Here is a 57,671-nt window from a genome sequence, read left to right on the forward strand (position 1 = left end):
CATCGAGAACCCCAAACAGCGCCGGTTCCGCTACGGCGTGCAGGTCAACTCCCTCGGTCTGACCGAGGCGCAGCCCGAGAACAACGTCCAGCGCATCGTGCTCGAAATGCTGGCCGTCACGCTCTCCAAGGACGCCCGCGCGCGTGCCGTGCAGCTGCCGGCCTGGAACGAGGCGCTGGGGCTGCCGAGGCCCTGGGACCAGCAGTGGTCCCTGCGCATCCAGCAGGTCCTCGCGCACGAGAGCGACCTGCTGGAGTACGAGGACATCTTCGACGGCTCGCACGTCGTGGAGGCCAAGGTCGCCTCCCTGGTCGAGGAGTCCCTCGCGGAGATGGACCGCATCGAGCGGATGGGCGGCGCGATGGCCGCCGTCGAGTCGGGCTACCTGAAGTCCCAGCTCGTCTCCTCGCACGCCGAGCGCCGGGCGCGCATCGAGTCCGGCGAGGAGAAGATCGTCGGCGTGAACTCGTACGAGTCGACCGAACCGAGTCCGCTCACCGCCGACCTGGACGGGGCGATCATGACGGTCGACCCGGCGGTCGAGGCGCGCGTGGTGAGCGCCCTCAAGGACTGGCGCGACAACCGCTACCAGCCGCCGTTCAACCACCCCCGCCCCTGCAAGGCCCTGGAGCGGCTCAAGGAAGTCGCCGCGGGAACGGGCAACCTCATGGAGGCCACCCTGGAGTGCGCGCGCGCCGGCGTGACGACCGGCGAGTGGGCCGGCGCCCTGCGGGAGGTCTTCGGCGAGTTCCGGGCGCCCACGGGCGTCTCCAGCGCTCCGGTCGCCGTCACCGCCGAGGCGGGCACGCCGCTCGCCCTGGTCCGCGAGAAGGTCGCAAAGACGGCCGCGGACCTCGGCGTCGGCAAGCTGCGCTTCCTGGTGGGCAAGCCGGGGCTCGACGGCCACTCCAACGGCGCCGAGCAGATCGCGGTGCGCGCGCGGGACGCCGGCTTCGAGGTGGTCTACCAGGGGATCAGGCTCACGCCCGAGCAGATCGTCGACGCGGCGCTCGCCGAGGACGTGCACGCGGTGGGCCTGTCGATCCTCTCCGGTTCGCACGCCGAACTCGTGCCGGACGTGCTGGTGCGCCTGCGCGAGGCGGGGGCGCGCGACATCCCCGTCATCGCGGGCGGCATCATCCCCCACAGCGACGCCGAGGACCTGCTGGCGGCGGGTGTCGCCGCCGTCTTCACGCCCAAGGACTTCGGCATCACGGAGATCATCGGCCGTATCGTCGACGAGATCCGGAAAGCGAACAAGCTCGACCCTCTGGAGGTCCCCGCATGACCCACCCCGTGAACCGGCTGCGCCCCCGCCGCTCGTGTCTGGCGGTCCCCGGCTCGAACCCGCGCTTCCTGGAGAAGGCCCAGGGCCTGCCGGCCGACCAGGTCTTCCTCGACCTGGAGGACGCCTGCGCGCCGCTCGCCAAGCCGGAGGCCCGGCACACCATCGTCAAGTTCCTCAACGAGGGCGACTGGACGGGCAAGACGCGGGTCGTGCGCGTCAACGACTGGACGACCGAGTGGACCTACCGCGACGTCGTGACCGTCGTCGAGGGCGCGGGCCAGAACCTCGACTGCATCATGCTGCCGAAGGTGCAGACGGCCGATCAGGTCGTCGCCCTCGACCTGCTGCTCACCCAGATCGAGAAGACGGTCGGCCTGGAGGTCGGCAAGATCGGCATCGAGGCGCAGATCGAGAACGCGCGCGGCCTCAACAACGTCAACGCCATCGCCGAGGCCTCCCCGCGCGTGGAGACGATCATTTTCGGCCCGGCCGACTTCATGGCCTCCATCAACATGAAGTCCCTGGTCGTCGGCGAGCAGCCGCCCGGTTACCCCGCGGACGCCTACCACTTCATCCTGATGAAGATCCTGATGGCCGCCCGCGCCAACAACCTCCAGGCGATCGACGGCCCCTACCTCCAGATCAAGAACGTCGACGGCTACCGCGAGGTCGCGAACCGCGCCGCCGCCCTCGGTTTCGACGGCAAGTGGGTCCTGCACCCCGGCCAGGTGGAGGCCGCCAACGAGGTCTTCTCGCCCTCGCAGGAGGACTTCGACCACGCCGAGCTGATCCTGGACGCGTACGAGTACTACACGTCCGAGGCGGGCGGCAAGAAGGGCTCGGCGATGCTCGGCGACGAGATGATCGACGAGGCCAGCCGGAAGATGGCCCTGGTCATCTCCGGGAAGGGCCGTGCGGCCGGAATGACCCGCACGTCCACGTTCGAGGCCCCGGAGGCGTAAGACACCATGCAGTTCGGCCGCACCTACGAAGAGTTCGAAGTCGGCGCCGTGTACAAGCACTGGCCCGGAAAGACGGTCACCGAGTACGACGACCACCTCTTCTGCCTGCTCACCATGAACCATCACCCCCTCCACATGGACAGCAACTACGCGGAGAAGACGACCGACTTCGGCAAGAACGTCGTCGTGGGCAACTACATCTACTCGCTGCTCCTCGGCATGTCCGTGCCCGATGTCTCCGGCAAGGCCATCGCCAACCTGGAGGTCGAGTCGCTCAAGCACGTGGCGCCGACCTTCCACGGCGACACCATCTACGGCGAGACGACCGTCCTGGACAAGACGCCCTCGAAGTCCAAGAGCGACCGCGGGATCGTCCACGTGGAGACCAGGGGCTACAAGCAGGACGGCACCCTGGTCTGCGTGTTCCGCCGCAAGGTGATGGTGCCCACCGAGACGTACATCAAGGAGCGCGGCGGCGAGCAGCCCGGCCGCCCGGAGCCGAAGAGCCAGGAGAAGTAGCCATGAGCCGACTCGCCCAGACCGCCGGTCTCACCGACGTCCAGCAGGAGATCCTGGCCACCGTCCGGGACTTCGTCGACAAGGAGATCATCCCTGTCGCGACCCAGCTCGAACACCGTGACGAGTACCCCCAGCAGATCGTGGACGGCCTCAAGGAGTTGGGCCTGTTCGGCCTGATGATCCCCGAGGAGTACGGCGGTCTGGGCGAGTCGCTGCTCACGTACGCGCTGTGCGTCGAGGAGATCGCGCGTGGCTGGATGTCGGTCTCCGGCATCATCAACACCCACTTCATCGTCGCCTACATGCTCAAGCAGCACGGCACGCAGGAGCAGCGGGAGACCTTCCTGCCCCGGATGGCGGCCGGCGAGGTGCGCGGGGCGTTCTCCATGTCGGAGCCGGGGCTCGGCTCCGATGTGTCGGCCATCACGTCCAAGGGCGTGCGGGACGGCGACGACTACGTCCTGAACGGCCAGAAGATGTGGCTCACCAACGGCGGAACGTCCACTTTGGTGGCTGTTCTGTGCCGAAGTGACGAAGGACACCCCGAGGGCACGGCGCCCCACAAGTCGATGACGACGTTCCTCGTGGAGAAGGAGCCCGGCTTCGGCGAGGTCCGGCCCGGTCTGACCATCCCGGGCAAGATCGACAAGATGGGCTACAAGGGCGTCGACACGACCGAGCTCATCATGGACGACCTGCGAATTCCGGCCAATCGGGTGCTCGGCGGTACCACCGGCCGAGGGTTTTACCAAATGATGGACGGTGTCGAGGTCGGCCGGGTGAATGTCGCGGCACGTGGCTGCGGCGTCGCTCAGCGTGCGTTCGAACTGGGCGTCTCGTATGCCCAGCAACGCCACACTTTCGGCAAGCCGATCGCCCAGCACCAGGCGATTCAGTTCAAGTTGGCCGAGATGGCCACCAAGGTCGAGGCCGCCCATGCGATGATGGTGAACGCGGCACGCAAAAAGGACTCCGGGGAGCGAAACGACCTCGAAGCAGGGATGGCGAAGTACCTCGCCTCCGAGTACTGCAAGGAAGTCGTCGAGGACGCGTTCCGGATTCACGGCGGCTACGGCTTCTCGAAGGAGTACGAGATCGAGCGCCTCTACCGGGAGGCGCCGATGCTGCTGATCGGTGAAGGTACCGCCGAGATCCAGAAAATGATCATTGGTCGTCGACTGCTCGAAGAGTATCGGTTCCAGGGCTAGATGCCCGGTTTGGGGCGTTTTCTTCGCGAGGAAGATCACACCCTGTCAACACTCTTCGGCCGTCGACTCGGCTTCCTCGCTTGCCCAGTTGCGGCTCGCAACCGATACCATCCGGAGAAAGCCGCCGTCCCCCGTATCACCGCGCGGCATCATCCGCTACGAAGGTCATCCATGCCCCACAGCCAAACCTCTGCATCACGCGACGGCATTCTTCAGGGACGCCTTGCTCGCGGAGCATCGCCGTGGCTCCTGCCGACCGTCGCCACCGCGGCACTCAGCCTCGTCCGCGCGCGCCGCTCCAAGGGCGCCGCGGCCGTCGCCGTTCCCGCCACCGCTCTGGCGGCGGGAATGCTGTGGTTCTTCCGCGACCCCGAGCGCGAGATCGCTCAGGGCCGGGTCATCTCCCCCGCCGACGGCGTGGTGCAGAGCATCATGCCGTGGAAGGACGGGCGGACCCGCGTCGCCATCTTCATGAGCCCGCTGAACGTCCACGTCAACCGCGCCCCCCTCGCGGGCACGGTGACGTCCGTGGAACACATCCCCGGCGGGTTCGTCCCGGCGTTCAACAAGGAGAGCGAGAACAACGAGCGCGTTGTCTGGCACTTCGACACCGAGCTCGGCGACATCGAGATGATCCAGATCGCGGGCGCGGTCGCCCGGCGCATCGTGCCCTACGTGCCCCAGGGCACGAAGGTGGAGCAGGGCGAGCGGATCGGCCTGATCCGCTTCGGCTCGCGCGTCGACATCTACCTCCCCGAGGGTGTCGAGGCGGACGTCGAGGTCGGGCAGAAGACCATTGCAGGGGTGACTCGCATTGACCGTGGTTGATCCCGAGACACAGGCCGGCTGGGTGCCGGAGGCGGGGATGCGGGACGACGAGTCCCTCGACGGCGACGAGATGCCGCTGTCCATGCGCCTGTCGATAGCGGACACCCTCACGCTCGGCAACGCCACGTGCGGGTTCATGGCGGTGTACTTCACCACCACGGGCATCCTCATCCCGTATGTCCAGGGCAGCACCGAGAGCGGCATGGCGCGGCACTCCGCCGCGACCGCCGTGATCCTCATGCTCTGCGCGGCCGTCTTCGACCTCTTCGACGGGCTCGTGGCCCGCAAGCTGCGGTCCTCGCCGATGGGCGCCGAGCTGGACAACCTCTCGGACCTGATCAGCTTCGGTCTGGCCCCCGCGTACTTCGTGCTCGTCTACGGCATGGTCGCCGACGACGCGCACCAGCGGGTGGCGGCGGTGGGTGCGATCGTGGTGCTCCTGGCGGTGGTGCTGCGGCTCGCGCGGTTCAGTTGCGTGACCGTGAAGGACGGCACCTTCCAGGGCATGCCCTCGCCCTTCGGGGCGCTGACGGTCGTCTCGATCGTGCTCCTGGAGCTGCCCTTCGTGGCGACGCTCCTCGCGATCATCGGCACGGCGTGGCTCATGGTCAGCCGCGTGGAGTACCCCAAGCCGCGCGGCCCCCTCGCGGTGGCCATGCTCGCGTGGATCGTCGCGGCCATGGGGCTGCTCGCGGCCTGGGCGTTCGACGCGCCGGGCGGCCAGCTGCTCCTGCAGACCGGCTGCGCGCTCCAGGCGGTCCTCGGCGCGGTGATCCCCCTGTTCGCCACGGCCCGCAGGGTGAACAACTTCCGCGACAACCGGCGTGAGGCCCGAGCGGCGCAGTTGCCGTAGCGGCGCCTGTACGTGGCCCAGGGGGGCCTGAACCGTATGGTTCAGGCCCCCTTCGCGTACCGTCAGCCCCCGGTGCTGTACCCCTTCGCCGCCGGTGACGCGCTCGGCGCGCGGACCACCTTCATGCCGCCCGTCGCCTTCTTGTCCGGCCGGAGGATCACGCTCTCCCTGGACGAGGGGGCCTTCGGGTCGGTGAAGTCCTGGGTGACGCCGAAGCCGGAGTCGAACGAGTCCAGGGTCAGCAGCGCCTTGCCGACGCCCTCGCGCGTGAGGTCCTTGTCCTCGCACGCCTTCTTCAGTGCCTCCCCGAAGACGGAGGCCGCCGTCCAGCCCGCGACGACGCCGTTGTCGAGGGAGTCCTTCGGGTGGGCCTTGCGGTAGTCGGCGACGAGCTTCTTCGCCGCGGCCGTGTCCGCGCCGATGGGCAGGGTGGGCGAGGCGACGTAGTAGTTCTTCTCCAGGGCGGGCCCGGACTGCGTGGCCAGGAGCTGCGGGGCGAACGCCGAGTTGTTGCCGATGACCGGGACGTCGAAGCGGCCCGCCGCGGCGACGCCGACCAGGGACGCCGCCTGGCGCGGGCCCGCGCTGACCACGACGCCCTTGACGCCGGCCTTCTTCAGGGCGGAGACCTGGGCGGTCATGTCGTTGTCCGTCGGTTTGATCTTCTGCTCGACGACCGTGAGGCCCGCCTTCTCCGCCATGTGCTTCGAGCCCTTCAGGGCGCTCTCGCCGTAGTCGCCCTCGAAGTAGACGTGCCCGAGCTTGTCGCCCTTCTTGAGGCCCTTCTCCTTCATCAGGAAGTCGATCGCGTTGATCGTCTCCAGGTCGTACGTGGAGCCGATGACCCGTACGTACGGGTCGCCGAGCAGGTTCGCCGACCAGGCCTGGGGCAGCACCAGGCCTTTGTCGCCGGCGATGCGCTGCTTGACGGCGGCCACGAACGGCGAGCCGATGAACTGGGCGAAGCCGAGCACCTTCGGCTCCAGCTCGGTGTAGGCGGCGACGGCCTTCTGCGGGTCGTAGCCGTGGTCGCGGACGGTCAGCTTCAGCTTGTGGCCGCAGATGCCGCCGTCCTCGTTGGTCTGGTCGACGTAGAGCTGCTGGGCCTGGGTGACGCTCTTGCCGAGGGTGGCGTAGACGCCGGTCATGTCGGTGAGCACGCCCAGGTTGATGGTCCTGCCGGAGATGCCCTCGCCGGTCTTGACCCCGCCGGCCGCCTTTTCGCCGTCGTCGCCGTCCTGGGCCTTGGAACTGCACGCCGCGAGGGCGAGGAGGGCGGCGAGCGCGGTGGCGGCCGCCGTGGCCCTGGTCAGTGCGTTCATGCTGTCTCCCCTGGAGTGCCTGAAGTAGCTGGAGTGCCGGAAGTAGCTGGAGTGGCTGGAGTGTCTGGCGTGGGTTTGTCGCGTCGGGCGGCGAGCCGGACCAGGCCGCCGGGCAGGAAGAGGACCACCGCCACGACGGCGGCGCCGTACAGGTACCGGGACGCCTCGCCCGGTGAGACCCCGCCGGCGCCCGGGGCCGAGACGAGGGGCAGCGCGTCGCTGTAGCGGGTCAGCAGCTGCGGCAGCAGGGAGACCAGGGCAGCGCCCGCGACCGCGCCGGAGACCGAGCCGAGGCCACCGATGACGATCATGGCGAGGTACTCCAGGGAGAGCGTCATGCCGAAGTAGTCGGGCACGGTCCGCTGGAAGACCAGGGCGAGCAGCACCCCGGCGAGGCCCGCGTACATCGACGACAGGACGAAGACGCCGGCGCGGTAGCGGGCCACCGGGACGCCGATGACACCGGCGGCGACGCGGTGGTCGCGGATGGCGTTCATGGCGCGTCCGGGGCGCCCGCGCAGCACTCCCCCGGCGAACAGCCCGCAGCCCAGGAGCAGCACGAGACCGGCGTACCAGAGCTTCTCGGCGGAGCCGAACGGCACGGCGGCGACGACGGTCTCGCTCTCGTCGAAGGTGAGGCCGAAGAGGCGCAGGGGCGGTACGTCACGCCCCGTGGAGCCGCCGGTCAGGTCGTGGGAGTTGAACAGCACGTGCTGCCCGATGAAGATCAGCGCGAGGGTGGCGATGCCGAGGTAGGCGCCGCGCAGGCGGCCCGCGATGGGGCTGAAGAGCCCGCCCGCGAGCCCGGAGAGGGCCACCGCGAGCACGGCGGCGAGCCCCGTCGGCAGCCCCAGCCCCGTCAGGCCGTCGCCGCCGTCCCCGGCGAGGACGCAGTAGCCGTAGGCGCCGACGGCGAGGAAGAAGGCGTGCCCCATGGAGAGCTGGCCGGTCGCGCCGGTGAGGAGGTTGATGCCGATCGCGCCGATGGCCGCGGCCATCGCGAACAGGCCCGCCTGGAGCCAGAAGCGGTCCAGGTAGAAGGGCAGGGCGAGCAGCAGGAGGGTGCCGGCCGCCCAGAGGTACGTACGGCGGTCGACGGCCGGGGCGCGGCGGCGGGAGCGCGTCGCGGGGGTGTGGGTGTCAGACACGGGCGAGTTCCTTCGTGCCGAAGAGCCCGGCGGGCCGGATGAGCAGGATCACGGTCATCACCAGATAGGGCGCGAGGTCGCCGAGGCCGCGGCCGAGGAAGGTCAGCTCGCTCTGGTAGCCGGTGGCGAGGGACTCGGTGACGCCGACGACGAGGCCGCCGACGAGGGCGCCGGTGGTGGAGTCCAGGCCGCCGAGGATCGCGGCGGGGAAGGCCTTCAGGGCGGCCAGCGAGGTCGCGCGCTCCAGGCCCGGTGTGGGGAAGACCGTGAGGAAGAGCGCGGCCACGGCGGCCAGCGCGCCCGCCACGGCCCACGCGCCGAGCGAGACGCGGCCGAGGCGTACGCCCATCAGGGCGGCGGTCTCGGGGCTCTCGGCGGCGGCGCGCATGGCCACGCCCCAGGAGGTGTGGCGGAAGGCGAGCAGGAAGGCGGTGATGAGCAGGGCCGCCGCGACGAACGCGGCGATCCGGGTGTGGGCGAGGGAGATCGGGCCGAGGCTCAGCACGTCGTCGCCCCAGGGGTCGCCGAGCGGCAGGACGTCGGTGCCCAGGCGCCGGGTCAGCTCGGTGGTCAGCAGGATGTCGACGCCGATGGTGACGATGGCGAGCACGCTGGGGTCGGTGCCCCGGTAGCGGCGTATGACGAGGAACTCGACGGCCGCGCCGACCACGGCGGCGCCCGCGACGCCGACGAGCAGCGCCGGCCAGAAGCCGAGGTCGTCGTGGAGGGAGGCGGTGAGGTAGCCGCCCGCGAGGAGCAGGGAGGCGTGGGCGAAGTTCACCACCTCGGTGGCGCGGAAGATGACGACGAAGCCGAGGGCGATGAGGGCGTAGACGGAGCCCATCGACAGGCCGTTGAGGAGGAGTTCGGTGAAGGTGGTCATGAGCGGGCGCCCCCCTCGTCGGACCGGCCGTCCGGACCGTCGGTGCGGTCGCCCTCGCCGAGGTAGGCGCGGATGACCGCCGGGTCGTTCTGTACGTCGGTGGGGGCGCCGTCGGCGATGCGGCGCCCGAAGTCCAGTACGGTCACCGTGTCCGCGAGCCGCATCACCACCCCCATGTCGTGTTCCACCAGGACGATCGAGATGCCGAGGCTGTCGCGGACGCCCGCGATGACGGCGGCCGTGCGGCGCCGTTCGTCGGCGGTCATGCCCGCGACCGGCTCGTCCAGGAGCAGCAGGCGGGGCTCCATGCACAGGGCGCGGGCCAGTTCGGCGAGTTTGCGCTGACCGTAGGGCAGGGACCCGGCGGGCTGGTCGAGCCGGTGCTCCAGGCCGACGAACGCGGCGATCTCGCGGACGCGTTCGCGGTGGCGGCGCTCCTCGCGGGCAGCGGCGGGAAGCCGCAGCCCGGCGGCGACGAAACCGGTGCGGGTCAGGCGGTGGCGGCCGAGGAGCAGGCTGTCGGCGACCGTGGCGCGCGGCGGCAGGGCGAGGTTCTGGAAGATCCGGGCGACGCCGAGCCCGGCGATCCGGTGCGGGCGCATGCCGGTCAGTTCGTGCGCACCGAAGCGGACGCTGCCGCTGGTGGCGCGGTAGACGCCGGAAAGGACGTTGAAGCACGTCGACTTGCCCGCGCCGTTGGGTCCGATGAGGGCGTGCACGGTGCCGGGGCGGACGGTGAAGCCGACGGCGTCCAGCGCGGTGAGCCCGGCGAAGCGGACGGTCAGGTCGCGCACCTCCAGGGGCGGTACGGGCCGCGCGGTCACCGGCCGGCCGCCCAGCGGGGCAGCGCCGGCAGGGTGCCGAGGCCCCGGTTCGCGTCGGCCGCCGCGTCCTCGTCCACCACGCCGAGGTAGCGGCGGCGCACCTCGTCGGAGGCGGCCAGCTCGTCGGCCGGGCCGGCCAGGGCGACCTCGCCGACGTCGAGGACGTACGCGTGGGAGGCGAGCCGCAGCGCGATCGCGGCGTTCTGCTCCACGAGCAGCACGGAGGTGCCCTGGGCGTTGATCTCCCGGACGGTGTCGGCGATGCGGGCGGCCATCAGCGGGGCGAGGCCGAGGGACGGCTCGTCCAACAGGAGCAGGCGCGGCGCGGCCATCAGGGCCCTGCCGACCGCGAGCATCTGCTGCTCGCCGCCGGACAGCAGCCCCGCGCGCTGGGCGGCGCGCTCGGCGAGGACCGGGAACAGCTCGTGGACGCGGCGCAGGGCGGCCGCCTTGGCGGCGCGTGAGCCGGTGGCGCCGAGCGCCCCGGCGCGCAGGTTGTCGGCGACGGTCATCCGGGCGAACACCTGCCTGCCCTCCGGGACGTGGGAGATGCCGGCGGCCACGACGCGGTCGGGCGCCCACGTGTCGACGCGGGTGCCGTCGAAGTGGACGCTGCCCGAGGTGAGCGTCCCGCCCTGGAAGGCGAGGGTGCGCGAGAGAGCGCGCAGGAGCGTCGACTTGCCCGCGCCGTTGCCGCCGAGCACGGCGACGACGGTGCCGTCCGGCACGTCCAGCGAGACGCGGCGCAGGGCGCGCACGGGGCCGTAGCCGACGGACACCTCCCGTACGGCGAGTCCGGAACCTCGTATGTCGTGACCGCCCACGTACCAGCCCTCCGTTCCGCGCGGCCGGCGGCCGTCGCGTGGCGCTCACCCCAGCACCGCGGGAGCGGCCCGTCCACGGGCAGCGGGGGAAACGCTGCGGGGGACCAGCGGCGGCGCCCCGGCGTTGTGCACGCGCACAACACCGCGTGTCAGGGGCCTGCGGGCGGGGCCCGGCCCGTGGCATCCTCCGCTCCGAGGGCGTCCTGGAGCGTGGCGACGGGAGATCCATGACCGGGTTGGCGGGAGATCAGGACCGGGTGGGCGGGCGGGCGGCGGCCGGGGGCGCGCACGGGCGCAGGCCGCGGACCGGGCACGACTGGAGGCTCCTGAAGGAGGCGTGCACGGCGCTGCTCCCCCGGGTGCCCGAGCTGGTCGACGAGCATCTGCGGCAGCTGTCCGAGCACTCCCCGGTCTTCGGCCGCGTCCTGCCGCACGACGTGCACTGGCGCGAGGCCGAGGAGGCCATGCGGATCGGCATCGAGGCGATCTCGGCGCCGCGGGCCTCACCGCGCCGGGATCTGGAGCACGCGGAGGAGGCGGGCCGGCGCCGGGCCCAGCAGGGCCTGCCGCTGGACCTGTTGGTGCACTCGTACCGCAACGCGGGCTATCTGGTGTGGGACTCGCTCCTGGAAGGGGCGGCGGGCAGGGAACCCGAGAAGCTGGCGGTCCTGATGCGGTCGGCGACGATGGTGTGGTCGGCGGTCGACGCGCAGGCGGCGGTGGCGTCCGACGCGTACCGGGCCACGGAGCTGGAGCTGCGGCGGCGCACCGACGAGCAGTTGCAGGCGCTGCTCGACGCGCTCCTGGAGGGCGACGCGGCGCCGGGGCTCGCGGCGCGCGCGGCGGCCGGTCTCGACCTGCCCGAGCACGGCCCGTACGCGGTGGTGGTGCTGCGCGTGGAGCGGCGGGACGGGCGGGAGGCGTTCCACCGGCAGATCCAGCGGCCGGGGTTCCGTTTCGTCTGGCGGATGCGGACGGACTGCGAGGTCGGGGTGGTCGCGCTCGGCGCGGGTGAGGGGCTCGACGGGCTGGCCCGGCTGCTCGACGGGCGGTGCCCCGGGCCCGGCGGGATCAGCCCCGTGGTGGGAGGTCTGGCCGGCCTCGGCCACGCGCGGCGGCTCGCGGCGCTGGCGCTGCGCACCTGTCCGCCGGACGCGACGGGCATCGTGCGCCTGGACCAGCGGATGCCGTCCGCGCTGGTGGTGAGCCAGCCGGAGCTGGCGGGGCGCCTGGTGGCGGACGTGCTCGGCGAGGTCCTCGCGCTGGAACCGGCCGACCGCGCGGTCCTGTTGGAGACGCTGGAGGCGTGGCTGGCGTGCGAGGGCTCGGCGGGCCGGGCGGCTGCCCGCCTGTACTGCCACCGCAACACGGTCTTCAACCGCCTGCGCCGCCTGGAACAGCTCACGGCCCGCTCGCTGGCCAGACCCAGGGACCTGGTGGAGGTGGCGCTGGCACTGGAGGCGCACCGGCTGACGCCGGGGTAGGCACGCGGTCTATCCCGCGTGCCCCGGCCCGTCGAGCCAGGCCAGCGCGGCCGCCGTCAGCGCGGTGACGCCGGTGGTGAGGGTCGGCTCGACCAGCGGTGCGAAGAACGGCGAGTGGTTCGAGGGGATGTCCCGCTCGAAGGTGCCCGCTCGCCGCGCCGCGATCACCTCGTCGGGGTCGGCGCCGCCGAACAGCCAGTAGCAGAGCGGGACGTGCGGGCCGGCCGAGGTCGCGAAGACGCCGACGTCCTCGCTGCCGGTGACCTGGCCGGGGTCCACGATGCGCTCGTCGCCGAGGACGGCTCCGATCGCCGCCGTCGTCCTGGCGAGGGCGTCGGCGTCGTTCGTCACGACGGGGAACGCCTCGATCTCGGTGATCTCCGGTTCCCGCACCGCCCCGGCCGTGACCGCCTCGCCCTTGATGATCCGCTCGACGGCCGCGAGGATCTTGGTGCGGACCTCGGGCGTGTAGGTACGGATGTTGAGCTGCAGCTCGGCCTCGTCGGGAATGATGTTGTGCTTGGTGCCCGCCCGCAGCGCACCGACCGTGAGCACGGCGGTCTCGCCGCCCGCGATCTCCCGGGACACCACCGTCTGGAGCCGCAGCACGGTGGACGCGGCCATGACGACGGGGTCGACGGTGGTCTCCGGGCGCGAGCCGTGTCCGCCCCTGCCGAACATCCGCACCCGCAGGGCGTCGGTCGCCGCGAAGGCGGGCCCCGCGTGCGCGCCGATCAGACCGGCGGGCAGCGGAGCGACATGCTGGCCGAGGACGACGTCGGGCGTGCCGAACCGCTCGTAGAAGCGGTCCTCGAGCATCTTCTCCGCGCCCCGCCCGACCTCCTCGGCCGGCTGGAAGGCCGCGACGAGCCGGCCGGACCAGTCGGCGCGCGCGTCGGCGAGCAGCTTCAGCGCGCCGATCAGACAGGTCACGTGCATGTCGTGGCCGCAGGCGTGCATCACGCCGTCGGTGCCGGACGCGTACGGCAGCCCGGTGGCCTCCGTCAGCGGGAGGGCGTCCATGTCGGCGCGCAGCAGGACGGTGGGGCCCGGCCCGTTCTCCAGGACGGCGACCACACCCGTGCGGCCCACCCCGGTGGTGACCTCGTACCCGTACGAGGTCGCGCGGCGGGCGACCTCGGCGGCGGTGCGGTGCTCCTCGAAGGACAACTCGGGGTGGGCGTGCAGATCACGGTAGAGGTCGGCGAGGTCGCCCTTGAGGGCGTCGAGGCCGAGCAGGGCGGTCGGAGTCCGTTCGGCGGCGGTCATGTCGCGCTCCTGTCCTGGGGTACGTCCGCCACCCTACGTACGGCCCCCGGCCCCGCCGACGACCCGCGCACCCGGCGCCCGTCCTGGCGCGCCACCGGATCCGCCGGGCCGGCGGGCTCAGACCAGGTAGTCCCGCCCCAGGGTCTCCGCCAGTTCCTCCAGGATGGGGCCCGCCTCCGCGATGCAGCGCGCCACGTCCGGCTCGATGTCCGTGAGGGCGTAGGCGCGGCGGATGCCCGCCTTGCCGAGGGCCTCCGGGGGCAGCGCGAGGCGGCCGCAGACCGCGACGACCTCGATGCCCGCGGCGCGGGCGGCCGCGGCCACCCCGGCGGGCGCCTTGCCGTGCAGCGTCTGCTCGTCCAGCGAGCCCTCGCCGGTGATCACCAGGGTGGCCCGCTCCAGCGCGGGGGCGAACCCCAGGACGTCCAGCATGACCTCGATGCCCGGTCGGAAGCTCGCCCCGAGCCCGACGAGCGCGCCGTAGCCGATGCCGCCCGCGGCGCCCGCGCCCGGTGACTGCGCGTGCTCGGCCGCCTTGGGGCCGATGGCCTTCTCCAGGACCGTGGCGAAGTGGGCGAGCGCCGCGTCGAGCGCGGCGACGTCCTCGGGGCCGGCCCCCTTCTGCGGCCCGTACACGGCGGGCGCGCCCTTCGGCCCGGTCAGCGGGTTGTCGACATCGCTGGCGAGCACGATGTCGACGTCCTTCAGACGCGGGTCCAGGCCCGCCAGATCGGCGGTGGCCAGCTCCTTGAGCGGACCGCCGCCCGGCGCGACGGGCTCGCCGTCGGCGTCCAGGAAGCGCGCGCCGAGCGCGGCCAGCATGCCCGCGCCGCCGTCGGTCGTGGCGCTGCCGCCGACGCCGAAGACGATGCTGCGGGCCCCCGCGTCGAGGGCGGCGCGGATCAGCTCGCCGGAGCCGTACGTGGTGGCGGTGAGCGGCGCGAAGACGCCCTCGGGGAGCAGCTGGAGGCCCGAGGCCTCGGCCATCTCCACCACGGCGGTGCCGTCCTTCAGCGCGTACGCGGCCGTGACCTCGTCGCCGAGCGGCCCCGTGACCCGTACCTCCCGGCGCTCGAAGCCCCCCGCCACGGCCGCGGCGACCGTGCCGTCGCCGCCGTCGGCGACCGGCAGCGCCTCGACCACCACGCCGGGGGCGGCGCGGTGGAGCCCGGCCGTCACCCGCTCGGCGACCTGTACGGCCGTGAGTGAGCCCTTGAACTTGTCCGCGGCGATGAGCACGTGCTGCGCCTGCTCGCGCGCCGTGTGCCGATCACGCCGCGCCTGCTGCTCGCGTCCCGTGGTCCTTGCAGCGTCCGCCACCTTGCGTTCCCCTTGCTTTCGGCCTTGCTCGTGTCAAGGCAGTCGCGCCGCTGCGACCTTAACCGCCGAAGGGGCCGCCTGCCCATGGCCGCCCGCGGAGCGGGACGGCGAAACAGGGGCGAATGGGCGTATCCGCGCCCGTTCGGGGACGGTCGGCGCGAGGCGGGCGACGTGCGGGCGTCGGCGTTACCCTTCCCCGATGACCACTGAGGACTACACCAGGTACATCGCGGGTCTGCCGCGCGTGCTCGTCGGCGCGGCCGCCCTCTTCCGGGACGCGGGGGGCAAGGTCCTTCTCGTCGAGCCCAATTACCGCGAGGGCTGGGCGCTGCCCGGCGGGACCGTCGAGTCCGACGACGGGGAGACGCCCCGCCAGGGGGCGCGCAGGGAGACGGCCGAGGAGATCGGTCTCGACGTCACCCTCGGGCGGCTGCTCGCGGTGGACTGGGTGCCGCCGGCCGGACAGCCGCGGCCGCCGCTGGTGGCCTATCTGTACGACGGCGGGGTGCTGGACGCGGAGCAGCTGAAGGCGATCAGGCTCCAGGAGGCGGAGCTGCTGTCCTGGCGTCTGGTGGCCCCCAAGGAGCTCGCCGGGCTGCTGCCCGACGAGCTGGGCCGGCGTGTCGCCGCCGCGCTCGACGTCCTGGAGCGGGGTGAGGGCACGGTGGAGCTGGAGGACGGCTACCGGGCCGGCTGACCCGGCGCCCGGCCGCCCGTCTCAGAACAGCGCGTCGGCGCCGCCGCCCAGGGCTCCGCCCTCGAAGGCGAGCAGTTGCTGCTTGCGGTCGAGTCCGCCGCCGTAGCCGGTCAGGTTGCCGTTGGCGCCGACGACGCGGTGGCAGGGGACGATGACGCTGATCGGGTTCTTGCCGTTGGCCAGTCCGACCGCGCGGGAGGCGCCGGGCCTGCCGAGGAGCCCGGCGAGTTCGCCGTACGTACGGATCTCGCCGTAGGGGATGCGCAGCAGCTCGTCCCAGACCAGGCGCTGGAACGGCGTGCCGTCGAGCCGCAGCGGCAGGTCGAACTCCTTCAACTCCCCGGCGAAATACGCCTGGAGCTGGCTGATCGCCTCGCCGAAGGGCGCCGGGTCGCGGTCGCCGAAGGTCTCCTGCGCGGGTCGGTGGCGCTGTTCGGTCATGTACAGGCCGCTCAGGACGCCGTCGGTGGCGACGAGGGTGAGCGGCCCGTAGGGGCTGTCGAGGACGGTGTGCAGGCGTTCCATGGTCATGTCCCTTTACGCGGGGATGGAGTTGATCGGGTGGTCGTCGGTGGCCCACAGGTACTGCACCGCGTACGCCCGCCAGGGCCGCCAGGCGGCGGCGCGCGCGGTGAGCGCGGCCGGGGTGTGCGGCAGGCCGAGATCCCGCGCACTGCGCCGGATCCCGAGGTCGGTGGGGAGGAAGGCGTCGGGGTCGCCGAGGGCGCGCATCGCGATGGCCTCGACCGTCCAGGGCCCGAAGCCTGGCAGCTCGGTGAGGCGGGCGCGGGCCTCGCCCCAGTCGCTCTCCGCGCCGAGCCGCAGGCTGCCGTCGGCGAGGTGGCCGACGAGCGTGGTCAGGGTGGTGCGGCGGCTGCGGGGCAGGGCGAGGGCCTCGGGGTCGAGGGCGGCCAGGGCCCGCGGGGCGGGGAAGAGGTGGGTGAGGCCGCCTTCGGGGTCCTCGACTCGCTCGCCGTGCGCGAGCACCAGGCGCGCGGCGTGGGTGCGGGCGGCGGCCGTGGAGACCTGCTGGCCGAGGACGGCCCGCACGGCGAACTCCGCCTCGTCGACGGTGCGCGGCACGCGCCGTCCGGGCGCCTTGTCGACGAGCGGCGCAAGCAGCGGGTCGCCGCGCAGCTGGTCGTCGACGGCGACCGGATCGGCGTCCAGGTCGAGCAGGCGGCGGCAGCGGCTGATGGCGTTGGTCAGGTCGCGCGGGTCGGTCAGGCTCAGCCGGCAGCCGATGTGGTCGGGGTGCGGGGTGAGGGCGACGACTCCGTGCCCGTAGGGCAGGCGCAGGGTCCTGCGGTAGGCGCCGTCGCGCCACTCCTCGACGCCGGGCACGCCGGTCGCGACGAGGTGCCCGAAGAGGTTGTCGGGGTTGAGCGGGGCGCGGAACGGCAGGCGCAGCGAGAGGACGCCCGGCGTCGCGCGGGCCCTTTCCCCGAGCCGCTTCGGGGCGCGGGCGCGCAGCTCGCCGGGGGCGAGGGCGAAGACCTCCCGGACCGTGTCGTTGAAGGTGCGGATCGAGGAGAACCCGGCGGAGAAGGCGATGTCCGCCATCGGCAGCGCGGTCGTCTCGATGAGCAGCCGCGCGGTCTGGGCGCGCTGCGCGCGGGCGAGCGCGAGCGGTCCGGCGCCCAGCTCGGCGAGCAGCTGCCGCTCGACCTGGCGGGCGCTGTAGCCGAGGCGGGCGGCGAGGCCGGGCACGCCCTCGCGGTCGACGACCCCGTCGGCGATGAGGCGCATGGCGCGGGCCACGAGGTCGGCCCGCTGGTTCCACTCGGGCGAGCCGGGCGTGCTGTCCGGGCGGCAGCGCTTGCAGGCGCGGAACCCGGCCTGCTGGCAGGCGGCGGCGCTCGGGTAGAACGTCATGTTCTCGGCCTTCGGCGGCACGACCGGGCAGCTGGGGCGGCAGTAGATGCGGGTGGTGAGGACGGCGGTGTAGAACCAGCCGTCGAAACGGGCGTCCTTCGACCGGACGGCACGTACACACCGCTCGGTGTCGTGGTGCATACGGCGCTCGGTGTCGGGGTGCACGCGGGTCGCGGTGTCGGGGTGCATGCGGGCAAGCATGTCGGATTCCTCCGGGCGTGACTGGCGAGAATCCGACATCTACCTCAGGGGCGCCCTAGGCGTCCTCGGCGGCCAGCGCGGCGGCGAACGCGTCGTGGGCGGCCCGGTCGAAGAGGACGAACCGCACCTCGTCGAAGAGCGCCGGATCGGCGGCCTCCCGCACGGCCTTGACGGCGATGCGGGCCGCGTCGTCCAGCGGCCAGCGGTAGACGCCCGTGGAGATGGCGGGGAAGGCGACGGTGCGCGCCCCCAGCTCGGCGGCGACCCGCAGGGACTCGCGGTGGCAGGAGGCGAGCAGCTCGGAGCGGTCCTGTGACGCGGACCAGACGGGCCCCACGGTGTGGATGACGTGTCCGGCGTCGAGCCGTCCGGCGACGGTGGCCACGGCGTGCCCGGTGGGCAGCCCCTTGCCGTGGGAGGTGGCGCGCAGGCGTCGGCAGGCGGCGAGGATCTCGGGGCCGCCGCGCCGGTGGATGGCGCCGTCGACGCCGCCCCCGCCGAGGAGGGAGGAGTTGGCGGCGTTGACGATGGCGTCGGCGCGCTGGCGCGTGATGTCGCCCTCGACGAGTGTGATGGGCACGGTCACCGGGCTCTCCTCGGGGGACGGTTCAGGCATCGCGCAGCCTCTTCCACACGGCCTTCGCGGCGTTGTGCCCGGACATGCCGTGCACACCGGGGCCCGGCGGCGTCGCGGACGAGCAGAGGAACACCGCCGGGTGCTTGGTCCCGTACGGGAAGAGGGAGGGCTTGGGCCGCAGCAGCAGTTGCAGTCCGCTCGCGGCGCCGCAGGCGATGTCGCCGCCCACGTAGTTGGCGTTGCGTGCGGCGAGTTGGGGCGGGCCCGCCGTGGCGCGGGCGAGGACGCGGTCGCGGAAGCCGGGCGCGAACCGTTCCAGCTGGCGCTCGATCGCGTCGGTCAGGTCCCCGTCCCAGCCGTTCGGCACATGACCGTACGCCCAGAAGACGTGCTTGCCCTCGGGGGCGCGCGAGGGGTCGGCGACACCGGGCTGCACGGTGATCAGGAACGGCGCGTCGGGGGCGCGCCCCGCGCGGGACGCCGCGTGCAGCGCCGCGCCGATCTCCTCCTTGCTCGCGCCGACCTGCACGGTGCCCGCGGCCCGGGCTTCCTCGGCGGTCCAGGGGACGGGGCCGTCGAGGGCGTAGTCGACCTTGAAGACGCTCGCCCCGTAGCGGAAGCCGTCGTAGGCGTTGCCGAGGCCGGCGATGCGGGCGAGCGCGGCCGGGGAGGTGTCGAAGACGTAGGCCCGGGCGGGAGGCAGGTCGTCGAGCCTTCTGACCTCGTAGTCCGTGTGGACGCTGCCGCCGAGGTCCGTCAGGTACGCGGTGAGCGCGTCGGAGAGGGACTGGGAGCCGCCGCGGGCGACCGGCCAGCCCCGGGCGTGCGCGGCCAGCGCGAAGACCATGCCGACGCCGCCGGTGACGATGCCGTCGAGCGGTGCGATGACGTGGGCGACGAGGCCGGCGAACAGGGCGCGGGCCCGCTCGTCGCGAAAGCGCCGCATCAGCCAGGTCGAGGGGGGCAGGCCCACGAGTCCGAAGCGGGCGAGGGTGACCGGGTCGCGGGGCAGCGAACTCATGGGCAGGGACATGAAGTCCCGTAGCAGCGTGTCCCACTTGGGGAGGAAGGGCTTCACCAGGCGGCGGTACGTCCCCGCGTCGCGCGGCCCGAACGAGGCGGCGGTCTCGGCGACGGAGCGGGACAGCACGGCGGCGCTGCCGTCGGGGAAGGGGTGGGCCATGGGCAGCCTCGCGTGCAGCCATTCGAGGCCGTACCGCTCCAAGGGCATGGCGCGGAACGCCGGGGAGTTGACGCCCAGCGGGTGGGCGGCGGAGCAGGGGTCGTGCCGGAACCCGGGCAGGGTCAGCTCCTCGGTGCGCGCCCCGCCCCCCACGGTGCTCCTGGCCTCGAAGACGGCCACGGAGAACCCGCGACGGGCCAGCTCGACGGCGGCGGTCAGCCCGTTCGGCCCCGCGCCCACGACGACGGCATCAAGCATCGACGGCACCTTCGGACTCCTTTGTCAGCCGATGGCCACTGGCGCCCAGGATAGGCCGCGGCGCCGGGGCCATCGCCGCCGCGGCGCCGTTCACGACTCCGATCGCCCGGGGCGGGCGGTCGGGCTCAGGTCCCGCTCGGCCGGGCGTCCCCGGTGAAGGCCTGTCGGGTGGCGTTCTCGCCTGTGAGCAGGTCCACCACGCGGCGGGCCGTGGCCGCGTCCCGCGCCGCGGTGAACGGCAGGGCGTTCCCCCCGGCGATCTTGAACGGCTCGCCCGTCCGCGTCAGGGCGGCACCCCCCGCCTCCGTGACGAGCAGCAGCCCGGCGGCGTGGTCCCAGGCCAGCTCCCACGAGAACGCCACCGCGTCCAACTCCCCCTTCGCCACGGCGAGGTATTCGAGACCCGCCGACCCGCACGGCCGGGGGCGCACTCCTTGCGTCCACAGGCCGAGCAGCGCGTGCTTCTGCTCCTCGGTGGTGAAGTCGGGGTGGGAGGTGGCCACTTCCAGCTCCTCGCCCGGCCGGGGCGACCCCGCGGTCAGCGGCCGCCCGTCCAGCCAGGCACCCTTGCCGCGCACGGCGACGGCCATCTCGCCGAGCGCCGGCGCGTACGTCCAGGACGCCAGGACCTCGCCGCGCACCGCGAGGGCCACGAGCATGCAGAATCCGGGGTCGCCCCGCACGAACTGCCGGGTCCCGTCGACGGGGTCGACGATCCACACCGGGGCGTCACCCCGTATCGCCTCGTACGTGGCGGGGTCGGCGTGCACCGCTTCCTCGCCGACGACGACCGAGCCCGGCAGGAGGGCGGGCAGGTCGACGGTGAGCTGCTCCTCCGCCCGGCGGTCGGCGATCGTCACGACGTCGTGCGGGCCGCTCTTCTCCACGACGTCGCCCTCGGCGAGCTGCCGGAAGCGGGGGGTCACCTCGGTGGCGGCGGCCCTTCGCAGCGCCTCCTCCACGTCGCCTGTGCCGTGCGTCAAGAACTCTTCGATCATGCGTCCATGAGAGCATGCCGCGCTGACAGCGCGTGGGGGCTCCCCCAACCGGGGGTTTCCTCCGTGTGAACGCTTGTCGGCGTTGTGGGTGTTCTTGCCCGCCGCTTCGCGGCGGATGTTTCCCACCCACCCACCCGTTTACCCCGCATGGGGCCGTTGGCGTAGGGGCAGCGGGGTTACCGTCCCACCGCATATCCCTGCATTCCTCGCGCGTTCGCCGCGCCCGAGAGCAGGCCGGTGTGCGGGTCCCGTGCCACCGCGCACAGGCGGCCCTCCGACCACGCGCCCGCGACCAGCACGTCATGCCCGCGCCGCCGCAGCTCCACCACCACCTCGGGGACCGTGCGGGACTCCACCGTCACGCTTCCGGGCCGCATCCCTCGGGGGTGGAAGGACCCGGGGAAGCTGTCCGTGTGCCAGCTCGGCGCGTCGATCGCGCCCTGGAGGTCGAGGCCGCCGCGCACCGGGTCCCGCAGCACCACCCCGAGGAAGAAGTGCACCTGCCACTGGTCCTGCTGGTCGCCCCCGGGCGTGCCGAAGGCCATGACCGGGACGCCGTCCTTCAGCGCCAGCGACGGCGTCAGCGTGGTCCGGGGGCGCCGGCCCGGCGTCAGGGAGTTCGGCAGCCCCTCCTCCAGCCACGCCATCTGCAACCGCGTACCCAGCGGAAAGCCGAGTTCCGGCACGACGGGGTTGGACTGGAGCCAGCCGCCGCTGGGGGTCGCGGAGAGCATGTTCCCCCAGCGGTCGACGACGTCGAGATGGCAGGTGTCGCCCCGCGTCCCGCCGTCCCCGGCCACGGTCGGCTCGCCGGCCCCGGCCCCCGCGTCGAATCCCCGCCCCGCTCCCTCCCCCGAGGCCACCGCGAGGGCGTGCGCGGAGAGTCTCGGCCGCCGCCCGCCGGGCGCGCCGGGCCGCAGCTCGTACGAGGCCGTGTCGTCGATCAGCGCCCGCCGCCGCGCGTTGTACGTGTCCGAGAGCAGGTCGGGGACGGGCACGTCCCGCGCACCGCCCGCCCCGGCGTCGCCGTACCAGGCCTCGCGGTCCGCCATGGCCAGTTTGCAGCCCTCGACCAGGAGATGGACGTAGTCGGCGGATCCGTACGCGGGCAGCTCGGCGACGTCACGCGGCAGCAGCGCCAGCTGCTGGAGGAAGGCGGGGCCCTGGCTCCAGGCGCCGGCCTTGCACAGGGTCCAGCCGTTCCAGTCGTACGTGACCGGGTCCTCGTAGGACGCGGACCAGCCGCGCAGATCCGCCGCCGAGAGCGTTCCCGTGTGCCGCTCTCCGCTCGTGTCCATGGTGGGCCGCGCGGCCTGCCGCACGAGCGCCTCGGCGATGAACCCGCTCCGCCACACCTCGCGCGCGGCGTCGATCACCGCGCCCCGGGACGCCCCCTTCCCGGCTCCGGCCGCCGCCTCCGCGAGCAGCCGCCGCCAGGTCGCCGCGAGCGCCGGGTTGCGGAACAGCCTTCCCGGGCGGGGCGGTTCGTCGCCGGTGGGGCCCTCGCGCAGATACACCTCGGCGGACGAGGGCCACTCCTTCACGAACAGTTCCCTTACGGTCTTCACCGTCTCGGTGACGCGCTCGACGGGTGCGTGGCCGTCCTCCGCGTACCCGATGGCGTACGTGAGGACATCGGCGAGGGACTTCGTGCCGTGGTCGCGCAGGAGCAGCATCCAGGCGTCGAAGGCGCCGGGCACGGCGGCGGCGAGCGGTCCGGTGCCGGGCACGAGGTCGAGCCCGAGGGAGCGGTAGTGGGCCACGGTGGCGCCGGCGGGCGCGGGGCCCTGCCCGCAGAGCACCCGCACCCGGCCGCCCGCGGGCGCGAGGAGGATCGGCACCTCGCCTGCGGGGCCGTTGAGATGGGGCTCGACCACGTGCAGGACGAACCCGGCGGCGACGGCGGCGTCGAAGGCGTTGCCGCCGTCCTCCAGGACGGCCATCGCCGACTGCGAGGCGAGCCAGTGGGTGGACGACACCATGCCGAAGGTGCCCTGGAGCGTGGGGCGGGTCGTGAACATAGGGCCTGTCACCTCGTGTTCTGTAACCGTCGGCCGTCGGCCGAATGATCAGCGGTCAGCGGTCAGGAGCGTAGTGGCCGGGGCGGCGGGGCTTTCCTTGCTCTCACGACAGGAGTGCGGAATGTTGTTACCATCCGGATGTTGCGGGCATCTGGTTGTTTCCCCCCGTCTCGGCGTCCTCTCCAGAAGGGCTGACATGGCGACTCGGCGTCTGTACATGGTCAGGCACGGTGCGGCGGACGCCTTCGGGGCGCTCACCGAAGTGGGGCGGCGCCAGACGGAGTTGCTCGCGGAGCGCCTCGCCCGGCTGCCGATCGACGCGGTGTGGCACTCGCCGATGCCCCGGGCGGTGTCCTCGGCCCGGCTCATCGGCGAGCGGCTGAGCGGGGTCCCCGTACGGGAGGCGCCCGAGCTGACCGACTACATCCCGCACGTGCCGCGGAAGCCACCGGCGGCCTGGGCCGGGGTGTTCGACGGCTACGACCCGGTGGAGGCCGCCAGGGGCGAGCGCCTCGCCGACGCGCTGACGGACCGGTTCGCCCGCCCCGCCGACACCGAGACGCTCGAGGTGCTGGTCACCCACGCCTACCAGGTGGCGTGGCTGCTGCGGCACGCCCTGGACGCTCCGCGTGAGCGCTGGCTGGGGATGAGCTGCGGGAACGCGGCGGTGACGGCCATCGAGTACTACACCGGCGCGGCCCCCTCGCTCGTGGTGTACAACGACATGAGCCACCTCCCCGCGAACCTCCGCTGGACGGGCTTCGGGCCGGGCGCCCGGCCCTGAGCGACTGAGCGAAGCCCCCGCCGGACGCGAGCAGTTGAACAGAGCCCCGTCCGCACGAGGGCGGGGCGCGGGGCCCGGCCGCTTCCTCCGGTCTGCGCAGCCGAACACTTCTCGTCACGCGTCGCGCCCCGGCCGTACAGTGCCCGGAACGTGACAGGACGGCCCCCGGGCCTCCCGGGTGCAGCCCGTGGCCGGTCGCGAGGGCCCTGAGATCGAGGAGGGGCCTTGGAGAGTCTGCCTTCAGCACCGGAGGGCGTCCGCCGACGGTTGCCGCGCCCGGCCGAACTCGCGCCTCTGCTGCGCCCGCGGCGCCCGGGGGGCGGTGGGGCCCGGCGGCTCGCGGCCGCCGCCGATGTGGCGGACCTGAGGGCGCTCGCCCGCCGCCGTACGCCCAGAGCCGTCTTCGACTACACGGACGGCGCCGCCGGCGAGGAGCTGTCGCTGGCCCGCAACCGGTCGGCCTTCCGCCGGATGGAGTTCCGGCCCGCCGTCCTGCGGGACGTCTCGGCGGTCGACACCTCGACGGTCCTGCTCGGTGAGGCGTCCGCTCTCCCGATCGCGCTGGCCCCGACCGGCTTCACGCGGATGATGCACCACGAGGGTGAGATCGCCGTGGCCCGGGCGGCCGCCGCCCACGGCGTGCCCTACACGCTGTCGACGATGGGCACGACGGCCGCCGGGCCGCTGGCCGCCGCCGTGCCCGGCGTCCGCCGCTGGTTCCAGCTGTACTTGTGGCGCGACCGGGCGCGCAGCCTCGACCTGGTGCGCGGTGCCGCCGAGGCCGGGTACGAGGCGCTGATGCTGACCGTGGACACACCGGTCGCGGGGTCGCGATTGCGCGATGTGCGCAACGGCATGACGATCCCACCGGCGCTGACCGCGCGCACCGTGCTGGACGGGGCGCTGCGGCCGCGGTGGTGGCTGAACCTGCTGACCACCCCGCCGCTGCGGTTCGCCTCGCTCTCGCAGTGGCAGGGCACCGCCGCGGACCTGGGCAACCTGATGTTCGATCCCGCGGCGACCGCCGACGACGTGGCGTGGCTGCGGGAGGTCTGGCCCGGCAAGCTCATCGTCAAGGGCGTCCAGACGGCCGAGGACGCCCGGGTGATCGCGGGCCTCGGCGTGGACGCGCTGGTGGTCAGCAATCACGGCGGGCGCCAACTGGACCGTGCGCCGGTGCCGTTGGAGGAGCTGCCCGCGGTGGTGCGGGCGGTCGACGGGGCCGCGGAGGTCTATCTCGACTCAGGCGTGCGCTCGGGCGCGGACGCGGTGGCGGCGCTCTGCATGGGCGCCACGGCCGTCCTGGTCGGCCGCGCCTACCTGTACGGCCTGATGGCGGGTGGCGAGGCGGGGGTGCGCCGGGTCCTCGACATCCTCACGGCGGAGTTCCGGCAGACCATGCGGTTGCTGGGCGTCACCTCGGTCGAGGAGCTCACCCAGGACCGCGTCCGGCTGCGCGCCGGTTGAGCCGTGGGCCGGTTGAGCCGCGTGCCGGTTGAGCGCCTTACCCCCGGCGGGGCCGGTTCGTCCGGTCCCGCCGGGCACTTGCCGGCCGTCCTCGCCTAGGAACCGTCCCTCCCGCCGCGCAGACGGTCCTGGATGATCCCGCCGATGAGATGGAGCGTCTCCGGTTTGAGCATGCCGGCGTGGGAGCAGTCCATCCGCCGGTAGTCCACCGGCCCGTCGACGTACTCGTGCCAGACGTCCGGTTCCAGCACGCTCTCCGTCTCCTGGGTGGCGGCGAACAGCATCATCTCCGTCTCGACCCGCTGGTGCCGGTAGCGTCCGGTGATGTCGATGTTGTTCTCCATCACCCGCATGATGGTGAGGAACTCGCTCTCCTCGATGCTGCCCAGCACGGTGTTCGTCGTGCGGGCCATCGCCGCGAACTCCTCGAACGTCATCCCCTGCGTGGGGACTTCGACGGTGCTCACCCCCAGCAGTTCGAGGATGCCCCGGTAGTACTCCTCGTGCGCGTGCTCGGGGATGTCCTCCCGCGCGGCGGGTTTCGCGTCGAGGCAGACCATCAGCTCGACCCGTTGCCCCCGCTCGGCGAGCCGGGCGGCGACCGCGTGGGCGACGATGCCGCCGAAGGAGTGCCCCATCAGCCGGTAGGGCCCCTCGGGCTGGACCCGGATCATGGCCTCCACGCAGTCGTCGGCCACCTCCTCCACGGAGCCCGGCAGGTTCCCGGGGTCGGACAGACCGCGGGCCTGGAGGCCGTAGAGGGGGATGTCGGCGTCGATGTGCGGCAGCAGGCCGGCGTAGTTCCAGCACATTCCGCCGCCCGAGTGCAGGCAGAACAGCGGGGCCTGACGGCCCTTGGTGCGCAGGGGCAGGAGAACCTCGAAGGCGGAGGACGACCCGGCGGCTCCCTCGCCGGAGCCCTCGTCGAGGCGCCGGGCGAGTTCGGCGACGGTCGGCGCCTCGAAGAGGGCGCGCAGCGGCAGTTCGACGCCGAGGACGGCCTGGATCCGGCTGATGAGGCCGGTCGCCAGCAGCGAGTGGCCGCCGAGGTCGAAGAAGCCGTCGTCGACGCTCACGCCGGTCAGGCCGAGCACTTCGGCGTAGAGGGTGCACAGCACCTCTTCGCGCGGTGTGCGCGGCGGGCGCCCGGCCCGGCCGCCGTAGTCGGGGGCGGGCAGCGCCTTGCGGTCGACCTTGCCGTTGGGGCTGAGCGGCAGTTCGGGCAGGACCGTCACCGCCGAGGGGACCATGTAGCCGGGGAGCCGGTCACGCAGGGCCTCGCGCACGGCGGCCGCGGAGAAGCCGTCGGGGTCCTCCGGCACCACGTACGCCACGAGACGCGGATCCGTGCCGCCGTGGCGGTGGACGGCCACGAAGGCCTGGACGAGGCCGGGAAGTCGTAGCAACTCGGCCTGGATCTCGCCGGGTTCGACACGGAAACCCCGGATCTTCACCTGGTCGTCGGCACGGCCCAGGTACTCCAGTTGCCCGTCGGCGTTCCACCGCACGACGTCACCGGTGCGGTACATCCGTTCCCCCGGACCGCCCAGCGGGTTGGCCACGAACCGTTCGGCGGTGAGCCCGGGTCGGCCCAGGTAGCCGCGGGCCAGGCCCGCGCCGGCCACGTACAGCTCACCGACGACGCCCTGCGGCACGGGGTGCAGACCGGCGTCCAGGACGTAGCCGGACAGGCCGAACAGGGGCCGCCCCATGGGGACGACGCCGCTCTCGCGGCCGGTCAGCGGCGCGCTCATGGCCGCGCCGACGGTGGACTCGGTGGGCCCGTACGCGTTGATCATGCGGCGGCCGGGGGCCCAGCGTTCCGTCAGGTCGGGCGAGCACGCCTCGCCCGCCACCAGGAGAACCGCCAGGTCGGGGAAGGGTACGCCGGGTCCCCGCGCGTCGAGGGTCGCGAGCACCGAGGGGGGCAGCGTCACATGGGTCACCCGCCGCCCGGCGAGCGTCTCCCCGAGGGCGTCGCCGGCCAGCGCGTCGGCGGAGGCCGCGACGAGGGCCGCGCCCGAGGCGAAGGCCATCACCAGCTCCCACACCGACACGTCGAAACTCGGCGAGGCGAACTGGAGCACCCGGCTGTCCGGTGTGAGCGCGAACGCGTCCAGTTGGGCCCGCGCCAGGTTGGCGAACCCGGCGTGGGTGACCTCGACGCCCTTGGGCCGGCCGGTGGAGCCGGAGGTGTAGATGACGTACGCGGTGTGCGCGGGGTGGACCGGCACGCCCGGATCGGTGTCGGGCAGCGCCTCCTGGTCGACGCGGGCCGTCCAGTCGTCGTCGAGGACGACGGCGGGGTCCGCGTCGGCGAGCATGTACGCGATCCGCTCGGCCGGGTAGTCCGGGTCGACGGGGACGTACGCGGCGCCGGTCTTGACCACACCGAGAATGGTGGTGACCAGCTCCGGGCCGCGCCGCATCCGCAGCGCCACCCGCTGTCCGGGGCCGACCCCGAGGCCCAGCAGGTGGTGGGCGACGCGGTTCGAGCGGCGGTCCAGTTCGGCGTACGACATTTCGCGGTACGACACTTCGCCCCGGCCGGAGATGGTCGCCACGGCGTCGGGTGCCCGTCCGGCCGCCGCCCGGAAGAGGTCCGGCAGGGTCACCGGGGGCAGGTCGGCGCGGTCGGCCCCGGACCATTCGAGCAGCGTCCCGCGCTCGTGCGGCGCGAGGATCTCCAGCGACCTGACCGGCCGCCGGGGGTCGTCGATCGCCGAGTCGAGCAGCCGCGTCCAGCGGGCGGTGAACGCGTCGATGGTCGCCGCGTCGTACAGGTCGGTGGCGTATTCCACCAGGCCGGTGAGGCCGGCCGGCTCGCCCGCCTCGTCGAAGGTCTCGGTGACGCTGACGAAGACGTCGAACTTGGCCGAGCCCGCGCCCGCCTTCTCGGCGCCCACCGTCAGACCGGGCAGGTCGAAGCGCGCGCCGTCGTCGTTCTGGAGGACGAGCACCACCTGGAACAGCGGGTGGTGGGCGGTGGAGCGCTGCGGGTTGACCTTCTCCACCAGGTACTCGAACGGCAGGTCCTGGTGGGTGTACGCGGCCAGGCAGGTCTCGCGCACCCGGGCCAGCAGCTCGGTGAAGGTCGGGTCCCCGGAGGTGTCCGTGCGCAGCACCAGCGTGCTGACGAAGAACCCGACCAGATCGTCCAGGTTCTCGTCGCCGCGGCCGGCGATGGGCGAGCCGACGGGGATGTCGTCCCCGGCGCCGAGCCGCGACAGGAGTGCGGCGAGGCCCGCCTGGAGGACCATGAACAGCGTCGAGTCCGCGGAGCGGGCCAGTGCGCGCAGCCCGGCGTGGGTCCCGGCGCCGATGCGGAAGGGTGTGACGTCGCCGCGGTAGGAGGGGAGCGCGGGGCGCGGCCGGTCGGGCGGCAGCGTGGCCTGCTCCGGCAGCCCGGCCAACTGGCGCGCCCAGTAGGCGGCCTGGCGCGCGAAGAGGCTGTCCGGGTCGGAGTCGTCGCCGAGCAGGTCGTGCTGCCAGAGGGTGAAGTCCGCGTACTGGAGGGGCAGCGGGCTCCACTCGGGTCGTGCGCCGTCCCGGCGGGCGGTGTAGGCGGCGACCAGGTCGCGCGTCAGCGGCCCCATCGACCAGCCGTCGGCGGCGATGTGGTGGATGACCACGACCAGTACGGACGTGTCGGGCCCGGTGACCAGCAGCCCGGCGCGGACGGGGATCTCGCGGTCGAGTTCGAACCCGTGCCGCACGATCCGGGCCACCCGCTCGGGCACCTGCTCCTCGCCGATCTCCGCCACCTCGACGTCGATCCGCGCCCGCTCCGGCCCGAGCACCGCCTGGTGGGGCTGTCCGTCGGTGTCGGGGAAGACGGTGCGCAAGGGTTCGTGGCGTGCGACCACGTCGTTGAGCGCCCACTCCAGGGCGCCGACGTCCAGCTTCCCGGTCAGCTTCAGGACGAGCGGCATGTTGTACGTCGCCGACGCGCCCTCGAACTTGTACAGGAACCACAGCCGCCGCTGGGCGAACGACAACGGCAACACCCGCGGCCGCTCCCGCCGCGCCAGCACCGGACGCGACCCCGCCTGCGACAACCTCCCCGCAAGACCCGCCACCGTCGGCGCGTCGAACAACGCCCGCAACGGCAACTCCACCCCCAGCACCGCACGCACCCGGCTCACCAACCGCGTCGCCAGCAGCGAATGACCCCCCAGATCGAAGAAGTCGTCGTCCACGCCCACCGCCGGTACGCCGAGGACGCCGGCGAACAGCTCGCACAGCACCTCTTCGGTCTGGGTGCGCGGCGCACGGGACGCCCCCGCCCCGCCGTACTCCGGTGCCGGCAGCGCGCTTCGGTCGATCTTCCCGCTCACGGTCAGCGGGAACTCGTCCAGCGCGACGATGGCCGACGGCACCATGTACCGGGGCAGACGCCGACTCAGCGACTCGCGCAGAGCGCCGAGGGAGCGGCCGAGCCGGTCCTCGGGGACGATGTAGGCGATGAGGCGGGTGTCGTCCTGGTGCGCGCGGGCGACCACCAGTGCCTGCGCGACGCCCGGCTCGGCCTCCAACGCGGCCTGGATCTCGCCGGGTTCGATACGGAAGCCACGGATCTTCACCTGGTCGTCGGCACGGCCCAGGTATTCGAGCTGACCGGCGGTGTTCCAGCGGGCGAGGTCGCCCGTGCGGTACATGCGCGCGCCGGGGGCGCCGAAGGGGCTGGCGATGAAGCGTTCGGCGGTCAGTGCCGGGCGGCCCGCGTATCCACGCGCCAGTCCGGGCCCTGAGACGTACAGCTCCCCCGGCACACCGGCCGGAGCGAGCCCGAGACGCTCGTCCAGTACGAACAGGGTTGCGCCCGGCACCGGCCGCCCGATGGGCGCACCCCCGCCCGCCGTCAGCGGATCACTGATCGCTGCCGCTACGGTGATCTCCGTGGGCCCGTACGCGTTGACCAGCCTACGACCGGGGGCCCAGCGGGCCACCAGCTCGGGCGGGCAGGCCTCCGCGCCCACTCCCAGGGCGACGAGGCCGTCAAGGCGTTCCCACGCACCCTCGGGCAGGGTCGCGACCACCGACGGCGGCAAGAACGCGTGTGTCACCTCGCCCCCGGCGAGGGCTTCTTCCAGCTCTTCGCCCGCCAGGCCGGAACCGTCCGGGATGACCAGCGCCGAACCGGAACCCCACGCCAGCACCAGCTCCAACACGGATGCGTCGAAACTCAGCGACGCCGTACGCAGCACACGACCGCCGGCACCAATGCCCATCCGCTCCACCAGACCGGCCGCGAACCCCGCGACACCGGCATGGGTGACTTCCACGCCCTTCGGACGGCCCGTCGAACCCGAGGTGTAGATGACGTACGCGGGATGCGAGAGCAACAACGGCGTCCTGCGCTCGGCATCAGTGATCTCCGCACCCGACAGAGCTGCGGTGTCGACTTCATCCAGCAGTACGACACCCGGCACACCGTCCGGCAAGCTGTCCGCAGCCGCCCGCGTCGTCAGCACCAACCCCGGCCGCGCATCCTCCAACAGGAAACCGATCCGCGCCCCCGGATACTCCACATCCACCGGCACATACGCAGCCCCCGCCGAGACCACGGCGAGTACCGAGACCAGCTGCTCCACACCCGCCGGAACCGCGACCGCCACCACATTCCCGGGACCCACCCCCCGGCCGATCAGCCACCGCCCCAGCCGGTTCACCCGTCCCGCCAACTCGCCGTACGAGAACGCCCCTTCGCCGCCTACCACAGCAACGGCCCCCGGACATTCCCGCGCCCGACCGGCAAAGAGATCCGGCAACGTCACCGGCACCGGCGCGTCACCAGGCGCCGACCACCCCAGCAACCGCTCCCGCTCATCCCCACCCAGCACATCAAGCTCACCCACCCGCGTGCCGGGTACGGCGACCGCTCCGCTCAGGACCCGCACCAGCCGGGCCCCGAACGCCTCCACCGTGCCCGCGTCGTACAGGTCCGTCGCGTACTCGATCAGCCCGGACATGCCGGCGGGGTTGCCGTCCTCGTCGAACGTCTCTCCCAGGTTGACGGTGAGGTCGAACTGCGAGCCGGAGACGCCCGGGTCCTCGAACTGAGCTCGGAGGCCCGGGAGTTCGAAGGCGAGGTCGGTGTTGTTCTGCAGCGCCAGCATGACCTGGGCGAGCGGGTGGTGGCCGGGCGAACGCTGCGGGTTGAGCCGCTCCACCAGGTATTCGAAGGGGATGTCCTGATGGCCGTACGCGGCGAGGCTCGTCCCGCGGATCTGGTTCAGCAGCTCGCCGAACGTCGGGTCCGCCGCCAAGTCGGCACGTATGACCAGGGTGTTGACGAAGAAGCCGACCAGGTCGTCCAGCCCCTCGTCGGTGCGTCCAGCGATGGGTGAGCCCACCGCGGTGTCCCGCCCCGCGCCCAGGCGCGAGAGCAGCGCCGCGAGGCCCGCGTGCAGGACCATGAACAGCGTCGCGTCCGCCGAGCGGGCGAGCTCCCGCAGCGCCGCATGCGTCGAGGCGTCGAGCGCGAAACTCACGGTGTCGCTGCGGTAGGAGGGGGTCGCGGTGCGCGGCCGGTCCGTGGGCAGGGACACGATGTCCGGCAGGTCGCGCAGGTGCTCGGTCCAGTAGTCGGCCTGGCGGCGCAGCAGGCTGTCGGGGTCGGTGTCCTCGCCGAGCAGGTCGTGCTGCCAGAGGCTGTAATCGGCGTACTGCACCGGGAGCGCGCTCCACTCCGGTTCCGCGCCGCCGCGCCGGGCCGCGTACGCGGAGGCGAGATCGGCAGCGAGGGGCGTCATCGACCAGCCGTCGGCGGCTATGTGGTGCATGACGAGCACCAGGACGGCTTCCCTGGGCCCGGTGGCCAACAGGCGTGCGAACAGCGGGATTTCCCTGTCCAGTTCGAACCCGTGCCGGACGCAGGCCGCCACTCGGGAAGCCACCGCGTCTTCTGTCACCGGTTCGACGGCGAGGGCGAGGTGGGTCTCGGCAGGGGTGAGGATGTGCTGGTGGGGCTCCCCGTCGACATCGGGGAAGACCGTCCGCAGCGGTTCATGCCGGGCGATCACATCGTTCAGCGCCGCCTCAAGCGCGGGCACGTCCAGCTCTCCTTCGAGTCGCAGGACGAGCGGGATGTTGTACGTGGCCGACGCGCCTTCGAACTTGTACAGGAACCACAGTCGGCGTTGCGCGAAGGACAGCGGCAGCCTTTCGGGGCGTTCGCGGCGCTCCAGTGTCGGCCGCGATCCCGCCGCCGACAGGTGGCGTACGACACCGGCGACCGTGGGCTGGTCGAACAGGGTACGCAGGGCCAGGTCGACGCCGAGGACGGCCCGGATCCGGTTCACTAGGCGGGTCGCCAGGAGGGAGTGTCCGCCCAGCTCGAAGAAACTGTCCTCCACACCGACCGCCGGCAGGCCCAGCACCTCGGCGAACAGACCGCACACGATCTCTTCCTGCGGGGTCCGCGCGGCCCGCGAAGCCGTGAACGCGTACTCCGGGGCAGGCAGCGCCTTGCGGTCCACCTTGCCGCTGACCGTCAGCGGCAGCGCCTCCAGCACGACGAACGCCGCCGGCACCAGATGCGAGGGCAGCCGCTCGCCCAAGCTGCGGCGCAGGCCGGACACCAGCTCGCCCGCCACCCGCGTACGCACCGGATCACTCGCCAATCCCGCGAGCGAACGCGTCCCCACCGGGACGAACGTATCCGACACCGCACCCGTGCCCGGGGGCAGCAGGACCACGTCGAAGGTGTCGGACCGCCCCTGCCCCATGGTCACCACGGCGTCCCCACCTCGGGACTCCGCCCAGGCGCACACCGCTTCCGGGTCGATCCCGTTCTCCGCGTCCAGCAACTCCCGGACCCGCTCGATGGGTTCTCCGTCAGCCACCGCCCGGGCGGCCGCGACTTCCCCGGTCAGGCGAGCGTTCGGCACCCCGGACACGCGTACCGGCAGGACCACGTCCGCCAGGGCGTCCAGTGACTGAACGTCCCGGTCCCAGGCCAGGACCGGCACCCCGGCCAGCGAAAGGGGCCGCGCGGGCGCCTTGTGCAGGACCACGTCGTACCGGTGCCGGGTCAGCTCGTTGTGGGCAGCGCCCCGCTTCCACCGCACGTCCACGCCCACCGCTTCCGGCCTGGTGGCCGCCCAGACGGCGAAGAACTCGGGATCGAGCAGCAGTTCCTTCTCCGTCACCACGGCCTGCTCCACCGCCGCGCGCAGTCGGTCGGTGTCCTCGATACCGGGCTGCCGGGCCTGCACGGCCGTCTGCAAGGCCCGCAGCAGACCCCGGTGGCGAACGTCACCGACGATCAACCGCCCGCCCTCGGCCAGCAGCCCGAACGCCTGGTCCAGCACCCGCTCCAAGTACTCCCAGCCCGGGAAGTACTGCACCACGGAGTTGATGACCACCGTGTCGAACCCACCGACGGGCAGACCAGTCACATCATCGGCCGCCTGACAGCGCACCGTCACGTGATCCCAGCCAAGCCCCGCCACCTGCCGGCGCAACCGTTCCACGACGGACGACGAGAAGTCCGTCGCCCAGTACGACTCCACCCCCGGCGCCACATGCCCCATCAACAACCCGGAACCGACACCGATCTCCAACACCCGGCGAGGCGCGAACCCCCGGACACGGGCCAGCACTTGATCGCGCCACTCCCGCATGTCGTCCAGCGGGATCGGCTCGCCCGAGTACGAGCTGTTCCACCCCTCGAAGCCCTCCCCCAGCGCGTCCGACCCGGCCTCGCCGTACACCGAGTCATAGATCTCCCGCCACTCCTCGACCTGCTCACCGGTCGTGCTGTCCTCCCCTGCTGCCGAAGGGACGATGTAGGCGACGAGACGCTTGTCGTCCTGGTGCGCGCGGGCGACCACCAGTGCCTGCGCGACGCCCGGCTCGGCCTCCAACGCCGCCTGGATCTCGCCGGGTTCGATACGGAAGCCACGGATCTTCACCTGATCGTCGGCACGGCCCAGGTATTCGAGCTGACCGGCGGTGTTCCAGCGGGCGAGGTCACCCGTGCGGTACATGCGCGCGCCGGGGGCGCCGAAGGGGCTGGCCACGAAGCGTTCGGCGGTCAGTGCCGGGCGGCCCGCGTATCCACGCGCCAGTCCGGGCCCTGAGACGTACAGCTCCCCCGGCACACCGGCCGGAGCGAGCCCGAGACGCTCGTCCAGTACAAACAGGGCCGCACCCGGCACCGGCCGCCCGATGGGTGCACCCCCGCCCGCCGTCAACGGAGCACTGATCGCCGCAGCCACCGTGATCTCCGTAGGCCCGTACGCGTTGACCACGCGCCGCCCGCCATCCGTCCACCGGGACACCAGCTCGGGCGGACAGGCCTCCGCGCCCACCCCGAGAGCGACGAGGCCGTCAAGGCGTTCCCACGCACCCTCGGGCAGGGTCGCGACCACCGACGGCGGCAGGAACGCATGCGTCACCCCACCCCCGGCGAGGGCTTCTTCCAGCTCTTCGCCCGCCAGGCCGGAACCGTCCGGGATGACCAGCGCCGAACCGGAACCCCACGCCAGCACCAGCTCCAACACGGATGCGTCGAAGCTCAACGACGCCGTACGCAACACACGACCGCCGGCACCGATACCCATCCGCTCCACCAGACCGGCCGCGAACCCCGCAATACCGGCGTGGGTGACTTCCACGCCCTTCGGACGGCCCGTCGAACCCGAGGTGTAGATGACGTACGCGGGATGCGAAAGCAACAACGGCGTCCTGCGCTCGGCATCAGTGATCTCCGCACCCGACAGAGCTGCGGTATCGACTTCGTCCACCAACACGACACCCGGCACACCGTCCGGCAAGCTGTCCGCAGCCGCCCGCGTCGTCAGCACCAACCCCGGCCGCGCATCCTCCAACAGGAAACCGATCCGCGCCCCCGGATACTCCACATCCACCGGCACATACGCAGCCCCGGACGAGACAACCGCCAGCACCGACACGAGTTGCTCCAGCCCCGCCGGAACCGCGACCGCCACCACATCCCCGGGACCCATCCCCCGGGCGATCAGCCACCGCCCCAGCCGGTTCACCCGACCGGCCAACTCGCCGTACGAGAAAGCCTCCTCGCCTTGAATGACAGCCACCGCACCCGGGCACTCCCGCACCCGGGCGGCAAAGAGCTCCGGCAACGTCACCGGAACGGACACTTCGCCGGCCGTCGACCACCCCAGCAACCACTCCCGCTCGCCCTCCCCCAGCACATCGAGTTCGCCCACCCGGGTCTCCGGGCCGGTCAGTGCCTCGCTGAGCAACCGCTCCAGCCGGGCCCCGAACGTCTCCACCGTGCCCGCGTCGTACAGGTCCGTCGCGTACTCGATGAACCCGGACATGCCCGCCGGGCGGCCCTCCTCGTCGAAGGTCTCCGACAGGCTGACCGTCACGTCGAACTTCGCCGTGCCCGTCCCCACCGATTCCGTCCGCACCCCGAGGCCGGGCAGCTCGAACCTGCCCTCCTCGTTGTTCTGGAGCACCAACGCCACCTGGAACAACGGATGCCGGCCGCCCGACCGCACCGGGTTCAGCCGCTCCACCACCAGCTCGAACGGCACATCCTGATGCGCGAACGCCTCCAGACACCCCTCACGCACACGGCCCAACAGCTCCGAGAACGACGGGTCGCCCGACACGTCCGTCCGCAGCACCAACGTATTCACGAAGAAGCCGACCAGGTCGTCCAGGCCCTCGTCCATGCGTCCGGCGACCGGTGAGCCGACGACGATGTCCGTTCCGGCGCCCAGCCGTGCCAGGAGGCTCGCGAGGCCGGCGTGCAGCACCATGAACAGGGTGACGTCCGCCGACCGCGCGAGGTCCCGCAGTCCGGCATGCAGGCCGGCGCCGATCTCGAAGCCGAGCACCTCGCCCTCGTACGAGGCCGAAGCGGGGCGCGGCCGGTCGACCGGGACCGTCACCTCGTCCGGCGCGTCCGCCAAAAGGTGCTGCCAGTAAGCGAATTGGGATCCCACCACACTCGTCGGGTCGTCCACGTCCCCCAGCACCTCGTGCTGCCACACGGTGTAGTCCGCGTACTGCACCGGCAGCGGCGCCCACGCCGGGGCCGCGCCGCCCGAGCGGGCCGCGTACGCCGCCACCAGGTCCCGGGCCAGCGGGCCCGCCGACCAGCCGTCCCCCGCGATGTGGTGCAGGACCAGCACCAGGATCGCGTCAGCGCCGCCGGTGACGTCGAGCAGGTGGGCGCGGAGGGGCACGTCCTGGTCGAGGCGGAAGCCGTGCCGGATGGTTTCGGCGACGCGGTCGGTGACCGCGGCCTCCGCGACCGGTTCGACGGTCAGCGGCACCCGGGCCTCGTCGGCCGGCAGCACGCGCTGGTACGGCCGGCCGTTGCTCTCGGGGAAGACCGTGCGCAGCGATTCGTGGCGGGCCACGACGTCGTTGACGGCGGTCTCCAGCGCCTCGCGGTCCACGTCGCCGGTGAGACGGAGGGTGAAGGGCATGTTGTAGGTCGCCGAGGGGCCTTCGAGTTGGTGCAGGAACCACAGCCGCTGCTGGGCGAACGACAGCGGCAGCAGCTCCGGGCGCGGCCGTGCCTCCAGTGGCGGGCGCACCCCTCCCTCGGTGAGGTGGGCGACGAGGCGCGCGACGGTCGGGGCCTCGAACAGCACCCGCAGCGGCAGTTCCACGCCCATGACGCGGCGGACCCTGCTCACCAGGCGGGTCGCGAGCAGCGAGTGGCCGCCGAGGTCGAAGAAGCTGTCGTCCACCCCGACCGAGGGCACCCCGAGGATGTCCGCGTACAGGGCGCAGAGGATTTCCTCCTGCGGGGTGCGGGGTGCCGTGGCGGTGTGTCCGGCGTACCGCGGCGTGGGCAGCGCGGCGCGGTCGAGCTTGCCGTTGGGGGTCAGCGGGAGCGCGTCCAGCAGGATGACCGTGGACGGCACGAGGTAGCCCGGCAGGACGTCCTGGAGGGCGGAGCGCAGCGACTCGGGTGTCGCCTCGGCGCCGGGGGCGGGGACTGCGTACGCGGCGAGCCGTGTCTCTCCCGCGTGGACGAACGGCGTGACGACCGCCTGGGCGACGGCGGGCAACCGCCGCAGCGCCTCCTCCACCTCGCCCGGCTCCACCCGGAACCCGCGGATCTTCACCTGGTCGTCGGCCCGGCCCAGGTACTCCAGCTGGCCGTCGGCGTTCCAGCGGACGACGTCTCCGGTGCGGTACATCCGGGTGCCCGGCTCATCGAACGGGCAGGCCACGAACCGCTCGGCCGTCAGCCCCGGCCGGCCGACGTAGCCGCGGGCGAGTGAGGGGCCCGCCACATACAGCTCGCCGGGTACGCCCGGCGGTACCGGGGTCAGGCCGCCGTCCAGGACGTACACGCGGGCGCCGACGACCGGTGTGCCGATGGGGGCGTGCGCCCCGGTGAGGGGCCGGCTGGTGGTGGCGTAGACCGTGGCCTCGGTCGGGCCGTAGGCGTTGATCATCAGGTGTCCGGCGGACCAGCGTGCTGCCAGGGCGGGCGGGCACGCCTCGCCCGCGACGACGAGGGAGCCGAGGTCGGGCAGGGCGGACTCGGTGCCGGCCGGGAGGGTGGCCAGGACGGACGGCGGGATGAAGAGGTGGGTGGCCCGGTGCGCGGCGAGCGCGGTGGCGAGCTGCTCGCCGACCAGGTGCTCGGTGCCGGTCTGCACGAGGGCGGCGCCGACGGTGAAGCCGGTCAGGAGTTCCATGACGGACACGTCGAAGTTGGACGAGGTGAACTGGAGGGTGCGGCTGCCCTCGGTGAGGCCGAAGCGCTCGGCGGTGGCGGTCAGCCCCGCGAGGCCGGCGTGGGTGACGGTCACGCCCTTCGGGGTGCCGGTGGAACCCGAGGTGTAGATGACGTACGCGGTGTTGTGCGGGCTCAGGGGTGCCGTGCGGTCGGTGTCGCGGGGTGCCCGCGTCGGCTGCCGGTCCCATGCGGCGCGGGTGGCGGGGTCGTCGGTGAGGTGGAGCGGTGCCCGGACGTCCAGGGGCCGGGTGGCCAGCACCAGTGCGGGCCGGGCGTCGGAGACGAGGTACGCGATCCGCTCGGCGGGGTGCGCGGGGTCGATCGGCAGGTAGGCCGCTCCGGCCTTGAGGACACCGAGGATGACGGCGATCTGGGTGCGGGAGCGGTCGACGGCGACGCCGACCGGCGTCTCGGGGCCCGCGCCCCGCGCGATGAGCCAGTGGGCGATCCGGTTGGCGTGCGCGTCGAGTTCGGCGTAGGAGGTGGTGCCGTCGGCGTCGATGAGCGCGGGTGCGTGCGGGGTGGCGTGCACCTGCCTGTCGAACAGCTCGGGCAGGGTCGCCGTCGGCTCGGTGCGCGCCGAGGTGCCCCAGGTGGCGAGGGCGCGCCGTTCGCCGGTGTCGAGGATGTCCAGTGCGCGAAGGCGGCGGTGCGGATCGTGCGCGGCGGTGCTCAGCAGGCGGGTCCAGCGGGCCGCGAAGGCGTCCATGGTGGCGGGATCGTAGAGGTCGGTGGCGTATTCGATGGTGCCGGTGAGTCCGGCGGGCCCGCCGTCCGCGTCGAAGTCCTCGACCAGGTTGAGGGTGAGGTCGAACTGCGAGCCGCCGGCCGCCGGTTCGAGGAGCTGGGTGTGCAGGCCCGGCAGGTCGAAGCGCAGGTCCGTGTTGTTCTGCAGGGCCAGCATGACCTGGATGAGGGGGTGGTGGGCGGTGGAGCGCTGCGGGTTGAGCTTCTCCACCAGGTATTCGAAGGGGATGTCCTGGTGGGTGTAGGCGGCCAGGCTGGTCTCCCTGACCTGGGCGAGGAGGTCGGCGAACGAGGGGTCGCCGGAGGTGTCGGTGCGCAGGATCAGGGTGTTGACGAAGAAGCCGACCAGGTCGTCCAGGTTCTCGTCGGTGCGCCCGGCGATGGGTGAGCCCACCGCGATGTCCGTGCCCGCGCCGAGGCGGGAGAGCAGGGCGGCGAGGCCGGTGTGCAGGACCATGAACAAGGTGGCGTCCGCCGAGCGGGCCAGCTCCCGCAGGGCGGCGTGCGTCGGGGCGTCGAGCGTGAAGGCGCTCTGGGCGCCGCGCTTGGAGGCGACGGGCGGCCGCGGCCGGTCCGTGGGCAGGCTCACGACCTCGGGCAGGCCGGCCAGGTGGTCGGTCCAGTAGGCGGCCTGGCGGGCGAAGAGGGTGTCGGGGTCGGTGTCGTCGCCGAGCAGGTCGTGCTGCCAGAGGCTGTAGTCGGCGTACTGCACCGGAGGCGCGGACCACCGGGGCCGCTCGCCCGCGCGGCGGGCGGTGTAGGCGCTCTTGAGGTCGTCGGCGAGCGGGCCGAGCGACCAGCCGTCCCCGGCGATGTGGTGGATGGTCAGCACGAGTACGTGGGTGTCGGGGCCGGTGCTCAGCAGGCGCGGCCGGACGGGGATCTCGCGGTCGAGTTCGAAGCGATGACGGACGCACTCCGCCACCCGTGCGTCCAGCTCATCGGCTGGAAGTCGCTCGGGCGTCAGCTCCAGAGGTACGTCGGCGGCGTCCAGGACGCGCTGGTGGGGCTGTCCGTCGGTGTCGGGGAAGACGGTGCGCAGGGGCTCGTGGCGTGCGACGACATCATTGAGCGCGCACTCCAGGGCGCCGACGTCCAGCTTCCCGGTCAGCTTCAGGACGAGCGGCATGTTGTACGTCGCCGACGCGCCCTCGAACTTGTACAGGAACCACAGCCGCCGCTGGGCGAACGACAACGGCAGCACCCGCGGCCGCTCCCGCCGCGCCAGCACCGGACGCGACCCCGCCTGCGACAACCGCCCCGCCAACCCCGCCACCGTCGGCGCGTCGAACAACGCCCGCAACGGCAACTCCACCCCCAGCACCGCACGCACCCGGCTCACCAACCGCGTCGCCAGCAGCGAATGACCCCCCAGATCGAAGAAGTTGTCCTCGACGCCCACCACCGGCAGGCCGAGGACGTCCGCGAAGAGGGTGGCGAGGATCTGTTCCTGCGGTGTGCGGGCCGCCCGCCCGGAGGTGCCCGCGAAGTCGGGGGCGGGCAGCGCGGCCCGGTCGACCTTGCCGCTCGGCATGCGCGGCACGTCGTCGAGGACGACGAAGGCCGAGGGCACCATGTGGTCGGGCAGCCGGTCGCGCACCGCGTCCCGTACCGCGGCCACCGACAGCTCGCCCCGCTCCTCCGGCACCAGATAGGCGACGAGCCTGTTCACGCCGTCCTGTTGGGCGTGGGCGGTCACCACCGCCTGGGCGACGTCGGGCCGGCCGCGCAGCACGGCCTCGATCTCGCCGGGTTCGACGCGGAAGCCGCGGATCTTCACCTGGTCGTCGGCACGGCCCAGGTATTCGAGCTGACCGGCGGTGTTCCAGCGGGCGAGGTCGCCCGTGCGGTACATGCGCGCGCCGGGCCCGGCGAAGGGGCAGGCCACGAACCGTTCGGCCGTCAGGCCGGGCCGGCCGACATAGCCGCGCGCCAGGCCCGCCCCGGCGATGTACAGCTCCCCCCACACGCCCGCCGGGGCGAGGTCGAGGCGCTCGTCCAGCACCAGTCCGGCCAGTCCCGGCAGGGGGCGGCCGATCGGGACGACACCGGTGTCCACGCCGGCCGGCAGCGGGCTCATCGCGGCGCCCACGGTCGACTCGGTGGGTCCGTACGCGTTGATCATCCGGCGGCCGGGGGCCCACCGCGCCGCCACGTCCGGCGGGCACGCCTCGCCCGCGACGGCCAGGGTCGTCAGGTGGGTGAGCCGGTCCGGCCCATGGGTGTCCTCCAGGGTGACCAGGACGGACGGCGGGAGGGTCGCGTTGCTGATCCGCTCGCGGTGGAGCAGCTCGGCGAGTTCCTGTCCGGCGAGGCCGGTCTCCTCCGGGATCACCAGGGTGGCCGCGGCGCTGAAGGTGGTCACCATCTCGGAGACCATGGCGTCGAAGCTGGACGGCGAGAACTGCAGCACCCTGTCGCCGGGGCGCAGTGCGAACGCGGCCCGCTTGGCGGCCGCGAGCCCGGCGATCCCGGCGTGCGTCACCTCGACGCCCTTGGGGCGGCCGGTCGAACCGGACGTGTAGATCACGTACGCGGTGTACGCCGGGTCGACGGCGATGCCCGGGGCGGTGTCGGGCTGGTCCGTGAAGTCCTGTCGTACCCAGGCGTCGTCGAGCACCACCGACGGCTCCGCGTCGGCGAGCATGTACGCCCGGCGCTCGGCCGGGTAGTCCGGGTCCACGGGCACATAGGCCGCGCCGGTCTTCAGCACACCGAGCAGGGCGGCGAGCAGGCCCGGGCCGCGGCGCACCAGCAGCGCCGCCCGCCGGCCCGGCCCGAGGCCCTGGCCGGTGAGCCGCCGTGCGATCCGGTTCGACCAGGCGTCCAGCGCGGCGTACGTCAGCTCCTCGCCGCCGTGCGCGAGCGCGGGGGAGCGTGGGGCGCGCAGCACCGCCTCCGCGAACAGGCCGGTCAGGGTGAGCGGTTCGGGCCGTACCGTGCCGCGCGCGCCGGACCAGTCGAGCAGTTGCCGGCGCTCTTGCGGGGCGAGCAGGTCGAGGCTGTCGACGGGCAGGTCCGCGGCGTCCGCCGCGGTGGCCAGGAGCCGGGTGTACCGCGCCCCGAACGCCTGGACGGTGGCCGGGTCGTAGAGGTCGGTGGCGTACTCGATGAAGCCGGTGACGCCCGCCGGGTCGCCGTTCTCGTCGAAGGTCTCGCCGATGTTCAGCAGCAGGTCGAACTGCGAGCTGCCCTGCCCCGGGTTCTCCAGCCGTGCCTGGAGTCCGGGCAGGTCGAAGTCGACCTCGGCGGTGTTCTGGAGGGTGAGCATGACCTGGACGAGGGGGTGGTGGGCGGTGGAGCGCTGCGGGTTGAGCTTCTCCACCAGGTATTCGAAGGGGATGTCCTGGTGGGTGTAGGCGGCCAGGCTGGTCTCCCTGACCTGGGCGAGGAGACGGGTGAAGGTCGGGCGTCCCGAGGTGTCGGTGCGCAGGACGAGGGTATTGACGAAGAAGCCGACCAGGTCGTCCAGCCCCTCGTCGGTGCGTCCGGCGATGGGCGAGCCCACCGCGATGTCGGTTCCGGCGCCGAGCCGCGAAAGCAGCCCGGCGAGGCCCGTGTGGAGCACCATGAACAGGGTCGCCCCGTGGGCCCGCGCCAGCTCCCGCAGGGCCGCGTGGGTCGAGGCGTCGATCTCGAACGGCAGCATGTCGCTGCGGTGGGACGCCTCGGCCGGCCGCGGCCGGTCGGTGGGCGGCGCCACGACCTCCGGCAGGTCGCGCAGGTGCTCGGTCCAGTAGGCGGCCTGGCGGCGCAGCAGGCTGTCGGGGTCGGTGTCCTCACCGAGCAGCTCGTGCTGCCAGAGGCTGTAATCGGCGTACTGCACCGGCATCGCCGTCCACCGGGGCGGGCGGCCCTCGCGGCGGGCGGCGTAGGCGGTCACCAGGTCCTCGGCCAGCGGCGCCATCGACCAGCCGTCGGCCGCGATGTGATGCAGGGTCAGCATCAGCATCGACTCGTCGTCACCGGCGGTCAGCAGTGTCGCGCGCAACGGCATGTCGCGGTCCAGCTCGAATCCGTGCCGGGCCAGGTCGTGCACCAGCCGCTCCCGCCGCTCCGGCGACCGCGCGTCCTCCACGGTGAGGGCGAGGCGGGTTTCGGCGGGGGTGAGGATGTGCTGGTGGGGCTCCCCGTCGACATCGGGGAAGACCGTCCGCAGCGGTTCGTGCCGGGCGATCACGTCGTTGAGGGCCGCTTCGAGAGCGGCTGCGTCGACTCGACCGGTGAGTCGCAGGACGAGCGGGATGTTGTACGTCGCCGACGCGCCCTCGAACTTGTACAGGAACCACATGCGGCGCTGTGCGAAGGACAGCGGCAGCCTTTCGGGACGCTCCCGGCGCTCCAGTGTCGGCCGGGATCCCGCCGCCGACAGGTGGCGTACGACACCGGCGACCGTGGGCTGGTCGAACAGGGTACGCAGGGCCAGGTCGACGCCGAGGACGGCCCGGATCCGGTTCACCAGGCGGGTCGCCAGGAGGGAGTGTCCGCCCAGCTCGAAGAAACTGTCCTCCACACCGACCGCCGGCAGACCCAGTACCTCGGCGAACAGGCCGCACACGATCTCTTCCTGCGGGGTCCGCGCGGCCCGCGAAGCCGTGAACGCGTACTCCGGGGCGGGCAGCGCCTTGCGGTCCACCTTGCCGCTGACCGTCAGCGGCAGCGCCTCCAGCACGACGAACGCCGCCGGCACCAGATGCGAGGGCAGCCGCTCGCCCAGACTGCGGCGCAGGCCGGACACCAGCTCGCCCGCCACCCGCGTACGCACTGGATCACTCGCCAATCCCGCGAGCGAACGCGCCCCCACCGGGACGAACGTATCCGACACCGCACCCGTGTCCGTGCCCTCGGGAGCGAAGACCACGTCCATGGTCTCCGCGCCACCGGACCCGACGCTCACCACCGCGTCCCAGCCCCGGGACTCCGCCCAGGCGCAGACCGTCTCCGGGTCGATCCCGCTCTCCGCGTCCAGCAACTCCCGGGCCCGCTCGATGGGTTCTCCGTCAGCCACCGCCCGGGCGGCCGCGACTTCCCCGGTCAGCCGAGCGTTCGGCACCCCGGACACGCGTACCGGCAGGGCTACGTCCGCCAGGGCGTCCAGCGACTCGACGTCCCGCCCCCAGGCGAGGGTCCGCACACCGGCCAGCGAAAGACACTGAGCAGGGGCTTTGTGCAGGACTACGTCATAGCGGTGCCGCGTCAGCTCGTTGTGGGCAGCGCCCCGCTTCCACCGCACGTCGACACCCACCGCTTCCGGGCGTGCGGCCGCCCAGACGGCGAAGAAGCCGGGGTCGAGCAGCAGTTCCTTCTCCTTGGTGACGGCCTGCTCCACCGCCGCGCGCAGTCGGTCGGTGTCCTCGATACCGGGCTGCCGGACCTGGACGGCCGTCTGCAAGGCCCGCAGCAGACCCCGGTGGCGAACGTCACCGACGATCAGCCGCCCGCCCTCGGCCAGCAGCCCGAACGCCTGGTCCAGCACCCGCTCCAAGTACTCCCAGCCCGGGAAGTACTGCACCACGGAGTTGATGACCACCGTGTCGAACCCACCGACGGGCAGCCCCGACACATCATCGGCCGCCTGACAGCGCACCGTCACATGATCCCAGCCAAGCCCCGCCACCTGCCCGCGCAACCGCTCCACGACCGACGACGAGAAGTCCGTCGCCCAGTACGACTCCACCCCCGGCGCCACATGCCCCATCAACAACCCGGAACCGACACCGATCTCCAACACCCGGCGAGGCGCGAGGCCACGGATGCGTTCCACGACGGCGCGGCGCCATTCCCGCATCTCGGCCAGAGGGATCGGCTCACCCGTGTACGAGCTGTTCCACCCCTCGAAGCCCTCCCCCAGCGCATCGGACTCGGCCTCGTCATATACCGAGTCGTAGATCTCCCGCCACTCCTCGACCTGTTCGCCGGTCGACCCTTCCGCGCCTGCCGATGAGGGCACGACATAGGCGACGAGGCGGGTGTCATCGTGGTGGGGACGGGCGACGACAAGAGCCTGGGCGACGCCCGGTTCGGCCTCCAACGCCGCCTGGACCTCCCCGGGTTCGATACGGAAGCCACGGATCTTCACCTGGTCGTCGGCACGGCCCAGGTATTCGAGCTGACCGGCGGTGTTCCAGCGTACGAGGTCGCCCGTGCGGTACATGCGCGCGCCGGGGGCACCGAAGGGGCTGGCGATGAAGCGTTCGGCGGTCAGTGCCGGGCGGCCCGCGTAACCGCGCGCCAGTCCAGGCCCTGAGACGTACAGCTCCCCCGGCACACCGGCCGGAGCGAACCCGAGACGCTCGTCCAGCACGAACAGGGCCGCACCCGGCACCTGCCGCCCGATGGGCGCACCCTCACCGGGCGTCAACGGATCACTGATCGCCGCCGCCACCGTGATCTCCGTAGGCCCGTAGGCATTGACCAGCCTACGACCGGGGGCCCACCGAGACAGCAGTTCCGGCGGGCACGCTTCCGCGCCCACGGCCAGGCCCACCAGGTCATGGAGGCGTTCCCAGGCGCCTTCGGGCAGGGTCGCCACCACCGACGGCGGCAAGAATGCGTGCGTCACCCCGCCCCCAGCGAGGGCCTTCTCCAGCTCCTCGCCCGCAAGACCAGAACCCTCCGGAATGACCAGCGCCGAACCGGAACCCCAGGCCAGCACCAGCTCCAACACGGAGGCGTCGAAACTCAGCGACGCCGTACGCAACACACGACCGCCGGCACCGATACCCATCCGCTCCACCAGACCGGCCGCGAAGCCCGCGATACCGGCGTGGGTGACTTCCACGCCCTTCGGGCGGCCCGTCGAACCGGACGTGTAGATGACGTACGCGGGGTGCGAAAGCAGCAACGGCGTCCTGCGCTCGGCGTCGGTGATCTCCGCACCCGACAAGGCCTCGGTGTCGACTTCGTCCATCAACACGACACCCGGCACGCCCTCGGGCAGATCGCCCGCAGCCGCCCGCGTCGTCAGCACCAACCCCGGCCGCGCATCCTCCAGCAGGAAACCGATCCGCGCCCCCGGATACTCCACATCCACCGGCACATACGCAGCCCCCGCCGAGACCACGGCAAGTACCGAGACCAGCTGCTCCACACCCGCCGGAACCGCGACCGCCACCACATCCCCGGGACCCACCCCCCGGCCGATCAACCACCGCCCCAGCCGGTTCACCCGCACGGCCAACTCCGCATAGGACAGGGCCTCTTCACCGCTGACCACGGCAACGGCCCCCGGGCATTCCCGCACCCGACCGGCAAAGAGACCCGGCAACGTCACCGGCACCGGCGCGGCGCCAGCCGTCGACCACCCCAGCAACCGCTCCCGCTCGCCCTCCCCCAGCACGTCGAGCTCGCCCACCCGCGAGCCAGGCCTGGCCACCGCCGCGCTCAGCAGCCGCTTCAGTCGGGCACCGAACGCCCTGGCCGTGTCCGCGTCGTACAGGTCCGTCGCGTACTCGATGAACCCGGACATGCCCGCCGGACGGCCCTCCTCGTCGAAGGTCTCCGACAGGCTGACCGTCACGTCGAACTTGGCCGTGCCCGTCCCGACCTGCTCCGTCCGCACCCCGAGGCCGGGCAGCTCGAACCTGCCCTCCTCGTTGTTCTGGAGCACCAACGCCACCTGGAACAACGGATGCCGACCACCCGACCGCACCGGGTTCAGCCGCTCCACCACCAGCTCGAACGGCACATCCTGATGCGCGAACGCCTCCAGACACCCCTCACGCACCCGGCCCAACAGCTCCGAGAACGACGGGTCGCCCGACACGTCCGTCCGCAGGACCAACGTATTCACGAACAGGCCGACCAGATCGTCCAGGCCCTCGTCCGTCCGTCCCGCGACCGGTGAGCCCACCACCGCTTCCTGGCCCGCGCCCAGCCGTGTGAGCAGTGCCGCCAGCGCGGCCTGCAACACCATGAACGGTGTCGCGTCCGCCGACCGGGCCAGGCCGCGCAGTCCGGCGTGCAGGTCGGGGCCGAGTTCCAGGGGCAGCAGACCGCCCTCGTACGAGGCCGAAGCGGGGCGCGGCCGGTCGCCCGGGACCGTCACCTCGTCCGGCACGCCCGCCAACTGGGTCCTCCAGTAGGCGAATTGCCGGGCCATTTCACTGTCGGGGTCCTCCACGTCCCCCAGCACCTCGTGCTGCCACACGGTGTAGTCCGCGTACTGCACCGGCAGCGGCGCCCACGCCGGGGCCGCGCCGCCCGAGCGGGCCGCGTACGCCGCCACCAGGTCCCGGGCCAGCGGGCCCGCCGACCAGCCGTCCCCCGCGATGTGGTGCAGGACGAGGAGCAGGACGGCGGCGGTGGGGTCGCCCTCGGTCCTGAAGAGCCATGCCTTGGCCGGGATGGCGGACGCGAGGTCGAAGGGGTGCCGGGCCGCCGCGCGGATCTCCGCGTCGAGACGGTCCGGATCGACGGTGGCGGTGTGCAGCGTCAGGTGGGCCTCGGGCGCGGGCAGGACGCGCTGGAAGGGGCGGTCGGCGTGTTCGGAGAAGACGGTGCGCAGGGGCTCGTGCCGTGCGACCAGGTCGTTGACGGCGGCTTCCAGCGCGTCACGGTCGACGTCGCCGGTGAGGTGGAGTGCGAGCGGCATGTTGTAGGTCGCCGAGGGGCCTTCGAGTTTGTGCAGGAACCACAGCCGCTGCTGGGCGAACGACAGCGGCAGCAGCTCCGGGCGCGGCCGTGCCTCCAGCGCCGGACGCACCCCTGCCTCCGTCAGGCGGCCGACGAGGCGCGCGACGGTCGGGGCCTCGAACAGCACCCGCAGCGGCAGTTCCACGTCGAGCGCCTTGCGGACGCGGCTCGCCAGGCGCGTGGCCAGCAGCGAGTGACCGCCGAGGTCGAAGAAGTCGTCGTCCACCCCGACCGAGGGGACTCCGAGGATGTCCGCGAACAGGCCGCACAGCACGGCTTCGGTCTCTGTGCGGGGGGCCCGTGACGGACCGGTGCCCTCGTACGCGGGGGCGGGGAGCGCGGCGCGGTCGATCTTGCCGTTCGGCGTCAGCGGCAGCGCGTCCAGCAGGACGGCGGCGGACGGCACGAGGTGGTCGGGCAGGATGTGCCGCAGGTCGGCGCGCAGGGACGCGGGGGTCACGTCGGCGTCGGGGGCCGGGACCGCGTACGCGACGAGACGCGTGTCGCCCGTGGCGTGGGTGAACGGCAGTACGACGGCCTGGGCCACGGCGGGATGGCGCCGCAGCGCCTCCTCCACCTCGCCGGGCTCCACCCGGAACCCGCGGATCTTCACCTGGTCGTCGGCCCGGCCGAGGTAATCCAGCTGGCCGTCGGCGATGTGGCGGACGACGTCCCCGGTGCGGTACATCCGGGTGCCCGGCTCATCGAACGGGCAGGCCACGAAACGCTCCGCCGTCAGGCCCGGCCGTGCCACGTATCCGCGCGCCAGGCCGGGGCCGGTCACGTACAGCTCCCCCGCGGCGCCGTCCGGGACAGGGGCCAGGGTGTCGTCCAGGACGAACACGCGGACCTCGGCCACCGGTGTTCCGATCGGGGGTCGTGCGCCGTCGTGGTCGGGGGTCGTGAGAGGTTCGGTCAGGGTGGTGGCGACCGAGCATTCGGTGGTGCCGTAGCCGTTGACCAGTTCGTGGTCGGCGGACCACCGGCGCACGAGGTCGGGCGGGCAGCTCTCGCCGCCGATGTGCACGCGGCGCAGGTGCGGCAGCGTGGACTCGGTGCCGGCGGGGAGGGTGGCGAGCACCGGGACCGGCAGGGTGACGTGGGTGATCCGTTCGTCGGCCAGGACGGCGGCGAGTTCCTCGCCGAGCAGGCGGTGCTGTGCGGGCAGGACGAGGGTGCCGCCGCCGGCGAAGGTGGTGAGCAGGTCCCAGATGGCCACGTCGAAGGTGGGTGGCGCCAGTTGGAGCACGCGGGATCCGGTGTCGGTGCTCTGGTGCGCGGCCGCCGTGGCGACGAGGGCGGCGAAGCCCGTGTGCGGCACACCGACCGGCTTCGGGGTGCCGGTGGAGCCCGAGGTGTGGATGACATAGGCCAGGTCGCGGGGGAACAGCGGCCGGGTGCGGTCGCCGTCGCGGGGTGCCGTGGCGGGGCAGGCGGCGATGGCCGTGCCGGTGGCGGGGTCGTCGAGCGGGAGCAGCCGGGCGTCGCCGGACGGGAGGCGGCGGGCGAGCTCGGCGTGGAGCAGGACCGCCCGGGGGGTGCTGCCGCGCAGCAGGCGGGTGAGGCGTTCGGTGGGCTGCCCGGGGTCGAGCGGGAGGTAGGCGGCGCCTGCCTTCATGACGCCGAGGAGGGCGGCGATGTGTTCGGGGCCGCGCGGCAGGGCGACGGCGATCCGGTCGTCGGGGCCCAGGTCCTCGGCGATGAGCCACCGGGCGATGCGGTTGGCGCGCGCGTCGAGTTCGGCGTACGTCCAGGTGGTGGTGGCCGCGCTGACGGCGATGGCCCGGGGGGTCAGCGCCGCCCGGTTCTCGAAGATGTCGGGCAGCGTGATGGGGTCGGCTGCCGCCCCCCGGGGTCCGCTTCCGTCCGTGGACCGACCGCTCGTGTTCGGCTCGTCAACGTTTCGCATGATGATGTCTTCTGCCCCTGGGGTCCGAGTGGTGCGCGGCGCGGCGGAGTTGTGGTGGACGTGGTGAGGGAGGCGGGCGGGGGTGCGGGTGTCGTCGGCGGCGGCCGTCAGCCTCGTGCGACGGCGACGGGGAAGGACCTGAGGCCGGCGATGCTCGGGTTCCGGTAGTACTGGAGGGGGCCGTCGGTCCGTTCGAGGACGGGGTACCGCCGCAGCAGCGAGGTGAGGGCGATCCGCAGCTCGGTCCGGGCCAGCGGCGCGCCCAGGCAGTAGTGGACCCCTTGCCCGAAGCCGACGTGCTGGTTGTGCTGCCGGTGGATGTCGAAGCGCTCGGGCTCCTCGAACTGCCGCTCGTCGTGGTTGGCGGACAGTGCGGACAGCGACACGAACTGTCCCGCCGGGATGGTGACGTCGCCGAGCCGGGTGTCCTTCGTGGTCAGGCGCAGGCTGTTCGGCACGGCGGGGCGGTAGCGGACCGACTCCTCGACGGCGGCGGGAATCAGGCCCGCGTCCCGGCGTACGGCGGTCAGCGTGTCGGGGTGGCGGAGCAGTTCGAAGACGAGGCTGGCCAGTGAGCAGGCGGTCGTCACGTGGCCGCCGATGAGCAGCAGTTTGCCGATGTTGACGACCTCCTCCTCGGTGAGCCGTTCGCCGTCCACCTCGGCCTGGGCGAGCCTGCTGAAGAGGTCGTCCTTGGGGGCGGCGCACCGCAGCCGGTAGTGCTCGCGCAGGTAGGCGAGCAGTTCGGCGCCCGCCGCGTCGATCGCCTTGACGAGGTCCTCGCCCGCCAGGTCGCCCGCCTCGAAGGAGAGCAGCCGGTCGGCCCAGCCGCGCAGCAACTCCCGGTCCTCGTAGGGGAGTCCGATCAGTTCGGCGATGACCATGACCGGCAGCGGGTCGGCGAGGTCGCGGGCCACGTCGATCTCGGACCGGTCGTCCACGGCGTCCAGGAGGCGTTCCACGGTGGTCTCGATCTCCGGGGCGAGGCCGGCGACGGTCCGCTGGTTGAACGCCTTGCCGATCAGCGCGCGCAGCAGCCGGTGCCTCGGCGGGTCCATCTCGGTGAGGCGGCCCTGGCCCCAGGCGTCCGACTTGCCCCACTCGGTCGGGTAGGCCCGCCACAGTTCGGAGGAGAAGGTGGCGTGGTCCAGGCTGGCGGCGGCGACGTCGGCGTACCGGAAGACCATCCAGGCGCCCGTCGCGGGGTCCTGGTGGACGGGACGCTCGTCCCGCATGACGCGGAACCAGTCCTGGAGCGCTTTTCCGTCGTCCAGGGAATAGGGCGGAGCGGGCTCCGCATTTCCCTGGGGCGTATGGGCGTGTGCTTCTTCTGGGCGCACGAAAAACTCCTTCTCCCCGCATGATGAAGGAAACAGGACAAGTGACATTCGTTCCGAGACTCGATCACGGCCCGGGCGATGTCAACATTCCGGAATTTGAACAGCCCCGGCTTCCATTGCGTTCAGGGGTGTGCCGCGAACGCAATAGCGCGTTCATTTTCGGATTCCGGCTCCGCTGCTAACGTCGCCCCATGACTCTTCCCGAGAATCGGCCATTCCGTTTCGGCGTCAATCTCGTCACGCCCGCACCGCGGCGCGCCTGGGCAGAAAAGTCCCGCAAGGTCGAGGACCTGGGATTCGATGTGCTCGGCGTGCCGGACCACCTCGGCGCGCCCGCCCCGTTCCCCGCCCTGGTGGCGGCCGCCGAGGCCACCGAGCGCATCCGGGTGACGACGTTCGTGCTCAACGCCGCGTTCCACAACCCGGTGCTGTTGGCCCGGGAGGTGGCCACCGCCGACCTGCTGACCGACGGCCGCCTGGAGGTGGGTCTCGCGGCGGGCTCCATCCGGCAGGGAACCGGTTCCGACGGGGTGCCGTTCCCGTCCGCCGGTGAACGCGTCGGCCTGCTGGAGCACACCGTGAAGGAGCTGCGCGCCCTGATGGTGAACCCCGAGCACGCGCCGCAGCCGGTGCGGCCGGGCGGCCCGCCGCTGCTGGTGGCCGGCAACGGAGACCGGGTGCTGCGGCTGGCCGCCGAGCACGCCGACATCGTCGGCTTCACCGGGATCTTCGCGGGGCGCGGGGAGTTCCCCCAGCTCGCGAGCCCTCAGGAGCTGGGCGAGCGGGTGGCGCTGGTCCGCGAGCAGTTGGGCGCCCGGGTCGCGGAGGTGGAGCTGAACCTGCTGGTGCAGCAGGTGCTCGTCACGGACGATCCGCGGGGCACCGCCGAGGAGTGGGCGCGCCACCCGCTGGCCCACTTCACCCCCGAGCAGGTGCTCGCGGCGCCGGCCTGGCTGATCGGGTCGCACCGGGAGATAGCCGACCGGCTGACGGAGTACCGGGAGCGGTTCGGCCTCAGCTACATCGTGGTCCTGGAGCCGTGGCTCGAGGCGTTCGCCCCCATCGTCGAGATGCTGAAGTGACGCGCTCCTGAGGCACCCGGTGCCGGGCGGGCGGGCTCACCGTCCGTCCGGCCGCGCGCCGTCGCCGCCCGCTTCGAGCGCGTCCGCGGCGCGGCTGATCTTCTCCAGGGCCTCCTCGCGGAGTTCGAGCCCGTGCCGGTAGTACTCGCCCTGGCCCTCGGGGTGCTCGTGCAGGGCGTCACGGACGGCGAGGAGACCGGCCGGGCGGACCGGTTCGAGACGCGGCAAGGGACCGCCCACGGCGCCGTTGAGCAGGTCCACCGTGCGCCAGGCGAAAAAGTAGAAGGCGTCGGTGTACACCGACGCCCAGTCCCAGGCCTCAAGGAATTGCTGACGCTCGTCGGCGGCGCTCTGCCTGGCCTCCGCCGATGCCCATGACGAGGAATCCAGGACCGCCACGACGGATTCCATCAGCATGTCGAGCTGTCCGAAACGGGTGTGGATTTCCGCCAGCACCCCCGACGGAACACGCCAGGGGGTGCCGGGCCTGTCCACCAGTCCCGCATATCGTTTCCACTCGTCGACCACAGGCTCATACACGAGGCCCGATTATGGCATGCGGGCGGCTGCGGTCGGCAGCCCTTTCCGGGTTCTTATTCCGGCCCGTCGAGGCCGTAGCGCGCCGAGGGGTCCGTGTGCCGCAGTTCCGGGGAGAAGTACGCCTTGAGCCGGGGCCGGCCGGGACCCGGACGCCAGGCCACGTAGTTGTGGATGCCGCGGCCCGCGGCCGGCGGGCGGGACGCCACCTCGCGAAGCGCCCGCTCGTAGAGGCCGGCGGGCCGGTGGCAGGCGGCCAGCGCCTCCTTCATCCGGTGGCGTACCGCCTCGTCGTCGGGGGCGTAGGTCCACATGGGGAGGTAGACGGTCGCCCCGACGGCCGTGGCGGGGCGTGCCCCGGTGAACGACAGGCAGGTGACCGGGGGTTGGGCGGAGAGGTCGGCGGCCGCCTCGGGCAGCATCGTCTCGCAGAACTTGCGTACGGGCGCGGGCGCGAACCCGGGGTGGGGCGCCATGAGTTCGGCGAGGCCCTCGGCGTCGGTGGCGTAGTGCCGGAAGTACAGCTTCACCCGTGCCGCGGGATCCGCGGAGAGGTCGAGCGAGAACATCACCGGCCGGTCGAGCCGCTCGCCGCGCGCCATGTGGGCGCTCACCGCGGGCCAGGCCGCGCCGAGGCCGAGTGCCGCCAGGCCCCGCCGGCACAGCTCGGCGGCCCGCTCGGGGCCGGCGACGGCCGGGTAGAACCAGACCTTGAACTGGGCGTCCCCGCTCCGTCGCACCTCGGCACCGAACATCGCGACGTGCTCGGTGGCCGGCTTCTCCGGCAGGTACAGGTCGGCGACCCGCGCCCACCGGCGCTCGTCCGTGCCGTACCGGCGGACCAGGGCCGCCATCGTGGCGCGGGCGGACACGACCCGGTCCACCGGGCGGTCCCCCGGACGCAGGGCCTCCACGGCGAACTGCAGGGCCGGATCGTCGTCGAGGCCGATCGCGAACTCCACCGGCGAACCGTCGGACGACACGTCGGACTCGGGCAGTTGCGCGGCCGTGGCCGTGCCCCACGAGCCCGTCAACGCGTCGAAGGCCTCCACACACACGCCGCGCCGCCCCGGGCCGAGGGCGTCCGCCAGAGCGGCCAGGCGCGCCGCGCCCGCCGTCCTGGCGGACGGGGCCGGCCCGGTGTTCGTCCCGCCGCTCGCGCTCACCATCTCCATCGCCGCCGGCCTCCTTCGCGTCAGCCGAGCGCGAGCGGCAGCCGGGACAGTCCGCGCAGCGTGCCGTTCGGCCGCACCACGGGTTCGCCCGCCGCGCGGGTGCCGGGGTGCCGCAGCAGGGCCGCCAGCGTCACGCGGGCCTCGATGCGGGCGAGGTTGAGGCCGAGGCAGGAGTGCGCGCCGCGGCCGAAGCCCAGGTGGTTGTTGGGCCTGCGGTCCAGCCTGAGCGTCTCGGGGTCGGGGAACTGCGCGGGGTCGCGGTTGGCCGCGCCGATCAGCGCGGTCACCACCTGGCCCCGTTTGACGGTGACCCCGCCCACCACGGTGTCCTCGGTGCAGGCGCGGGCCAGTGCCTGCACCGGGCCGACGTAGCGGATCAGTTCCTCGACGGCGGTGTCCAGGGGCACGTCGCCGCGCACCAGGGACTCCCAGGCGCCGGGGGTGGCGAGCAGGGCGGCGAGGGCGTTGCCGAGGAAGCGGCTGGGCACCTCGAACCCGGCGTGGAAGAAGGCGCGCACCGAGTTGACCAGGACGTCGTCGGCCTCGACGCCGGAGCCGGGCAGGCGGCGGACCACCTCGGGCAGGACGCCGTGCGGGCCCGGGTCGGCGAGCCAGGTGCGCACCAGGTCGTTGAAGTGGGCGCGGGCGCGCAGTCCGGGCTCCTCCGCGTCGGGGTCGAGCTGCGCGTCCATGCTGTGGTCGAGGTCGTCGTTGAAGCGGGCGAACGCCGCGTCGGTGGCGGGCGGTTCGACGCCGATGAACCGGGTGATGGCCCGCAGGGTGAACACGTCGGCGTAGTCGTGGATGAAGTCGAAGGACGGCCGCCCGGCCAGGCCGTCGAGCAACTGGTCGGCGTAGGAGTCGAGTTCCTCGCGCAGGGCGTCGAGGTCCTGTGCGCGGACCGCGTCGAGGGCGAGGTGGCGCAGCGGTGTCTGGTCGGGCGGGTCGAGGGTCTGGAGGCTGAGCAGGGTCGGCGGGGTGGGGATGCCGATCTTGCGGAAGTCGGTGCTGAACCGGTCGGAGTCGCGCAGGATCGCCGTGCAGTCGGCGTGCCGGGTCATCAGCCAGGAGTCGATGTCCGCGTGCCAGTACACCGGCTGGGTCTCGCGCAGCCGCCGGTAGACCGGGTAGGGGTCGGCGAGCACCGCGGGGTCGAGGGGGCTGAAGAGGGGGTCGGTGGCCTCAGGGGCGGGCGATACGGTCACGGCTGTCTCCGGTGTTGGCGCCGACACCGACGCTGACGGGCGGCTGGGGGTCCGGTCCGGTGGCCTCGCCGTCGGTCGCCGGAGCGTGTCCGGTGACCGGGCAGCGGCCGGGGGCCGGTGCTTGCAGGAAGGCGGGCGACGACTCGTGGTCGTCGTAGTAGCGGTGGAAGACGGGGGTCACCCCGCCCGAGAGCGGGGGCACGATCCAGGACCAGTCGGCGGGCACGGTGCGGCCGGCCTTCTCCTCGCGGCGCAGGTGGCGCAGGAAGCGCTCCGACTCGGTGTGGTGGTCGGTCATCGTGATGCCGTCCTGCTCGAACGACCAGAGCACCGCCACGTTCAGCTCGACGAGCGCCCGGTCCTTCCACAGGGTCCGGTCGCTGGTGCGGTCCAGGCCCAGCCGGTCGGCGACCTCGGGCAGCAGGTCGTAGCGCTGGGCGTCGACCAGGTTGCGGGCGCCGATCTCGGTGCCCATGTACCAGCCGTTGAAGGGGGCCGCGCCGTACCGCACGCCGCCGATGTCGAGGACCATGTCGGAGATGACGGGCAGCGCGTGCCAGCGCAGGCCGAGGTCGGCGAACCAGTCGTGGTCGGGGTGGCGCAGCGGGACCTCCCGCACGGCGTCGGCCGGGAGGTCCAGGATCCTGGCCGCTTCACCCGGCCCCTGTACGAGCAGGGGCAGGACGTCGAAGCGGGTGCCCGGGCCGCCGGGCCAGCCGAGCGCCCGGAGGCGGTCGGTGAGGTCGGCGGACGCCGGGTCGCCGGTGACGCGGCCGTCGGGGCCGCGGTAGCCGGCGTAGCGGATGAGCTGCGGGTTGTGGATGCGCGGCCCGGTGCCGTCGGGGCCGTCGGCCGCGAAGACGCTGATCGTGGGGCGGATGCGGCCGCCGTTGAAGGCCGTCCGCAGGTGTTCGACGCACGCGCGGTGGATGTCCTCGGCCGTCCGCAGGTGGCGCAGGTCGCGGACGACCAGGCCGGGCCAGTAGAGGCGGCCGATGCAGCGCCTGCTGTTGCGCCAGGCGACCTTGGCCCCGAAGGCCAGCTCCTCGGCGGTGTGCGCGTAGGTGCCGCTCTGGCGGATCTCGCCGCGGATCTCGGCCATGCGGTCGGCCGGCGGGCGCTCGACGGCGTTCTCCGAGCTGTAGAGCCGGATGAACTCGTCGGCGCGTGCGATCAAGTCTGGTATGTCGATGTCTGCGGGCCCTGCCATGCGCAACCCCCGTGGGCGGTGCCGTAGCCCGGCAGGTCGGACCTTGCCGGGCTACGGCCATACGTTCTCATCTCTGTTTTCAGTGCAGGTAACGCATATCGGCTCACCTCCCCCCGCGATCCGCTTTTCCAGGGCACCTCCCCGCACCCCCGAATTTCTCGGGAGTGATGCAATCAATTGCTTTTCGAGAGGCGGGAAACTCGGGCAGTCGTCAATCTATGGTCCGGCCCGATCACCGTCAACAAAGGACTTGAACACCCGGAATTCAACACGGGTCGAATGCGTCACCGTGCCGTTTAGGGCGCGGACGCGGGCGGCGGCGCGGGTGGCTCAGAGCGTGACCGGGAGCGCGGTGAGGTGCCAGCTGCCGGGGTTGGGCAGCCGCGGCACCTCCTCGGGCGGTACGGCGAGCGCGAGGTCCGGGAAGCGGCTCAGCAGCGCCTCCAGCGCCACCTCGGCCTCGACGGCGGCCAGGGAGGCGCCGATGCAGTAGTGCGCCCCGTGGCCGAAGCCGAACTGGACCGCGGTGCCGGCGGGCCGGGTGATGTCGAGCGTGTCGGGGTCGTCGAAGACGCGGGGGTCACGGTTGGCGGACGCGATCACCGCCACCACGGAGTCCCCGGCGCGCACCGGCGCGCCGCACAGGTCGAAGTCCTCCAGGACGTAGCGGATGGCGGTCAGCAGCAGCGGGGGCCGCCAGCGCATCAGCTCCTCGACGGCGCGGGGCATCAGGGAGGGGTCGGCGCGCAGGGCGGCGAGCTGCTCGGGATGGGAGAGCAGGGCCACCACGGAGTTGGCGATGAAGTTCGCGAGGTTGTCCTGGCCGGCGAAGACGGTGTGCCAGACCATGGTGATCAGCTCGGTGTCGCTGATCCGGTCCGCGTCCTCGGCCTGGGCCCGCAGCAGGTCGGAGACGAGGTCGTCGCCAGGGTCCGAGCGGCGCAGCCGGACGACCTCCTTGGCTCCGGCGACGGCGTCGCGCAGCGCCTCCTCGTAGGTCTGGCCGGAGCCCATCCGGGCGACGTAGCCGCGCCACCGGGGCCGGTCCGCCTCGGGAATGCCCATGACATCGCCCACCACGTGGGTGGGCAGCGGCTGGGCGAAGTGCTTGAGGAGGTCGACGGTGCCCTGCTCGGCGAGGCCGGGCAGGGCGTCGAGCAGCCGGTCGGCGCTCTGCCGGATCATGTCGCGGCGGGCGGCGGCGCGGCGGGCGGTGAACGCCCGTACGGCGAGCTTGCGCAGCCGGCCGTGGTCGGCACCGTCCATGTGCGACATGGTCAGCATGTACGGACGTACGTCGTCCGGGATCCGCTGGTTCCAGCTGTCGGCGGTCATGGCCAGCCGCGGGTCGCTCAGCATCGCCTTGGCCTCGCCGTGGCGGGTGACCGCCCATATCGACCCGAATCCCGGCGCCATGAGGCGCACGACGGGGCTTTTCTCCCTGGCCTTCCCATAGGCGGAGATCGGATCACTCAGTACCTCGGGATCGACCATCGCGATCTCGGGGACGTCGACCCTGGAATTCTCACTGTTGAGCACGGCGCTCCCCCAATAAAATTCGGACGATTTCCGGTGCGGTGAGGACGATGCTATCCACGGTCACCACAGGCGGCAAACGTTCAAAATTACGGGGGAACGCCGATTGTCCGGCCCGAATAAGAGGCCTTTTCGCTACTCGCTCTTGTTGTAGCGCAGCAGGCTGAGCGGCACGAAGACGACCAGCAGGACGGCGCAGGAGATCAGGGCGGGGCCGAGGTCGGCCGCGCCGTCCCCGCTCATAAGGGAGCGGCCCGCGGTGACGACGTACCCGATGGGGTTGATGTCGACGAACGCCTTCAGCCATCCGGGCATGGTGGTCGGCTCGGCGAAGATGTTGCTGGCGAAGGTCAGCAGGGACAGCAGCAGCATGCCGAGCGCGGAGACGGCCTGCGGGGTGCGCAGCACCAGGCCGAGGAACGTCCAGATCCACGAGACGCAGAAGCCGAAGAGGACGGCGAGGAGCACACCGCCGGTGACGCCGAGCACGCCGCCGTCGGGCCGGAAGCCGAGCGCGAGGCCGACGGCGACCACGACGGCCGACGAGATCAGGTAGCGCACCACGTCACCGATCAGGGCGCCGGTCAGCGGGGACGGCCGCCAGATCGGCATCGACTTGAAGCGGTCGAAGATGCCCTGCTGGAGGTCGGTGGTGAGGGCCACGCCGGTCTGGGTGGAGATGAACAGGACACCCTGCACGAGGATGCCGGGCAGCAGGAACTGGAGGTACTCGCGGCTGCTGCCGGAGATCGCGCCGCCGAAGAGGTAGGTGAAGATCAGCGTGAACATCACCGGGGTGA

The 57,671-nt window shown here is 72.6% G+C and carries 32 protein-coding genes (2 of these 32 running past the window's edge); 11 read left to right on the top strand and 21 right to left on the bottom strand.

The features are described from left to right. From ABZ385_RS02530 to pssA, 6 genes are all read left to right on the top strand, one after another. Window positions 1–1,288, top strand: the 3' portion of a protein-coding gene (locus ABZ385_RS02530; RefSeq protein WP_358909248.1) for a methylmalonyl-CoA mutase family protein. It extends 740 nt beyond the left edge of the window; only the last 1,288 of its 2,028 coding nucleotides appear in the window; the start codon falls outside the window, past its left edge; it ends in the stop codon at window positions 1,286–1,288. Further along, on the top strand, window positions 1,285–2,250 hold the full coding sequence (locus tag ABZ385_RS02535) for a CoA ester lyase (protein ID WP_358585396.1): 966 nt from the start codon (window positions 1,285–1,287) through the stop codon (window positions 2,248–2,250). Before ABZ385_RS02530 ends, ABZ385_RS02535 begins: the two co-directional genes overlap by 4 nt. Before the next feature lie 6 nt (window positions 2,251–2,256). Next, on the top strand, window positions 2,257–2,769 hold the full coding sequence (locus tag ABZ385_RS02540; RefSeq protein WP_358585397.1) for a MaoC family dehydratase: 513 nt from the start codon (window positions 2,257–2,259) through the stop codon (window positions 2,767–2,769). A 2-nt stretch (window positions 2,770–2,771) separates the two neighbouring features. Further along, window positions 2,772–3,977, top strand: coding sequence for an acyl-CoA dehydrogenase family protein (locus ABZ385_RS02545; protein ID WP_358585399.1), 1,206 nt, complete (start codon window positions 2,772–2,774; stop codon window positions 3,975–3,977). A gap of 171 nt (window positions 3,978–4,148) precedes the next feature. Continuing rightward, window positions 4,149–4,805, top strand: coding sequence for a phosphatidylserine decarboxylase (locus tag ABZ385_RS02550; protein WP_358585401.1), 657 nt, complete (start codon window positions 4,149–4,151; stop codon window positions 4,803–4,805). Further along, window positions 4,792–5,658, top strand: a complete 867-nt coding sequence (gene pssA, locus ABZ385_RS02555) for a CDP-diacylglycerol--serine O-phosphatidyltransferase (RefSeq protein ID WP_358585403.1) — start codon at window positions 4,792–4,794, stop codon at window positions 5,656–5,658. Before ABZ385_RS02550 ends, pssA begins: the two co-directional genes overlap by 14 nt. Before the next feature lie 62 nt (window positions 5,659–5,720). On the opposite strand, the gene ABZ385_RS02560 is transcribed toward pssA, so the two are convergent. Genes ABZ385_RS02560 through ABZ385_RS02580 form a run of 5 tightly spaced genes read right to left on the bottom strand, consistent with a single transcriptional unit; the run spans window position 5,721 to window position 10,644 of the window. Next, window positions 5,721–6,980 carry an ABC transporter substrate-binding protein gene (locus tag ABZ385_RS02560; RefSeq protein ID WP_358909250.1) on the bottom strand — a complete coding sequence of 420 codons (1,260 nt, stop codon included), beginning with the start codon at window positions 6,978–6,980 and terminating at the stop codon, window positions 5,721–5,723. Further along, the gene (locus ABZ385_RS02565; protein WP_358909251.1) at window positions 6,977–8,128 is read right to left on the bottom strand and encodes a branched-chain amino acid ABC transporter permease; all 1,152 of its coding nucleotides are present in this window, start codon (window positions 8,126–8,128) and stop codon (window positions 6,977–6,979) included. Before ABZ385_RS02565 ends, ABZ385_RS02560 begins: the two co-directional genes overlap by 4 nt. Beyond that, a complete protein-coding gene (locus ABZ385_RS02570) occupies window positions 8,121–9,011 on the bottom strand; it encodes a branched-chain amino acid ABC transporter permease (RefSeq protein WP_358697229.1) in 891 nt (296 codons plus the stop codon). Before ABZ385_RS02570 ends, ABZ385_RS02565 begins: the two co-directional genes overlap by 8 nt. Next, complete coding sequence (locus ABZ385_RS02575) at window positions 9,008–9,835, bottom strand: ABC transporter ATP-binding protein (protein ID WP_358585410.1); 828 nt, start codon at window positions 9,833–9,835, stop codon at window positions 9,008–9,010. Before ABZ385_RS02575 ends, ABZ385_RS02570 begins: the two co-directional genes overlap by 4 nt. Next, entirely contained in the window at window positions 9,832–10,644 is an 813-nt protein-coding gene (locus tag ABZ385_RS02580) for an ABC transporter ATP-binding protein (protein WP_358585424.1), read from the bottom strand. Before ABZ385_RS02580 ends, ABZ385_RS02575 begins: the two co-directional genes overlap by 4 nt. A 242-nt stretch (window positions 10,645–10,886) precedes the next feature. Here ABZ385_RS02580 and ABZ385_RS02585 point away from each other — a divergent pair, with 242 nt between their 5' ends. Further along, window positions 10,887–12,143, top strand: coding sequence for a helix-turn-helix domain-containing protein (locus ABZ385_RS02585; protein ID WP_358585412.1), 1,257 nt, complete (start codon window positions 10,887–10,889; stop codon window positions 12,141–12,143). A 9-nt stretch (window positions 12,144–12,152) separates the two neighbouring features. Here the strand turns inward: ABZ385_RS02585 and ABZ385_RS02590 are convergent, their stop codons facing one another. Both ABZ385_RS02590 and ABZ385_RS02595 read right to left on the bottom strand, forming a co-directional pair. Continuing rightward, the gene (locus ABZ385_RS02590; protein ID WP_358909253.1) at window positions 12,153–13,412 is read right to left on the bottom strand and encodes an amidohydrolase; all 1,260 of its coding nucleotides are present in this window, start codon (window positions 13,410–13,412) and stop codon (window positions 12,153–12,155) included. A gap of 117 nt (window positions 13,413–13,529) precedes the next feature. Then, window positions 13,530–14,651, bottom strand: a complete 1,122-nt coding sequence (locus tag ABZ385_RS02595) for a glycerate kinase (RefSeq protein WP_358909318.1) — start codon at window positions 14,649–14,651, stop codon at window positions 13,530–13,532. Window positions 14,652–14,931: 280 nt separating this feature from the next. Between ABZ385_RS02595 and ABZ385_RS02600 the strand changes: the two genes are divergently transcribed. Then, entirely contained in the window at window positions 14,932–15,429 is a 498-nt protein-coding gene (locus ABZ385_RS02600) for an NUDIX hydrolase (RefSeq protein ID WP_358699683.1), read from the top strand. Window positions 15,430–15,450: 21 nt separating this feature from the next. Here the strand turns inward: ABZ385_RS02600 and ABZ385_RS02605 are convergent, their stop codons facing one another. The 6 genes from ABZ385_RS02605 to ABZ385_RS02630 form a co-directional block, all read right to left on the bottom strand. Then, window positions 15,451–15,954 (bottom strand): methylated-DNA--[protein]-cysteine S-methyltransferase, encoded by a 504-nt coding sequence (locus ABZ385_RS02605; protein WP_358585418.1) that lies wholly within the window; start codon window positions 15,952–15,954, stop codon window positions 15,451–15,453. A gap of 12 nt (window positions 15,955–15,966) precedes the next feature. After that, window positions 15,967–17,445 (bottom strand): AlkA N-terminal domain-containing protein, encoded by a 1,479-nt coding sequence (locus ABZ385_RS02610; RefSeq protein ID WP_358909320.1) that lies wholly within the window; start codon window positions 17,443–17,445, stop codon window positions 15,967–15,969. A gap of 115 nt (window positions 17,446–17,560) precedes the next feature. Next, entirely contained in the window at window positions 17,561–18,121 is a 561-nt protein-coding gene (locus ABZ385_RS02615) for an O-acetyl-ADP-ribose deacetylase (RefSeq protein ID WP_358585420.1), read from the bottom strand. Next, window positions 18,114–19,523: an NAD(P)/FAD-dependent oxidoreductase gene (locus tag ABZ385_RS02620; protein ID WP_358585421.1), complete on the bottom strand. Its 1,410-nt coding sequence runs from the start codon at window positions 19,521–19,523 to the stop codon at window positions 18,114–18,116. The genes ABZ385_RS02615 and ABZ385_RS02620 overlap by 8 nt, the downstream gene beginning before the upstream one ends. 125 nt (window positions 19,524–19,648) lie before the next feature. Further along, window positions 19,649–20,521: an inositol monophosphatase family protein gene (locus ABZ385_RS02625; protein ID WP_358585422.1), complete on the bottom strand. Its 873-nt coding sequence runs from the start codon at window positions 20,519–20,521 to the stop codon at window positions 19,649–19,651. A 176-nt stretch (window positions 20,522–20,697) separates the two neighbouring features. Continuing rightward, on the bottom strand, window positions 20,698–22,542 hold the full coding sequence (locus ABZ385_RS02630) for a gamma-glutamyltransferase (RefSeq protein WP_358909255.1): 1,845 nt from the start codon (window positions 22,540–22,542) through the stop codon (window positions 20,698–20,700). A 196-nt stretch (window positions 22,543–22,738) separates the two neighbouring features. Between ABZ385_RS02630 and ABZ385_RS02635 the strand changes: the two genes are divergently transcribed. Continuing rightward, window positions 22,739–23,326 carry a histidine phosphatase family protein gene (locus tag ABZ385_RS02635; protein ID WP_358909257.1) on the top strand — a complete coding sequence of 196 codons (588 nt, stop codon included), beginning with the start codon at window positions 22,739–22,741 and terminating at the stop codon, window positions 23,324–23,326. A gap of 225 nt (window positions 23,327–23,551) precedes the next feature. Beyond that, window positions 23,552–24,793 carry an alpha-hydroxy acid oxidase gene (locus ABZ385_RS02640; protein ID WP_358909259.1) on the top strand — a complete coding sequence of 414 codons (1,242 nt, stop codon included), beginning with the start codon at window positions 23,552–23,554 and terminating at the stop codon, window positions 24,791–24,793. Window positions 24,794–24,888: 95 nt separating this feature from the next. Here the strand turns inward: ABZ385_RS02640 and ABZ385_RS02645 are convergent, their stop codons facing one another. Together ABZ385_RS02645 and ABZ385_RS02650 are read right to left on the bottom strand one after the other, a co-directional pair. Next, complete coding sequence (locus tag ABZ385_RS02645) at window positions 24,889–48,786, bottom strand: non-ribosomal peptide synthase/polyketide synthase (protein WP_358909261.1); 23,898 nt, start codon at window positions 48,784–48,786, stop codon at window positions 24,889–24,891. A 107-nt stretch (window positions 48,787–48,893) separates the two neighbouring features. Further along, window positions 48,894–50,126 carry a cytochrome P450 gene (locus ABZ385_RS02650; RefSeq protein WP_358909262.1) on the bottom strand — a complete coding sequence of 411 codons (1,233 nt, stop codon included), beginning with the start codon at window positions 50,124–50,126 and terminating at the stop codon, window positions 48,894–48,896. Window positions 50,127–50,317: 191 nt separating this feature from the next. Here ABZ385_RS02650 and ABZ385_RS02655 point away from each other — a divergent pair, with 191 nt between their 5' ends. Next, entirely contained in the window at window positions 50,318–51,208 is an 891-nt protein-coding gene (locus ABZ385_RS02655; RefSeq protein ID WP_358587565.1) for an LLM class F420-dependent oxidoreductase, read from the top strand. 36 nt (window positions 51,209–51,244) lie between these two features. On the opposite strand, the gene ABZ385_RS02660 is transcribed toward ABZ385_RS02655, so the two are convergent. From ABZ385_RS02660 to ABZ385_RS02685, 6 genes are all read right to left on the bottom strand, one after another. Further along, window positions 51,245–51,703: a hypothetical protein gene (locus ABZ385_RS02660; RefSeq protein ID WP_358909264.1), complete on the bottom strand. Its 459-nt coding sequence runs from the start codon at window positions 51,701–51,703 to the stop codon at window positions 51,245–51,247. A 98-nt stretch (window positions 51,704–51,801) separates the two neighbouring features. Further along, window positions 51,802–52,920, bottom strand: a complete 1,119-nt coding sequence (locus ABZ385_RS02665; protein WP_358587568.1) for a tryptophan dimethylallyltransferase family protein — start codon at window positions 52,918–52,920, stop codon at window positions 51,802–51,804. 20 nt (window positions 52,921–52,940) lie between these two features. Further along, complete coding sequence (locus tag ABZ385_RS02670; protein WP_358909266.1) at window positions 52,941–54,125, bottom strand: cytochrome P450; 1,185 nt, start codon at window positions 54,123–54,125, stop codon at window positions 52,941–52,943. Then, complete coding sequence (locus tag ABZ385_RS02675; protein WP_358909268.1) at window positions 54,103–55,302, bottom strand: nitric oxide synthase oxygenase; 1,200 nt, start codon at window positions 55,300–55,302, stop codon at window positions 54,103–54,105. Before ABZ385_RS02675 ends, ABZ385_RS02670 begins: the two co-directional genes overlap by 23 nt. A 363-nt stretch (window positions 55,303–55,665) precedes the next feature. Beyond that, window positions 55,666–56,874 (bottom strand): cytochrome P450, encoded by a 1,209-nt coding sequence (locus tag ABZ385_RS02680; RefSeq protein ID WP_358699229.1) that lies wholly within the window; start codon window positions 56,872–56,874, stop codon window positions 55,666–55,668. Window positions 56,875–57,006: 132 nt separating this feature from the next. After that, window positions 57,007–57,671: the 3' portion of an ABC transporter permease gene (locus ABZ385_RS02685; protein WP_358909270.1), read on the bottom strand. Its footprint extends 169 nt past the window's final position; only the last 665 of its 834 coding nucleotides appear in the window; its start codon lies beyond the right edge, outside the window; it ends in the stop codon at window positions 57,007–57,009.

It is taken from the genome of Streptomyces sp. NPDC005898, assembly GCF_040629635.1.
Classification (GTDB): domain Bacteria; phylum Actinomycetota; class Actinomycetes; order Streptomycetales; family Streptomycetaceae; genus Streptomyces.

Bases quoted from the DNA above. Each gene is read 5' to 3' on its own strand.
- ABZ385_RS02615 (WP_358585420.1), bottom strand. From the start codon at position 18,121: ATGCCTGAACCGTCCCCCGAGGAGAGCCCGGTGACCGTGCCCATCACA.
- ABZ385_RS02600 (WP_358699683.1), top strand. From the start codon at position 14,932: ATGACCACTGAGGACTACACCAGGTACATCGCGGGTCTGCCGCGCGTG.
- ABZ385_RS02585 (WP_358585412.1), top strand. From the start codon at position 10,887: ATGACCGGGTTGGCGGGAGATCAGGACCGGGTGGGCGGGCGGGCGGCG.
- ABZ385_RS02560 (WP_358909250.1), bottom strand. From the start codon at position 6,980: ATGAACGCACTGACCAGGGCCACGGCGGCCGCCACCGCGCTCGCCGCC.
- ABZ385_RS02655 (WP_358587565.1), top strand. From the start codon at position 50,318: ATGACTCTTCCCGAGAATCGGCCATTCCGTTTCGGCGTCAATCTCGTC.
- ABZ385_RS02665 (WP_358587568.1), bottom strand. From the start codon at position 52,920: ATGGAGATGGTGAGCGCGAGCGGCGGGACGAACACCGGGCCGGCCCCG.
- ABZ385_RS02550 (WP_358585401.1), top strand. From the start codon at position 4,149: ATGCCCCACAGCCAAACCTCTGCATCACGCGACGGCATTCTTCAGGGA.
- ABZ385_RS02545 (WP_358585399.1), top strand. From the start codon at position 2,772: ATGAGCCGACTCGCCCAGACCGCCGGTCTCACCGACGTCCAGCAGGAG.
- ABZ385_RS02590 (WP_358909253.1), bottom strand. From the start codon at position 13,412: ATGACCGCCGCCGAACGGACTCCGACCGCCCTGCTCGGCCTCGACGCC.
- ABZ385_RS02535 (WP_358585396.1), top strand. From the start codon at position 1,285: ATGACCCACCCCGTGAACCGGCTGCGCCCCCGCCGCTCGTGTCTGGCG.
- ABZ385_RS02645 (WP_358909261.1), bottom strand. From the start codon at position 48,786: ATGCGAAACGTTGACGAGCCGAACACGAGCGGTCGGTCCACGGACGGA.
- ABZ385_RS02610 (WP_358909320.1), bottom strand. From the start codon at position 17,445: ATGCACCACGACACCGAGCGGTGTGTACGTGCCGTCCGGTCGAAGGAC.
- ABZ385_RS02625 (WP_358585422.1), bottom strand. From the start codon at position 20,521: ATGATCGAAGAGTTCTTGACGCACGGCACAGGCGACGTGGAGGAGGCG.
- ABZ385_RS02605 (WP_358585418.1), bottom strand. From the start codon at position 15,954: ATGGAACGCCTGCACACCGTCCTCGACAGCCCCTACGGGCCGCTCACC.
- ABZ385_RS02570 (WP_358697229.1), bottom strand. From the start codon at position 9,011: ATGACCACCTTCACCGAACTCCTCCTCAACGGCCTGTCGATGGGCTCC.
- ABZ385_RS02540 (WP_358585397.1), top strand. From the start codon at position 2,257: ATGCAGTTCGGCCGCACCTACGAAGAGTTCGAAGTCGGCGCCGTGTAC.
- ABZ385_RS02635 (WP_358909257.1), top strand. From the start codon at position 22,739: ATGGCGACTCGGCGTCTGTACATGGTCAGGCACGGTGCGGCGGACGCC.
- ABZ385_RS02630 (WP_358909255.1), bottom strand. From the start codon at position 22,542: ATGTTCACGACCCGCCCCACGCTCCAGGGCACCTTCGGCATGGTGTCG.
- ABZ385_RS02620 (WP_358585421.1), bottom strand. From the start codon at position 19,523: ATGCTTGATGCCGTCGTCGTGGGCGCGGGGCCGAACGGGCTGACCGCC.